49 protein-coding genes (2 of these 49 only partly in view) are annotated in these 57,671 nt (G+C 67.7%); 23 read left to right on the plus strand and 26 right to left on the minus strand.

Going from position 1 to position 57,671, the window contains the following annotated elements; genetic code table 11:
* The 3 genes from fusA to rpsL form a co-directional block, all read right to left on the minus strand.
* On the minus strand, positions 1-1,397 hold the 5' portion of the coding sequence (gene fusA / locus SPHPHY_RS0112710; protein WP_022687069.1) for an elongation factor G. 679 nt of this gene lie to the left of the window's left edge; the window shows 1,397 of its 2,076 coding nt (coding positions 1-1,397); the start codon lies at positions 1,395-1,397; the stop codon falls past the left edge of the window.
* A gap of 107 nt (positions 1,398-1,504) precedes the next feature.
* Positions 1,505-1,975: a 30S ribosomal protein S7 gene (gene rpsG / locus SPHPHY_RS0112715; RefSeq protein ID WP_022687070.1), complete on the minus strand. Its 471-nt coding sequence runs from the start codon at positions 1,973-1,975 to the stop codon at positions 1,505-1,507.
* 63 nt (positions 1,976-2,038) lie between these two features.
* Positions 2,039-2,410, minus strand: a complete 372-nt coding sequence (gene rpsL / locus SPHPHY_RS0112720) for a 30S ribosomal protein S12 (RefSeq protein WP_022687071.1) — start codon at positions 2,408-2,410, stop codon at positions 2,039-2,041.
* 233 nt (positions 2,411-2,643) lie between these two features.
* Between rpsL and SPHPHY_RS20120 the strand changes: the two genes are divergently transcribed.
* Positions 2,644-3,348, plus strand: coding sequence for a hypothetical protein (locus SPHPHY_RS20120; RefSeq protein ID WP_022687072.1), 705 nt, complete (start codon positions 2,644-2,646; stop codon positions 3,346-3,348).
* Here SPHPHY_RS20120 and SPHPHY_RS0112730 read toward each other — a convergent pair.
* The 3 genes from SPHPHY_RS0112730 to SPHPHY_RS0112740 form a co-directional block, all read right to left on the minus strand.
* Positions 3,309-3,653 carry a DUF3140 domain-containing protein gene (locus SPHPHY_RS0112730; RefSeq protein WP_022687073.1) on the minus strand — a complete coding sequence of 115 codons (345 nt, stop codon included), beginning with the start codon at positions 3,651-3,653 and terminating at the stop codon, positions 3,309-3,311. The genes SPHPHY_RS20120 and SPHPHY_RS0112730 overlap by 40 nt on opposite strands.
* A gap of 43 nt (positions 3,654-3,696) precedes the next feature.
* Positions 3,697-4,974: a metal-dependent hydrolase family protein gene (locus SPHPHY_RS0112735; protein WP_028056876.1), complete on the minus strand. Its 1,278-nt coding sequence runs from the start codon at positions 4,972-4,974 to the stop codon at positions 3,697-3,699.
* 72 nt (positions 4,975-5,046) lie between these two features.
* Positions 5,047-5,934 carry a LysR family transcriptional regulator gene (locus tag SPHPHY_RS0112740; RefSeq protein ID WP_022687075.1) on the minus strand — a complete coding sequence of 296 codons (888 nt, stop codon included), beginning with the start codon at positions 5,932-5,934 and terminating at the stop codon, positions 5,047-5,049.
* A gap of 100 nt (positions 5,935-6,034) precedes the next feature.
* On the opposite strand from SPHPHY_RS0112740, the gene SPHPHY_RS0112745 reads away from it, so the two are divergent.
* Together SPHPHY_RS0112745 and wrbA are read left to right on the plus strand one after the other, a co-directional pair.
* A complete protein-coding gene (locus SPHPHY_RS0112745; protein ID WP_022687076.1) occupies positions 6,035-6,790 on the plus strand; it encodes a pirin family protein in 756 nt (251 codons plus the stop codon).
* A 20-nt stretch (positions 6,791-6,810) separates the two neighbouring features.
* Entirely contained in the window at positions 6,811-7,428 is a 618-nt protein-coding gene (gene wrbA, locus SPHPHY_RS0112750) for an NAD(P)H:quinone oxidoreductase (protein ID WP_022687077.1), read from the plus strand.
* Positions 7,429-7,688: 260 nt separating this feature from the next.
* Here the strand turns inward: wrbA and SPHPHY_RS0112755 are convergent, their stop codons facing one another.
* On the minus strand, positions 7,689-8,468 hold the full coding sequence (locus SPHPHY_RS0112755; protein WP_022687078.1) for a M15 family metallopeptidase: 780 nt from the start codon (positions 8,466-8,468) through the stop codon (positions 7,689-7,691).
* Between the two features lie 45 nt (positions 8,469-8,513).
* On the opposite strand from SPHPHY_RS0112755, the gene SPHPHY_RS0112760 reads away from it, so the two are divergent.
* Entirely contained in the window at positions 8,514-9,167 is a 654-nt protein-coding gene (locus SPHPHY_RS0112760) for an RluA family pseudouridine synthase (RefSeq protein ID WP_022687079.1), read from the plus strand.
* Between the two features lie 20 nt (positions 9,168-9,187).
* Here SPHPHY_RS0112760 and arfB read toward each other — a convergent pair whose 3' ends face one another.
* Positions 9,188-9,610, minus strand: coding sequence for an alternative ribosome rescue aminoacyl-tRNA hydrolase ArfB (arfB, locus tag SPHPHY_RS0112765; RefSeq protein ID WP_028056879.1), 423 nt, complete (start codon positions 9,608-9,610; stop codon positions 9,188-9,190).
* Positions 9,611-9,686: 76 nt separating this feature from the next.
* Positions 9,687-10,934 carry a DUF1996 domain-containing protein gene (locus SPHPHY_RS20125; protein ID WP_196802166.1) on the minus strand — a complete coding sequence of 416 codons (1,248 nt, stop codon included), beginning with the start codon at positions 10,932-10,934 and terminating at the stop codon, positions 9,687-9,689.
* 283 nt (positions 10,935-11,217) lie between these two features.
* Here SPHPHY_RS20125 and SPHPHY_RS0112775 point away from each other — a divergent pair, with 283 nt between their 5' ends.
* A complete protein-coding gene (locus SPHPHY_RS0112775; protein ID WP_022687082.1) occupies positions 11,218-11,706 on the plus strand; it encodes a GAF domain-containing protein in 489 nt (162 codons plus the stop codon).
* A gap of 144 nt (positions 11,707-11,850) precedes the next feature.
* Here the strand turns inward: SPHPHY_RS0112775 and SPHPHY_RS0112780 are convergent, their stop codons facing one another.
* Positions 11,851-13,146, minus strand: coding sequence for a M20/M25/M40 family metallo-hydrolase (locus SPHPHY_RS0112780; protein ID WP_022687083.1), 1,296 nt, complete (start codon positions 13,144-13,146; stop codon positions 11,851-11,853).
* Between the two features lie 45 nt (positions 13,147-13,191).
* Positions 13,192-13,644, minus strand: coding sequence for a universal stress protein (locus SPHPHY_RS0112785; RefSeq protein ID WP_022687084.1), 453 nt, complete (start codon positions 13,642-13,644; stop codon positions 13,192-13,194).
* Positions 13,645-13,801: 157 nt separating this feature from the next.
* On the opposite strand from SPHPHY_RS0112785, the gene SPHPHY_RS0112790 reads away from it, so the two are divergent.
* The 4 genes from SPHPHY_RS0112790 to lpdA all read left to right on the plus strand — a co-directional run bounded on the left by SPHPHY_RS0112790 (position 13,802) and on the right by lpdA (position 17,206).
* Entirely contained in the window at positions 13,802-15,124 is a 1,323-nt protein-coding gene (locus SPHPHY_RS0112790) for a pyruvate dehydrogenase complex dihydrolipoamide acetyltransferase (RefSeq protein ID WP_022687085.1), read from the plus strand.
* A gap of 4 nt (positions 15,125-15,128) precedes the next feature.
* Positions 15,129-15,341, plus strand: coding sequence for a hypothetical protein (locus SPHPHY_RS20130; RefSeq protein WP_022687086.1), 213 nt, complete (start codon positions 15,129-15,131; stop codon positions 15,339-15,341).
* Entirely contained in the window at positions 15,338-15,739 is a 402-nt protein-coding gene (locus tag SPHPHY_RS0112800) for an acyl-CoA thioesterase (protein WP_022687087.1), read from the plus strand. The genes SPHPHY_RS20130 and SPHPHY_RS0112800 overlap by 4 nt, the downstream gene beginning before the upstream one ends.
* A gap of 72 nt (positions 15,740-15,811) precedes the next feature.
* On the plus strand, positions 15,812-17,206 hold the full coding sequence (gene lpdA / locus SPHPHY_RS0112805; protein ID WP_022687088.1) for a dihydrolipoyl dehydrogenase: 1,395 nt from the start codon (positions 15,812-15,814) through the stop codon (positions 17,204-17,206).
* Positions 17,207-17,222: 16 nt separating this feature from the next.
* On the opposite strand, the gene SPHPHY_RS21435 is transcribed toward lpdA, so the two are convergent.
* Positions 17,223-17,980, minus strand: a protein-coding gene (locus SPHPHY_RS21435; protein ID WP_156024961.1) for an IS5 family transposase whose coding sequence is annotated in 2 segments (ribosomal slippage) — positions 17,223-17,647 and positions 17,647-17,980 — 759 coding nt in all. Because the reading frame shifts where the segments join, the coding sequence is not laid out codon by codon here.
* Between the two features lie 358 nt (positions 17,981-18,338).
* Here SPHPHY_RS21435 and SPHPHY_RS0112820 point away from each other — a divergent pair.
* The 3 genes from SPHPHY_RS0112820 to SPHPHY_RS0112830 all read left to right on the plus strand — a co-directional run bounded on the left by SPHPHY_RS0112820 (position 18,339) and on the right by SPHPHY_RS0112830 (position 21,251).
* Positions 18,339-19,457 carry an AI-2E family transporter gene (locus SPHPHY_RS0112820; protein WP_022687089.1) on the plus strand — a complete coding sequence of 373 codons (1,119 nt, stop codon included), beginning with the start codon at positions 18,339-18,341 and terminating at the stop codon, positions 19,455-19,457.
* Positions 19,458-19,556: 99 nt separating this feature from the next.
* On the plus strand, positions 19,557-20,252 hold the full coding sequence (ctrA, locus tag SPHPHY_RS0112825) for a response regulator transcription factor CtrA (protein WP_022687090.1): 696 nt from the start codon (positions 19,557-19,559) through the stop codon (positions 20,250-20,252).
* Positions 20,253-20,399: 147 nt separating this feature from the next.
* Positions 20,400-21,251: a hypothetical protein gene (locus tag SPHPHY_RS0112830; protein ID WP_022687091.1), complete on the plus strand. Its 852-nt coding sequence runs from the start codon at positions 20,400-20,402 to the stop codon at positions 21,249-21,251.
* Positions 21,252-21,275: 24 nt separating this feature from the next.
* Here the strand turns inward: SPHPHY_RS0112830 and SPHPHY_RS0112835 are convergent, their stop codons facing one another.
* Entirely contained in the window at positions 21,276-22,034 is a 759-nt protein-coding gene (locus SPHPHY_RS0112835) for a competence/damage-inducible protein A (protein WP_022687092.1), read from the minus strand.
* 49 nt (positions 22,035-22,083) lie between these two features.
* Here SPHPHY_RS0112835 and map point away from each other — a divergent pair, with 49 nt between their 5' ends.
* Positions 22,084-22,908, plus strand: a complete 825-nt coding sequence (map, locus tag SPHPHY_RS0112840; RefSeq protein WP_022687093.1) for a type I methionyl aminopeptidase — start codon at positions 22,084-22,086, stop codon at positions 22,906-22,908.
* Positions 22,909-23,460: 552 nt separating this feature from the next.
* On the opposite strand, the gene SPHPHY_RS20135 is transcribed toward map, so the two are convergent.
* Positions 23,461-24,585: a CAP domain-containing protein gene (locus SPHPHY_RS20135; RefSeq protein WP_156025096.1), complete on the minus strand. Its 1,125-nt coding sequence runs from the start codon at positions 24,583-24,585 to the stop codon at positions 23,461-23,463.
* Positions 24,586-24,785: 200 nt separating this feature from the next.
* Between SPHPHY_RS20135 and SPHPHY_RS0112855 the strand changes: the two genes are divergently transcribed.
* The 3 genes from SPHPHY_RS0112855 to SPHPHY_RS22305 all read left to right on the plus strand — a co-directional run bounded on the left by SPHPHY_RS0112855 (position 24,786) and on the right by SPHPHY_RS22305 (position 27,769).
* The gene (locus tag SPHPHY_RS0112855) at positions 24,786-25,124 is read left to right on the plus strand and encodes a P-II family nitrogen regulator (RefSeq protein WP_028056880.1); all 339 of its coding nucleotides are present in this window, start codon (positions 24,786-24,788) and stop codon (positions 25,122-25,124) included.
* Between the two features lie 104 nt (positions 25,125-25,228).
* A complete protein-coding gene (gene glnA / locus SPHPHY_RS0112860) occupies positions 25,229-26,641 on the plus strand; it encodes a type I glutamate--ammonia ligase (protein WP_028056881.1) in 1,413 nt (470 codons plus the stop codon).
* Between the two features lie 534 nt (positions 26,642-27,175).
* Positions 27,176-27,769 (plus strand): alpha/beta hydrolase, encoded by a 594-nt coding sequence (locus tag SPHPHY_RS22305; RefSeq protein WP_022687098.1) that lies wholly within the window; start codon positions 27,176-27,178, stop codon positions 27,767-27,769.
* Between the two features lie 622 nt (positions 27,770-28,391).
* Here the strand turns inward: SPHPHY_RS22305 and SPHPHY_RS0112875 are convergent.
* The 5 genes from SPHPHY_RS0112875 to SPHPHY_RS0112895 all read right to left on the minus strand — a co-directional run bounded on the left by SPHPHY_RS0112875 (position 28,392) and on the right by SPHPHY_RS0112895 (position 34,329).
* A complete protein-coding gene (locus SPHPHY_RS0112875) occupies positions 28,392-29,402 on the minus strand; it encodes a sugar kinase (protein WP_022687100.1) in 1,011 nt (336 codons plus the stop codon).
* Positions 29,402-30,775: a mannitol dehydrogenase family protein gene (locus tag SPHPHY_RS20145; RefSeq protein WP_022687101.1), complete on the minus strand. Its 1,374-nt coding sequence runs from the start codon at positions 30,773-30,775 to the stop codon at positions 29,402-29,404. Before SPHPHY_RS20145 ends, SPHPHY_RS0112875 begins: the two co-directional genes overlap by 1 nt.
* A complete protein-coding gene (gene uxaC / locus SPHPHY_RS0112885) occupies positions 30,772-32,184 on the minus strand; it encodes a glucuronate isomerase (protein WP_028056882.1) in 1,413 nt (470 codons plus the stop codon). The genes SPHPHY_RS20145 and uxaC overlap by 4 nt, the downstream gene beginning before the upstream one ends.
* Positions 32,185-32,186: 2 nt before the next feature.
* On the minus strand, positions 32,187-33,365 hold the full coding sequence (uxuA, locus tag SPHPHY_RS0112890) for a mannonate dehydratase (RefSeq protein WP_022687103.1): 1,179 nt from the start codon (positions 33,363-33,365) through the stop codon (positions 32,187-32,189).
* A 67-nt stretch (positions 33,366-33,432) separates the two neighbouring features.
* Entirely contained in the window at positions 33,433-34,329 is an 897-nt protein-coding gene (locus SPHPHY_RS0112895; RefSeq protein WP_022687104.1) for an aldo/keto reductase, read from the minus strand.
* A 71-nt stretch (positions 34,330-34,400) separates the two neighbouring features.
* Here SPHPHY_RS0112895 and SPHPHY_RS0112905 point away from each other — a divergent pair, with 71 nt between their 5' ends.
* From SPHPHY_RS0112905 to SPHPHY_RS0112925, 5 genes are all read left to right on the plus strand, one after another.
* Complete coding sequence (locus SPHPHY_RS0112905) at positions 34,401-35,753, plus strand: FAD/NAD(P)-binding protein (protein ID WP_022687105.1); 1,353 nt, start codon at positions 34,401-34,403, stop codon at positions 35,751-35,753.
* A gap of 101 nt (positions 35,754-35,854) precedes the next feature.
* Complete coding sequence (locus SPHPHY_RS0112910; protein ID WP_022687106.1) at positions 35,855-36,976, plus strand: glycoside hydrolase family 43 protein; 1,122 nt, start codon at positions 35,855-35,857, stop codon at positions 36,974-36,976.
* 235 nt (positions 36,977-37,211) lie between these two features.
* The gene (gene xylB, locus SPHPHY_RS0112915) at positions 37,212-38,651 is read left to right on the plus strand and encodes a xylulokinase (protein WP_022687107.1); all 1,440 of its coding nucleotides are present in this window, start codon (positions 37,212-37,214) and stop codon (positions 38,649-38,651) included.
* A 12-nt stretch (positions 38,652-38,663) separates the two neighbouring features.
* Positions 38,664-39,974 carry a xylose isomerase gene (xylA, locus tag SPHPHY_RS0112920; protein WP_022687108.1) on the plus strand — a complete coding sequence of 437 codons (1,311 nt, stop codon included), beginning with the start codon at positions 38,664-38,666 and terminating at the stop codon, positions 39,972-39,974.
* Positions 39,975-40,137: 163 nt separating this feature from the next.
* A complete protein-coding gene (locus SPHPHY_RS0112925) occupies positions 40,138-41,718 on the plus strand; it encodes an aldehyde dehydrogenase (NADP(+)) (protein WP_022687109.1) in 1,581 nt (526 codons plus the stop codon).
* A 429-nt stretch (positions 41,719-42,147) separates the two neighbouring features.
* Here SPHPHY_RS0112925 and SPHPHY_RS0112930 read toward each other — a convergent pair whose 3' ends face one another.
* The 7 genes from SPHPHY_RS0112930 to SPHPHY_RS0112960 form a co-directional block, all read right to left on the minus strand.
* Positions 42,148-43,935: an IlvD/Edd family dehydratase gene (locus SPHPHY_RS0112930; protein ID WP_022687110.1), complete on the minus strand. Its 1,788-nt coding sequence runs from the start codon at positions 43,933-43,935 to the stop codon at positions 42,148-42,150.
* Between the two features lie 45 nt (positions 43,936-43,980).
* Positions 43,981-45,204, minus strand: a complete 1,224-nt coding sequence (locus SPHPHY_RS0112935) for an SGNH/GDSL hydrolase family protein (RefSeq protein ID WP_022687111.1) — start codon at positions 45,202-45,204, stop codon at positions 43,981-43,983.
* 91 nt (positions 45,205-45,295) lie between these two features.
* Complete coding sequence (locus tag SPHPHY_RS0112940; protein ID WP_022687112.1) at positions 45,296-48,328, minus strand: TonB-dependent receptor; 3,033 nt, start codon at positions 48,326-48,328, stop codon at positions 45,296-45,298.
* Positions 48,329-48,434: 106 nt separating this feature from the next.
* On the minus strand, positions 48,435-50,102 hold the full coding sequence (locus SPHPHY_RS0112945; protein WP_022687113.1) for a DUF5597 domain-containing protein: 1,668 nt from the start codon (positions 50,100-50,102) through the stop codon (positions 48,435-48,437).
* Positions 50,099-51,421, minus strand: coding sequence for an MFS transporter (locus SPHPHY_RS0112950; protein ID WP_022687114.1), 1,323 nt, complete (start codon positions 51,419-51,421; stop codon positions 50,099-50,101). The genes SPHPHY_RS0112945 and SPHPHY_RS0112950 overlap by 4 nt, the downstream gene beginning before the upstream one ends.
* A gap of 181 nt (positions 51,422-51,602) precedes the next feature.
* On the minus strand, positions 51,603-52,814 hold the full coding sequence (manD, locus tag SPHPHY_RS0112955; protein WP_022687115.1) for a D-mannonate dehydratase ManD: 1,212 nt from the start codon (positions 52,812-52,814) through the stop codon (positions 51,603-51,605).
* Between the two features lie 8 nt (positions 52,815-52,822).
* Positions 52,823-55,210: a glycoside hydrolase family 3 N-terminal domain-containing protein gene (locus SPHPHY_RS0112960; RefSeq protein WP_022687116.1), complete on the minus strand. Its 2,388-nt coding sequence runs from the start codon at positions 55,208-55,210 to the stop codon at positions 52,823-52,825.
* A gap of 126 nt (positions 55,211-55,336) precedes the next feature.
* Between SPHPHY_RS0112960 and SPHPHY_RS0112965 the strand changes: the two genes are divergently transcribed.
* Together SPHPHY_RS0112965 and SPHPHY_RS0112970 are read left to right on the plus strand one after the other, a co-directional pair.
* The gene (locus tag SPHPHY_RS0112965; RefSeq protein ID WP_028056885.1) at positions 55,337-57,412 is read left to right on the plus strand and encodes an alpha-glucuronidase family glycosyl hydrolase; all 2,076 of its coding nucleotides are present in this window, start codon (positions 55,337-55,339) and stop codon (positions 57,410-57,412) included.
* An 82-nt stretch (positions 57,413-57,494) separates the two neighbouring features.
* Positions 57,495-57,671 carry the beginning of a glutathione S-transferase family protein gene (locus tag SPHPHY_RS0112970; RefSeq protein WP_022687118.1) on the plus strand. It continues 495 nt past the right edge of the window, so only the first 177 of its 672 coding nucleotides appear in the window; the start codon lies at positions 57,495-57,497; the stop codon falls past the right edge of the window.

Here is a 57,671-nt window from a genome sequence, read left to right on the forward strand (position 1 = left end):
TTCATTCGATCGACCATGATCTCGAGGTGAAGCTCGCCCATCCCCTTCAGGATGGTCTGGCCGCTCTCGTGGTCGGTCGACACGCGGAACGACGGATCCTCGCGCGCAAGACGATTGAGCGCGACGCCCATCTTCTCCTGGTCGGCCTTGGTCTTGGGCTCCACGGACACTTCGATGACGGGGTCCGGGAACTCCATCCGCTCGAGGATGATCGGGTTGTTCTGCGCACACAGCGTATCGCCGGTGGTGGTGTCCTTCAGACCCGCCAGCGCCACGATGTCACCCGCGTACGCGACCTGGATGTCCTCACGATCGTTCGCGTGCATCAACAGCATGCGGCCGACCTTTTCCTTCTTGTCCTTCACCGAATTCAGGACCGAGGAGGCAGTTTCGAGCTTGCCCGAGTAGATGCGCGCGAAGGTCAGCGTGCCGACGAACGGATCGTTCATGATCTTGAACGCCAGCGCCGAGAACGGTGCCTCGTCGCTCGCCGCACGAACGTCTTCGGTCTCGCCATCCAGCTTCACGCCGTTGATCGCGGGAACGTCGAGCGGCGACGGCAGATAGTCGATCACCGCGTCGAGCAGCGGCTGGACACCCTTGTTCTTGAACGCGGAGCCACACAGCACCGGCACGAAGGTCGACGCCAGCGTGCCCTTGCGGATCAGGCGCTTCAGCGTGGCGACGTCGGGCTCATTGCCCTCCAGATACGCCTCCATGACCTCGTCGTCCTGCTCGACGGCGAGTTCGATCAACTCGGCCCGCGCCGTCGCGGCAGCATCGACCAGTTCGGCCGGGATGTCCTGATACTCGAACTTCGCGCCCAGCGACTCCTCGAGCCAGATGATCGCGCGGTTCTCGACGAGGTCGACCAGGCCCTTGAACCCGCCCTCGATGCCGATCGGCAGGTACAGCACGGCCGTCCGCGCACCCAGACGATCCTTGATCATCTCCACGCAGCGCTCGAAATTGGCGCCGGTGCGGTCGAGCTTGTTGACGAAGCACATGCGCGGCACGCGGTACTTGTCGGCCTGACGCCAAACGGTCTCGGACTGCGGCTCGACGCCGGCGACGCCGTCGAAACAGGTGATCGCACCGTCAAGCACGCGCAGCGAGCGCTCGACTTCGATCGTGAAGTCGACGTGCCCGGGGGTGTCGATGATATTGATGCGGTGATCGTTCCAGAAGCAGGTCGTCGCGGCCGACGTGATCGTGATGCCGCGCTCCTGCTCCTGCTCCATCCAGTCCATCGTCGCGGTGCCTTCGTGCACTTCGCCGATCTTGTAGGACTTGCCGGTGTAATAGAGGATGCGCTCGGTCGTCGTCGTCTTGCCGGCGTCGATGTGCGCCATGATGCCGATGTTGCGATATTTCTCGAGCGGATGGCTGCGGGCCATGATGAGGCTTCCTTAGCGATGTGGGGAGCACAGCATGTCGCCGGCTCCCCACGATATAGGTCAGATCTGAGACGCTTCCAAGACAGGCAGCGTCCGCACCGCCGGTGTTACCAGCGATAGTGCGAGAAGGCGCGGTTCGCTTCCGCCATGCGGTGCGTGTCCTCGCGCTTCTTAACCGCGTTGCCGCGGTTGTTCGACGCATCGAGCAGCTCGCCCGACAGCCGCGCCGACATCGTGTTCTCGCTGCGGCCGCGCGCCGCGGTGATCAGCCAGCGGATCGCCAGCGCCTGCGCGCGCTCCGGACGCACCTCGACCGGCACCTGGTAGGTCGCACCGCCGACGCGGCGCGAACGGACCTCGATACCCGGCTTGATGTTGTTCAGCGCATCATGGAACACGCCGATCGGCTCGCGCTTCGCGCGGGTCTCGACGGTTTCCATCGCCGAATAGACGATGCCTTCCGCGACCGACTTCTTGCCATCCAGCATGACCGAATTCATGAACTTGGACAGAACCTCATCCCCGTACACGGGATCAGGCAGGATTTCCCGCTTTTCGGGGCGACGACGACGAGCCATCTCAGATTTCCTTGAATGATCTTCAGCGAACCCGGAACCCGTCCGGCGCTTACTCTGGCTGGATTACTTGGGACGCTTCGCGCCGTACTTCGAACGGCTCTGCTTGCGGTCCTTCACGCCCTGCGTGTCGAGCACGCCGCGCAGCACGTGGTAGCGCACGCCCGGAAGATCGCGCACACGACCACCGCGGATCAGCACCACGGAGTGCTCCTGCAGGTTGTGGCCCTCGCCCGGGATATAGCTGATGACTTCGCGGCTGTTAGTCAGGCGAACCTTGGCCACCTTGCGCAACGCCGAGTTCGGCTTCTTCGGGGTCGTGGTGTAGACACGGGTGCAAACGCCGCGCTTTTGCGGGTTCTGCTCCATCGCAGGGACCTTGCTCTTGGCCTTCTGCGGATCGCGGCCCTTGCGGACCAGCTGGTTGATTGTCGGCATTGAAGCCTTCACCTTTCGTATAGGTTACTTTGCTGGAGCCCTGAAACACAGACTTGGAATACGAAAAGGACCGCGGGGCCGCACGAAGGCGACCACCGGATGGTCCAGCTGCATCCAGCAATGTTCAAACTGCCCGGTGGAGTCGCCTCCATCCGGCCCGGCGCGCTATACGCGGGCCTGTCGCATCGGTCAATCGCCACCATAAGCAGCGTCGCTGCTTGCCGGGGCTTGCCATGACGGCGGTTGGTGTGGCGCTGTCGCTCAAACTGCAAGCGATCTTCATCGCGCCGCTGGTGCTGGCAATGCTGCTGGCCGGCCGCGCACGGTGGTGGACGCTGGCGCTTCCGCCGGCGGTATACACCGCCGCGATGCTGCCGGCGTGGATCGCCGGGCGTCCCGCGCGGGAACTGGCGCTGCTGTACGTCGCGCAGGGGCAGCACTTCCACGACCTCGCGCGATCGGTTCCGAATATCTGGCAGATCCTGCGGGCGCTGGTGACGATCCCGTACCATGTCGGCATCGTGGTGGGACTGGTCGCCGCCGCGACGGTGACGGTGGCTCTTGCATGGCGCGCGCGGCGTCATCTCGACGGTCCGGCCGACGTGCTGCTGACGGCGCTCGCCGGCGCGATGCTGATCCCCTACGTCCTGCCCAAGATGCACAACCGCTACTTCTTCATGGCCGACGTGCTTGCGTTCGCTTACGCCTTTGTCCGCCCCGCCCCTCGCACGTTGCGGATCATGGGGCTGGCGCAGATCGGGTCGTTGCTGGCCTATGCCACCTTCCTCCTGCACCTGACCGGCGGCGCGTTCGTCGGCGCGTTCTTCGTGAGCGGTGCGCTGGTGCTGGTGCTGCGCAAGGTGCGCGAGCGGATGCCGCGCATCGCGCCCACGCGCGCTCACTTGAGCGGGTCGTGCCCCCAGTTCATCAGCGAGTAGCGCCAGTCGGAATGCTCCTTGTCGCTCGCCGGTCCGCCCTGCGCCAGGTGGCGGTGAACGTAGCCGACCACCTTCTTCATGTGCGCGTAATCGTCGTCGGTCAGATCGGCCTTCTTGGTGCGCTTGATCTCGACGATGCGCCGGCCTGAGCGGTGGCCGACGCTCTCGCCCGCGCCGTCGCCATCGGCGCCCTTCCACCCGACGCGCTTGCTGTCGTCGCTCTCGAGGAACGCCTCCAGCGCGGCGGGCGCCATGTTCACTGCCTCGGCGAAATCCTTCGCGATCCGGTCGTGGTCGTCGGCCATGTGCATCTCCTTGCCGACGACAAAGCGCCACGGCCGCAGTGGTTCAATCCACCTTGACCCCGCCCTTCACCACCGCGACCGGATGCTCCAGCACGGTCACGTCGCGCAGCGGGTCGCCCGCCACCGCCACCATATCGCCATAGTGCCCGGGCGCGATCGCTCCGACGTCGCTCTCGCGCCCCAATGCCTGCGCTGCGCTGGTGGTGGCGGCGCGGATCGCTTGCAGCGGGGTCATGCCCCATTCGACCATCTTGGCGAATTGCTTGCCGTTGTCGCCGTGCGGGTAGACGCCGGCGTCGGTCCCGAACGTCATCGGCACGCCCATCCGGAAGGCGCGCTGGAAGGTCTGGCGCTGCTTCAGCCCGATCGCCTTTTCCTTGTCGAGGCTCTCCTGCTCGGTGCCGTTCTTCGTGCCCGTCGCCAGGATATAATCGTCGTTGTAGATGTCCATGTCGAACCACGTCCTGTGCTCGATCGCCAGCTTCATCGCCTCGTCGGACGCGAGACTGACGTGCTCGATCGTGTCGATCCCGGCGCGGATCGCGGCCTTGATCCCCTCGTCGCCATGTGCGTGCGCGGCGACCTTCAGGTGGAGCATGTGCGCCTCGTCGGCGATGGCGCGCATCTCCTCCTCGCTCAATTGCTGCCCGCCGACCGAATCACCCAGCGAGAACACGCCGCCGGTCGCGCAGATCTTGATGACCTGCGCGCCATATTTGTGCAGCCAGCGCACCTTGGCGCGCGCCTCGCCGGGCGAATTGACGACCGATGGCAGCTGCTTGTCCCACGACGGCGGAAGCGCATTGTCGTCGCAATGCCCGCCGGTGGCGCCGATCGCATAGCCCGCCGCCACGATCCGCGGCCCGATCACCCAGCCACCGTCGATCGCTTCGCGCAGCCCGATGTCCTGGAAGTCCGCCGACCCGACATTGCGCACCGTGGTGAAGCCGGCGCGGAGCGTCTTGGCGGCGTTTGCCACCGAGACCGCACCCCAGAAGCTGTCGGTGTACTTCAGCGTCTGGTACCCGCCGATCTCGGCCAGCGAGGTCAGGTGAACGTGCATGTCGATCAACCCGGGCAGCAAGGTGACGTCGCCGAGGTCGACCCGCGTCGCCCCCGCCGGCGCCGCGCCCGCCGCCTTCCCGCGCGAGCCGACCGAAACGATCCGCCCGTCGGTGACGACGATTACCGGATCGGCCACCATCGTGCCGGTCGCCACGTCCAGCATCCGCGCCGCGGTCACCACGCTGGTATCCGCCGCCGCCGGCGCGGCCAGCGCCATCGCGGCCACGGCCGCGGCGCCGTGCCATCCCCTGAACATCGTCATCTGCGTTTCCCCTTTTCCGGCAACATCATGCCGCGCACAGGGGCGAAAGCAAGCGCGCTCGACGGATCAGTCGCGCAACCGCGCGCTCAGGAATGCGATCAACGCCTCGACGCGTGCCGGGCGCAGCGAACTCGGCGGAGTCAGCAGGTGCAGCCCGATCGGCGCGGGCGCCCAATCGTGCAGGATCTCCACGACCTGCCCCGCTGCCAGCGCATCGCCGACGATGAACCCCGGCAGCCGCGCGATCCCCAGTCCGGCGATCAGCGCCGGAACCAGCGCCTCGCCGCTGTTCGCGCCCAGCGGCCCCGCCGCCCGCACCGAAACCTCGGCCCCACCCGGCCCACGGAAGCGCCACGGTCCGGTGATGTTCGTATAGCCGAGCAGCCGGTGCTCGCCGAGTTGCGCGGCATGCGTCGGTGTGCCGTGCGCCGCTAGATACGACGGTGCCGCGACCAGATGCGCCGCGATCGAGCACAGCCGCCGCGCGCGCAGCGAACTGTCGGGCAGGTCGGCGATGCGCAGCGCGACGTCGAACCCCTCCGCGACGATATCGACCCGCGCGTCGGACAGGTGCAGCTCGATTTCGATCTGCGGGTGCTCGGCCAGGAATTCGGCGATCAGTGGCGCGACGTTCTTGATCCCGAAGCTCATCGGCACCGCCATCCGCACCCGCCCGCTCGGGGCGCTTGCCCCGACGCGCGCCGCTTCTTCGGCGGCCTGCGCCTCGGCGACGATCCGCGCGGCATGCTCCGCAAGCGGTCCGCCCGCTTCGGTCAGCGCCAGCCGTCGCGACGTGCGATGGAACAGCGACACCCCAAGATGCGCTTCCAGCCGCGACACCGCCTTGGATACGGTCGCCTTGCTCAATCCGATCGCGTCGGCCGCGCCGCTGAACGAGCGGTGTTCGGCCACTGCGGCGAAGATCGCCCAGGCCTCTAGATCGGGGAGCCTCATGGCACGTCACCTATCGCGCGAAACGATCCGTTTCAATCGTTTCTGTTTTGGTGAGCGCTCATCGTCCCTAGCTTGGTGACAACGAAAACGGAGGTTCATCATGACCGACACCGCAACCCTGCCCCGCCCCACCGACGCCGCGACCGGCATCGAGCGCCGCCCGTTCGACTCGCTCGGGCACGCCAACCACGGCTGGCTCGATGCCCGCCACCATTTCTCCTTCGCCAGCTATCACGATGCGGCGCGGACGAGCTGGGGCGCGATCCGCGTGTGGAACGACGACACGATCGGCCCGAACAGCGGCTTCCCCCCGCATCCGCACCGCGACATGGAGATCGTCACCTATGTGCGTAAGGGCGCGATCACGCATCAGGACTCGATGGGCAACACCGGCCGGACCGAAGCCGGCGACGTACAGGTGATGAGCGCCGGTTCGGGTGTCCGCCACGCCGAATACAATCTCGAGTCCGAGCCGACCACGCTGTTCCAGATCTGGATCGAGCCGACACGCACCGGCGGCGCGCCGAGCTGGGGTGCGAAGCCCTTCCCGAAGAGCGATCGCACCGGACGCTTCGTGACGCTGGCGAGCGGCTTCGACGCGGACGTGACCGGTCCGGCCGCCGCGCTGCCGATCCGGGCGGAGGCGCGCGTACTGGCCGCCACGTTGGCGGCGGGCGAGACGCTGACCCACACCGTCGACGCCGGTCGCCACGCGTATCTCGTACCCGCCACCGGCGTGATCGAGATCGACGGCCAGCGTTTCGAAGCACGCGACGGCGCCGCCATTTCCGGGGGGCGCACCGTCACCATCACCGCGATCGATGAGGCCGAGCTGGTCCTTGTCGACGCCAACTGATCCTGAAAGGAGCCACGACCATGACCCCCGAAACCCCGACGAAGGTTCTCGTTCTCTACTACTCGTCGTACGGCCATATCGAGCAGATGGCCGATGCCGTCGCCGAGGGCGCGCGCAGCGGCGGCGCGGAGGTCGACATCCGCCGCGTCGCGGAGACCGCACCGGCCGAGATCGTGAAGGCCGCGCACTTCAAGACCGACACGGCGCATCCCGAGATCGAGGGGCCGGACGCGCTGGCCGATTATGACGCGATCATCGTCGGCGCGCCGACCCGCTACGGCCGCATGCCCAGTCAGATGGCTGCGTTCTGGGACACGACCGGCGGGCTGTGGATGAAGGGCGCGCTGGTCGGCAAGGTCGGCGGCGCGTTCACCTCCACCGCCAGCCAGCACGGCGGGCAGGAGACGACGCTGTTCTCGATCATCACCAACCTGCTTCACCACGGAATGACGATCGTCGGTCTCGATTATGGGTTTGCCGGATTGCAGGGCGTCGACACCGTGCAGGGCGGCACGCCGTACGGCGCCAGCACGATCGCTGACGGCGACGGCAGCCGCCAGCCGACGCAGGTCGAGCTCGACGGTGCACGCTACCAGGGCAAGCGTATCGCCGAGACCGCGGCCAAGCTGAAGAGCTGATCGCGATCGCCACCCCGGTTCGCGCCGGGGTGGCGCCCTCTTGTTGCATACATGCCAAAGCGCTGAGTCCGTGCCTCGCTGCGCACGCCAGACCCGGTCGGGGCCAGATGTCTGCCGTGCTGCGCGAATCGCCACCTTCGCCTAGCCTGCTGCCGATGTTCCGCCTCGCTCTTCGGACCTGAAAAGCGAGACAACCCGCGGCATCCGGGCGACGATCAGATTGCCGGCCCGTCCCGCGGGGTATTTTCGGCGCTACGAGCCTACCGCCGTTTGGCGCGTGCCGCCCTGCACTTGCCCTTGCGGCATTCCGGCGCGGCGATCGCTCCCATATACACGGGCGGCGGCATCACTCCCGCCACTCGCACCGGGTCGCGTGCCACGGCCGGGTTCGCTGGAAACCGTGTCCGCGCGCGGGTGAACATTGCCCGTGCGCGTGCCGCACCCGGCGTCGCCGCGCTCGCTCCCACCCAGCGCCAGTGCCAGGGCTCCCATTTCACCCGCTGCGTATTTCCCGCCGGGAACGACATCTCGAATCCGTAGCGCGCCGCGTTTTTCACCAGCCAGCGGAATGCCGGGGTCCCCGCAACGCACGCCTCCGCATCCGGACAGTCGTTGCGCCGCGGGCGAAACGCGAAGTCGAGTGCAAAGCCGCTCGCATGCTCGCTATGCCCGGGTGGTGCGACCGAAAGCGCGCGCGACGCAGCATCGGTTTGGCGCTCGCGGCAGAACACGGCTTCCTGATACGCGATCGATCGGTGGCACGACAGCGCCAGGATCTGCCCGCCCGCCGCCGGATCGCGCGCCGCCGCGTCGATCAGCCGCTGGAGATCGGGGATCACCTCGCGGCGCATGACGCAACCGTTCACCGCCAGTCCGGCCGGCACCGGCACCAGCGCGTCGGGGGCGGCGTCGCCGTACGGCAGGTGGCCGAGCACGCGCCCGTCGGCGGCGATCGCCGCGCGACCCCCGTCGCACAATTGGGCATGGGCGGGCGCGGCGAGCAACGCGGCCAGCGCGGCAAGGATCGGAAAAGGACGCACCGCGCCCTCTGGCCATGGCACGCGGCAACTGGCAAGAGCGCCGCCATGTTGGGTGAGCACGTTCTTTTCCTCGATGGCGAGGCTTTGGTGATCGACAAGCCGGCCGGGCTGCCGGTCGATCCGCCGCGCGCCGGCGGGATCAGTCTCGAAAATCACATGTCCTCGCTCACGTTCGGGTTCCGGCGCTGGCCGGTCGCCGTCCATCGGCTCGACCGTGACACCAGCGGTTGCCTGCTGCTTTCGCGAAACCCGAAGGCGCATGCACGATTCCAGCAGGCGTTCGAGCGCGGCGAGGTCGCCAAGCGCTACGTCGCGATCCTCGACAGCGTACCGGCGGAGGAAAGCGGTGCCGTCGACTTGCCGCTCGCCAAGATTTCCAGCGCCGAGCGCGGCTGGCGGATGACCGGCGACCCGCGCGGCAAGGCGGCGCGCACCACGTGGCGCGTGCTCGCCGAACACGACGGTCGCGCGCTGGTCGAATTCCGCCCCGAAACCGGGCGCACGCACCAGATCCGCGTCCATGCGCTCGAGGGTGTCGGCGCGCCGGTCACCGGCGATCCCGTCTATGGTACGGCGCATCCCGGCGGGATGATGCTCCACGCGATCGCGCTGTCGATGGCGCGTGACGGCAAGCCCGACATCATCGCGGATGCGCCCTGGCCGGAACGATTCGTCGCGCTGGGGTTCGAACCCGCCTGACGAGCCCGGCGGACGCACGTTCAATCGTGCGCAGGCTTGCGCCGACCCGATTTCACCGCCGACCGGCCTTTCTTGGCATCCACCCGCCTCGTCTGTGAGGCGCGGGTCGGCTTGGTGGGACGGCGCTTCGCCTGCACGATCGTGGCGTCGCGGACCAGCGCCAGCAATCGCTCCCGCACGTTGGCGCGGTTCATGTGCTGCGACCGCGATCCTTCCGCGCGCAGCGTCAGCACCCCCTCACGCGTCATCCGCGTGCCCGCCAGTTCGATCAGCCGCAGCTTCACGCGTTCGGGCAGGTCCGACCGCGCCACGTCGAAACGCAGCATCACCGCCGAATCGGTGGTGTTGACGTGCTGTCCGCCCGCCCCGCCGGCGCGGGTGAAGCTTTCCTCGATCAGGTCGGTGTCGATGCTGATCGTGCGGGTGACGGGAAGCCGGGCCATGAAGCGTCCATAAACGCGAAGGCCCGGCCACACCATCGGTGCAGCCGGGCCGGATCGCCGCGCGATGGCGCCGCGCCTAGGCGGCCGGGATGTCGACCAGTCGCGGTGTCGCGTTCCACGAGAAGTCGGGACGCCCCTTCATCTGCAGGCCGTTGCCCAGGTCGCCGCCGTTGCAGGTCAGCAGCTTGTTGATGCAATTCTCCATCCACATCTGCATCACGCCATCGTCCCACGCACCCAGCCAGTCGCCGTGCAGGGTCGAGCCGGGGCGCATCACCGGCATGCCGGGCATCGCGTCCGAAGCAAGCGACCAGGTCGAGGTTCCCGGTGCCCATTCGCCCGACGTGTCGAGATTCTTGTCGACCTCGTACCAGGCGCCCAGCGTGAAGGCGGGGATCATGTACGGATGCGAGCTCGGGCAATGATAGCGCCCGATCGACCCGTAGCCGCCGTACGAGACATGCTTGCGGTGATCGGTGCTGTTCAGGTTCCGTCCGTCCCAGCAATCCGGCCCGTTGATGACGGCGCCCAGGCGATTGCCGACCGGGCAGCCCTTCGCCGCGGTGACGATATCGGGGAAATGGCCCGAGACTCCGGTCGGTCCGTTGCAGTCGAAGTAGAAGTGCGCGGATTCACCGGTCGCCATGTTGTAGCCGAAGACGTAGCGCATTCCGCGCGGCAACGCGACGCAGGCCTTGGCTATGATCTGGCAATTCGGGTCGCTGGCCGGAAGTCGCTTGTAGTAGATCGAGACGTAGTCGGGGCGCACCACCTTGCCCTTGCCGTCCAGCATTGCCGGGATCCAATAGGCGGAACGGTTCAGCATGTTGTTGCAGGTGCTGTCACCTTTGACGCGCAGGCTGCCGTAGGTCGAGAAAGCGTTGGCGGTGGTGTTGCCGAAGAACTGGTGGAGGTGCGACTTGCCCGGCTGCCCCGGGAAAACGATGGGATCGTCACGCAGCACGTGGCCCGGCTGGCAGATGAAGCGGAACGCGCCGACCACGTCCGGACGGCCGCTCGGTGCCGCCTCGCCGCTGCCCCATGACGGGATCAGCAGGGATTTGACGTCGAAGTTGGAAACGAAGCCGGCGAGCTGCCCCTGCCCGATAGCGAGGCCCTTCGTCACCGCGCCCGGAACCGGATCGGTGCCCAGGGTAACGGCGTTTCCGGCGAGATTGGTAACGCCACTCACGGTCGGCTTGGCCGGGGCGGTGAGGACGGTCACGCCCTTCGTCAGCGTGGTAACGACATTGGTGGCGGTGGTCGCAGCGTAAGCGGTGGAGGCGGCCAGGATCATGGCGCCCGAAATTACGAGTTTCTTCATCATCGTCCCTGGCGTTGTTGGCGTTCTGCAACGGAGACCGTCTTCGAACGCTGGTATCGACCTGCACGGCCAACGCCGCGCTGTAGAGACATGATTAGAGATGAAACCCTAACATAATCTAACACTTCTGCTTTATTTTTGTTAAGACTATGAATACTTCGGACGGGGCTTCGAGGATGCGGGTTACTTCCTGTTTACTACATTTACCAGTCTCCTAATCTCAACTCATCGTGTGAGGCGCCCCATCTGGCGCAGCAGGGCCCCGGCGCCTATGTGAGGCGGCATGTACGACTTCCAGATCGAAGCTGAATCAAAGCCGGCGCTATATCGCGAGTTGCTGGGGGCGCTGGACGCGCTGACCGCGGGCGAGGCGGATGGTATCGCGAACATGGCGAATGCGGCGGCGCTGATCGCGCAGTATCTGCCCGACCTGAACTGGTCCGGCTTCTACCGGCTGGTCGACGGAGAGCTAGTGCTCGGACCGTTCCAGGGCAAGGCGGCATGTATCCGCATTCCGCTCGGCAAGGGCGTCTGCGGCACGGCGGCGGCGGAGCGGCGCACACAGCTGGTCGCGGACGTCCACGCCTTCCCGGGCCATATCGCCTGCGATGCGGCGAGCCGCTCCGAACTGGTGGTGCCGATCGTCCGCGATGCGGCCTTGCTGGGCGTCCTCGACCTCGACAGCCCGTCACCGTCCCGCTTCGACGAAGACGACGCGCGCGGTTGCGAAGCGCTTATGGAATTACTCGCCCGGCGCCTCCAGGATGTCTGACCATCGCGGCACAAGTGAAGTCGGACAGATTTCGGCGACTTCTTCATCGACAGCGCCGAAAATCTCCCACGCGCAAAGTCCCGCGATGAACAAACGAGGCAGGCTCGGGCGGAAGACCGAAACGTCGCCTGCAACGACGAACACCTATTTCTTTTCGCGCCCCGCGAACGTTACCAGGCTCTCCGCCCCGTCTGCACCGACCGACGCCACGCCGAAGAAATGGTCGTCCACCGGCACGCCCGCCACGTCGAGGCTCGCGCCGGTGGCGTCACGCGATTGCTGCCACTCCGCCGCATCGGCACGTCGCCAATAGACCTTGTAGCGTGCCGCACCGGCCACCGGCGCCCACGTCACCTTCGTATCGTAGGACAACGCGCCGGAGATCGCCGCCATCGCCGGTGCGGCCGGCGCCGCCGCCAGCCGTGCGATCGTCGCGACGTTGATCGCGGTCACCTTGGCCAGATACGGGAAGTCCATTCCCTCGATCGTGTCGGCGTAGACGCGACCGTTTTCGGTGCGCACGTCCTGATGCTGCCGATCCCAATTCTCGGCCGCCACCGAAAAGCGCACCGCCGGATAGCCCTGCTTCAGGAACGGCTCGTGATCCCCGCCGCGCCCGAAGCGGTCCGGTCGCCGGTCGACGAACACGCCGAACCCGCCCGGCAACGTCTGAGCGATCCCGTCGATCGTCTTGGCGAGGGCGCGACTCGGCCCATCGTCCTCGCCGCCGACGCCGCGCCGCTCGATCGCATCGGCCAGCGATTCGCTGCTGCGAATCCCTTCGGAGAAGACGCGCACATAGCCGTCGATCGTCACGCCGCCCTGCCCCACGGTGTTCCCGACGATGTCGTTGTTCAGCATCGCATCGACCTGCCAGCCACGCGCCCTGGCGGTTTCGGCCAGCAACGTCGCGCCCCACAGCCCCTGCTCCTCGCCGGAAAAGGCGACATAGACGATGTTCGCGGCGAATTTCTCCGGCGACAGGATGCGGGCCGCTTCCAGCACCAGCGCAACGCCGCTCGCGTCATCGTTGGCGCCCGGCGCATCGCTGCTCGCGTTCATCACGTCGGTGACGCGGCTGTCGATATGCGCGCCGACGATCACGTAGCGATTCGGGTCGCTGCCCTTCTGCACGCCCAGCACATCCTCGATCACCACCCCGGCGGGCGCGCGCGGCCCGACGAAGCGCCGCGACAGGCGCTCGGTCGCGATGCACCCGCCACAACGTTTCGACAGCGCTGCGAACTCGCCGGCCACCCAGGTGCGCGCGGCACCGATCCCGCGCTTCGGATCGGTCGCCGACGACAGCGAGTGCCGCGTCCCGAACGACACCAGTTTCTCGACCGTCGCTCGCTGCCGCGCCGGCGATGGCGCCTCGCGCGCGGCAACAGGGGTGGCAAGGATCAGCGGGGCGGCGGCGAGCAGCAGGCGATGGTTCATGGCGCCACCTTGGCCACCATTGCCCGCCCGCTCAAGCGTTTGCGTTCAGCTCAGCCTGTCGATCGCCTCGGCCGACAATCCGCCCGGCACGATCATCAGCGGCACCGGCAGCATGCCGACGTCTTCCGCGAAATGACTGACCAGCGCGCCCGGCGCGCCGTCGGCGGCGGCGCCCAGCACCAGCGCGGCGATCTGCGGATTTTCCGCGATCATCGCGCGGATCACCTTCGGCCCGTCGCCGCTACGCACCGTGATCGAGGGACGCACGCCCGATTCCTCCAGCAACGTACCCGCCGCGCGCGCCACCAGCCCTTCGGCATGGCGTTGCTGCTCGTCCTCGATCGTCGCCTGCACGCCGCCGAACGGGATGAACTCCTGCGGCGGCAGCAGTGCGAGGATCTCCACCCCGCCGCCGGTCTTCACCGCGCGCCGCGCCGCGAAGCGCAATGCGATCAGCGCCTCGGGCGTGTCGTCGATCACCGTCAGATAGATGCGCATGGTGCCCCCGTTTGCCCGCAGGTGTACGGTCACGGGACGCGGCGACGCAAGCACCGCGCACGTTAACAAGCATGTCGCGTGCCGGTCGCGGGCTTGACCGTACGTCGCGCGTCCGCAAGAGACGGGTGCCTGTCCCACGAGCCTCTCGAGGATCACGATGCCGATCGAAATCAAGATGCCTGCCCTTTCGCCGACGATGGAGGAGGGCACGCTCGCCAAATGGCTCGTGAAGGAAGGCGATAGCGTCAAGTCCGGCGACATCATGGCCGAGATCGAGACCGACAAGGCGACGATGGAGTTCGAGGCCGTCGACGAGGGCGTCATCTCCAGGATCATGGTCGCCGAGGGATCGGATGGCGTGAAGGTCGGCACGGTCATCGCGCTGCTCCAGGGCGAGGACGAGGAAGCCGGCGAAAGCACGCCTGCCCCGTCTGCCAAAGAAAGCGAGCCGAAGCCCTCGCCCGTCGATCCCAACAAGACCGGCACCGAGGCGAAGCCCGCCAGGGAAGACGTCCGCGATCACGGCAAGCCCGCCGATCCGAAGCCGGCCCCCGCGCGCCAGGACGGCGACCGCGTGAAGGCGAGCCCGCTCGCCCGCCGCCTCGCCGCCGACAAGGGCGTCGACCTGTCCGGCATCAAGGGCAGCGGCCCGAACGGCCGCATCGTCAAGGCCGACGTCGACGGCGCGCAGCCCGGCAAGGCCGCCGCCCCGGCCGCCGCCGGCACCCCCGCCCCGGCCGCAACTGCGACCGCCGCCCCGGCGCCGACCCCGCCGCAGGTGCCTGATATCCCGCACGAGCTGACCAAGCTCACCAACATGCGCAAGACGATCGCGCGCCGCCTGACCGAATCGAAGCAGCAGGTCCCGCACATCTACCTCACGGTCGACGTGCAGCTCGACAAGCTGCTGAAGTTGCGCGGTGACCTCAACGCCGGGCTCGAATCGCGCGGCGTGAAGCTGTCGGTCAACGATCTGCTCATCAAGGCGCTGGCCGTCGCGTTGACGCAGGTTCCCAAGTGCAACGTGATGTTCACGCCGGATCAGCTCGTCAGCTTCGGCCGCGCCGACATCTCGGTCGCGGTGTCGACGCCCGACGGGCTCATCACCCCGGTCATCACCGAGGCGGATACCGCATCGCTGTCGAGCATCTCGACGCGTATGAAGGATCTCGCCGCGCGCGCCCGCGACAAGAAGTTGAAGCCCGAGGAGTTCACCGGCGGCACCGCGTCGATCAGCAACATGGGCATGTTCGGGATCAAGCAGTTCGAGGCGGTCATCAACCCGCCGCAGGGCATGATCCTGGCGGTCGGTGCCGGCGAGAAGCGTCCGTGGGTGCTGGGCGACGGCACGCTGGGCGTCGCATCGGTGATGTCGGCGACCGGCAGCTTCGATCACCGCGCGATCGACGGCGCGGATGGCGCGCAGCTGATGAAGGCGTTCCGCGAGCTGGTCGAGAACCCGCTGGCGATGCTCGCCTGACCCGATGGCGCAGATGGAGCTTGCCAGCGACAAGCGCGAGATCGCGTGGAGCGCGCTGGCGCTCGGCGTGACCGCGCTGGTCTTCGAGGGCGCGGCGTGGAGCTATCCGCAAGGCGCCGACACGATCTGGCTGGTCGGCGCCGCGACATTGGTCGCGGTCGGCCTGCTTGGCGCGCGCGACGTCTGGCGCGTCCGTCACGAATCGACGGCGGCATGACGGCGGCCGCTTCCCTCGGCACGCCTCCCGACCGCGCGCCGACGATCCGCGTCACTGCGATGCCCGCCGACGCCAATGCGTATGGCGACATCTTCGGTGGCTGGCTGATGAGCCTGATGGACTCGGCCGCCGGCCTCACCGCCGCGCGGCGCTCGCGCGGGCGGGCGGTGACGATCGCGATGGACGGCATGCAATTCCATGCGCCCGTCCACGTCGGCGACGAAGTGTCGGTCTATGCACAGATCGAAAAGATCGGCCGCACCTCGATCGCGATCCAGGTCGAAAGCTGGGCGCGCGATCGCCACGGCGAGGAATCGCGCAAGGTGACCGAAGCACGCTTCATCTTCGTCGCGATCGACGAGGATCGCCGGCCGCGCGAAGTGCCGCCGGTGGCATGACGATTTTTCCGGGCGCGCGTGGGTCACGCCGCCCCTTGATGACAACAAGGGCTGCGGCCCGGGAGTGGTTACATGGCTGACACCTACGACCTCATCGTCCTCGGCTCCGGCCCCGGCGGCTACGTGTCCGCGATCCGCGCCGCGCAGCTCGGGCTGAAGGTCGCGATCGTCGAGCGCGAGCGACTGGGCGGCATCTGCCTCAACTGGGGCTGCATCCCCACGAAGGCGCTGCTGCGCACATCCGAAATCTACCACTACATGACGCATGCCGCGGATTACGGGCTGAAGGCCGACAACATCGGCTTCGACCTCGCCAAGGTCGTCGAGCGAAGCCGCAAGGTCTCCGGCCAGCTCAACGCCGGCGTCAAGGGCCTGATGAAGAAGAACAAGATCACTGTGGTCGAGGGCTTCGGCACGTTGGCCGGCAAGGGCAAGCTCAGCGTCAAGCAAGCCAATGGCACGGTCGATCTCGAGGCGAGGCACATCATGGTCGCCACCGGCGCACGCGCGCGCGACCTGCCGTTCGCCAAGGCGGACGGCAAGCGGATCTGGACCTATCGCCACGCGATGGTGCCGGAGGTGATGCCGACGAAGCTGCTGGTGATCGGATCGGGCGCGATCGGCGTGGAGTTCGCCAGCTTCTACAACGATATGGGCGCGGACGTGACGATCGTCGAGATGCTGCCGCGCATCCTGCCGGTCGAGGACGAGGAAGTCAGCGCCTTCATGGAGAAGCGCCTGACCAAGGACGGGATCAGGATCGTCACCGGTGCGGGCGTCGAGAAGATCGACAACGGCGCGGACGGCGTCAAGGCGACGATCAAGGGGAAGGACGGCAAGTCCACCACCGAGGATTACAGCCACGTCATCGTCGCGATCGGCATCGTGCCGAACACCGAGGAGATCGGGCTGGAGAAGCTGGGCGTCACCACCGAGCGCGGCCACATCAAGGTCGACGGCTTCGGACGCACGAACGTCGAGGGCATCTACGCGATCGGCGACGTCACCGGCGCACCGTGGCTGGCGCATAAGGCGAGCCACGAAGGCGTCGTCTGCGTGGAGAAGCTGGCCGGCGGCGATCCGCATCCGTTCGAGACATGGAACATCCCCGGCTGCACCTACAGCCGCCCGCAAGTGGCGAGCGTCGGACTGACCGAGGCGAAGGCGAAGGAAGCGGGCCGCGATGTGAAGGTCGGCAAATTCCCCTTCATCGGCAACGGCAAGGCGATCGCGCTCGGCGAGGCGGACGGCTTCATCAAGACGGTGTTCGACGCCAAGACCGGCGAATTGCTGGGCGCACACATGGTCGGCGCGGAAGTGACCGAACTGATCCAGGGCTATGTCGTCGCGCGCCAGCTCGAGACGACCGAGCACGAATTGATGGAAACGGTGTTCGCGCACCCGACGCTCAGCGAGATGATGCACGAGAGCGTGCTCGGCGCCTACAACCGCGCGCTCCACTTCTAGGGTCAGGACTCATTGGTCATAGCCAGAAGATGACTGTGGCCGCGAGGGCGACGGCGGAGAGGAAGACCGTTGGGCATCGGTCGTAGCGTGTGGCGACGCGGCGCCAATCTTTCAGGCGGCCGAACATGATCTCGATGCGGCTGCGGCGCCGGTAGCGCCGCTTGTCGTACCTGACCGGCTCGTTGCGCGATCTACGGCCCGGGATGCAGGGCTGGATGCCCTTGGCTTCCAGGGCGTCCCTGAACCAATCCGCATCATAACCGCGATCACCAAGCAGCCATTGCGCCTTTGGCAGATCGTCGAGCAGAGCTGCCGCGCCGGTGTAGTCGCTGACCTGCCCGGCGGTCATGAAGAAGCTCAAGGGCCGCCCATCCGCATCGCTGACGGCATGCAACTTGGTGTTCATACCGCCTTTCGTGCGGCCGATCAGGCGGCCGAGATCCCCTTTTTAACCCGCAGGCTCGATGCCGTGCGGTGTGCCTTCAGGTAAGTCGCGTCGATCATGACTGTTTTCGGCACGGCCTCCGCTGACGCCAGACCCTCCATCATGCGCAGGAAAACGCCCCGTTCACCCCAGCGCTTCCACCGGTTGTACAGCGTCTTGTGCGGACCATACGCGCTCGGTGCATCACACCAGCGCAGTCCGTTGCGATTGACGAAGACGATGCCACTCAGCACCCGTCGGTCATCGACCCGCGGCTTGCCATGGCTCTTGGGGAAGTACGGCTGCAGGCGCGCCATCTGCTCATCCGTCAACCAGTACAGGTCGCTCATCCACGCTCTCCTCACGGGGCCTGAATCAGATCGCGGCGCTCACATCAATGGGTCCTGACCGTAGGATGCGATGACCTGAAGCTCCGTCACTGCAAGCGCAGCCAAGCTGCGCTCGCAGTGACGACTGCTCTGGGTCACGCCGCCGAACCGCGCCGACACCCTTCGCATAACGCGTTGACGACGCTGCCGTCATGCCGCGCGGGTCGCGCTGCGAAAATCACCAGAAAACCGCGACGCATCGCTCGACTGGGGCACGCGCGTGGCGTTGCTGCCACGGTGAGCGGGATTTGCATGGCCCCACGCGCCCTTTTCCGCCTCGGCGCGTTGTTGGGGTCGTGAAACGATCCGGCACCCCCGCATGAACCGACTGGCGCCGGACGAGCAGGACGCGCGCTTCCTCCGCCGCGTGCTGTGGGTGTTCGTCATCACCGCGCTGATCACGGCATTGTATCTCGCGCGGCACCTGCTGATCCTCGCGTTCGGATCGGTGCTGATCGCGATCGTGATCCACGCCATCGCAGAGCTTTACGCGACACGGCTCCGTTTCGGAGGCAAGCGCGCGATCACCGCCGCGATCCTGACTCTGCTCGCTTTTCTCGGGTTGCTCGGCTGGCTGTTCGGCGTCGAATTCCGTTCGCAGGTCAACACGCTGGTCGTGGCGCTCCCCGGGCTGCTCGACCAGTTCCAGGCCTATATGTCGCAGAGTCCGGTCGGCGCGAAGGTCGTCGATGCGGTTCGCGCCGCCTTCGCCGGCAGCCGCGTCGCGCAGGATATCGGCGAGGTCGTGCGCGGCGCCGGGCAGTTGCTGCTCAACACCGTCATCGTGCTGTTCGGCGCGATCTTCTTCGCCGTCGACCCGAAGATCTACGAGCGCGGGGTGCTGCTGCTGGTTCCGCCGTCGCGCCGCGCCGCGCTGGAAGACGCGCTCGGCGACATCGGCTCGACGCTGCTGCTGTGGCTGCGCGCGCAGCTGATCCAGATGACCGTCATGGGGACGATGGTCGGCATCGGGCTGTGGCTGGCCGGCGTCCCCTCGCCCGCGATGCTCGGGCTGCTGACCGGGCTCAGCGAGTTCATCCCCTATGTCGGCCCGGTGGCGGCGATGCTGCCCGCGCTCGGCCTCGCCGCCACCGCCGGCACCGACCAGCTGCTGTGGGCGCTCGCCGTTTTCGCGATCGTGCGGGTCGTGCAGACCAATTTCGTCACGCCCTTCGTTACCAGTCGTGTCGTCGCGATCCCCCCGGCGCTCAGCCTGTTCGCGATCATCGGCACCGGCGCGGTCTTCGGACTGTTCGGCCTGTTCTTCTCCGGCGGTATCCTGGTCGTTACCTTCACGCTGATCCGCAGCCTCTACCTGCGCGAGATGCTGGGCGAGGACATCCCGCGCTCGCGCGAGCGCACGCTGTTCACCGCGATGGGCACCCCCCGTGAGGGGAACGTTGAGAAGAAAGGTGAAAAAAGTGAAGACGTGATTTAAGCACGAGTTAACCTTTATGCTTCAGATGCAGTTTGGTAAACGAACGTAACGGGCGTGGCCGGGCATGGTCTAACGCCTTGGACAACCGGGGAATTGCCGATGCGCGTGCTGCTGATCGAGGACGAGCCGACCACCGCCAAGGCCATCGAGTTGATGCTGTCGACCGAAGGGTTCAACGTCTACAACACCGACCTGGGCGAGGAAGGCCTCGATCTCGGCAAGTTGTATGATTACGACATCATCCTGCTCGACCTTAACCTGCCCGACATGCACGGCTACGACGTGCTCAAGAAACTCCGCGTCGCGCGCGTGCAGACGCCCGTGCTGATCCTCAGCGGCGTGAACGAGATGGACTCGAAGGTGCGCAGCTTCGGTTTCGGTGCCGACGATTACGTGACCAAGCCATTCCACCGCGAGGAGCTGGTCGCGCGCATTCACGCCGTCGTCCGTCGTTCCAAGGGCCATTCGCAGTCGGTCATCAAGACCGGCAAGCTGTCGGTGAACCTCGATGCCAAGACCGTCGAGGTCGACGGTGCCCGCGTCCACCTGACCGGCAAGGAATATGCGATGCTCGAGCTGCTGTCGCTTCGCAAGGGCACGACGCTGACCAAGGAAATGTTCCTGAACCACCTGTACGGTGGCATGGACGAGCCCGAGTTGAAGATCATCGACGTCTTCATCTGCAAGCTGCGCAAGAAGCTGAGCCTGGCCTGCGACGGCGAGAATTACATCGAGACCGTCTGGGGCCGCGGCTACGTGCTGCGCGAACCCGAAGAGATCGTCCAGGTCGCCTGAGCGATCCGGCCGATCGCTACGGGCCGTGACACCGCCGGTGTCGCGGCCCGTCTTCGTATGCACGCCTTAGCTCCGAACCGGACCCAGTTCTCCGCGACGCAAGCGTCCGTGCTGCGATGATCCCCCGACCAACAGGGGGAACATTCAATGCGAGCACTAATCGCCGGCGCGGCAATTGCGCTGCTCTTCGATGTTACGGTTGCTGCGGCGCAGGGCCGCCACACGCGCGCAGCGCAGGCGGACCTGGATCGGATCGACAAGGAACAGCGCATTGCCCGCGCGCGGCTACGCGCGGCGCGCGCGCTGGACCGGGTGGTAGAGGCCGGGGGCACGGTCGTCGATCCCGATACCGCCGACCCCAGGTTGCCGGCCCTTGCACCCGCACCCGTTCAACCCGCTGGTTCGCCGCTCGTCACCCCAGCCGACATTCCGGCAGGATCGCTGACGCCGGTGCAGACCGCACGTGCCATCGAACAGGTGCAGCACATCGCTGACCTCCAGCGAACGCTCGCCGTGGACAAGGCGGCGCAGGAATTCGGCGGTGTCGAACTGGGTGCCGGCTTCTCGCTGACGTTCGATGTCGGCCGGAACAAGCGCATCGGCACGGCACAAATCGTCGACGGCATCGTGCGCGTCACCGACCAGAACAACACGCCGGCCCGGTTGCTGCTCGAAAGCCACTATTTCTTCAAGCCGCGGTTCACCGGGCCGTTCGGCCTGCCCGAGAACATGTGGGGGATCGGCCCCTTCGTGGCGCTGCAACCCGGCGACGAGCGGATCATCGAGGCGATCGGACTTGGCATGATGATAGGGTTCCGGCGCGAGGAAACCAGGAGCAACAGCTTCAACATCGGCGTCGGCGTGATGATCGACCCCGACACCCGCATCCTCGGAGATGGCTTCGTGGCGAACGCCCCGCCCCCGGGCGGCGAGGAGGAGATTCGCTACCGCGAAACCTCGCAAGTCGGGGTCATGGTGCTCACCTCGTTCAGCTTCTGAGACGCGCCTCGGCGGGCGCCGGCGTCAGATCCCGCCCGCCGTCACCGCGCGCCCCGCCGCCTCCAGCGCCGCGGTCAGGTCCGCCACGCATGCGTCCACCAGCGCCTGGTCGGGCGAACGCACCACGAAATTCGCGCCCGTCCGTCCTTCGCGGAAGAACGGATAGCTTCCGATCGCCACGCCCTCATGCGCCTTCTCGGTTGCGCGCAGCAGGTCGGCGACCTCGCTTTCCGCCACCCAGCAGCCGATCGTCGCGCTCACCACCGGGCGACCACCTTCCAGCGTGCCGGTCAGCGCATCGAGCATCCCGGCGGTGATGTGCGGCACCCCGGCCATGATGAAGATGTTGCCGATGCGGATGCCCGGTGCGCCCGATACGCGGTTTTCGATCAGCGACGCGCCGTCCGGTACGCGTGTCATCCGCCGGCGTGCAGCGGTCAGCCCGCCGCGGGTTTCGTAATGCCGCTCCAGCACCGCCACCGCATCCGGATGCTCGACGACGGGCACGTCCAGTGCGGCGGCGATCGCGTCGACGGTGATGTCGTCGTGCGTCGGCCCGATCCCCCCGGTCGTGAACAGATAGTCGTTGCGTACGCGCAAGCCGTTCACCGCCTCGACGATCGCATCCTCGCGGTCCGGCACCACGCGCACCTCGACCAGCCGAATGCCCTGCACGTTCAGCCACGCGGCGAGCTGCGCGATGTTCCGGTCCTGCGTGCGGCCGGACAGGATCTCGTCGCCGATCACCACGAGCGCGGCGGTCCAGATGCGTTCAGCGTTCATGCCCCTCGCATAGCTCGCATTCGCCCGCCTGCCACGCTATATCGCGTCCATGACCGATTATGTGACCGTCACCAGCGATGCGCCGCTCGCGCGCACCGGCGCGATCAAGCTGCATGGACCGGAGGCGTTCGCCGGCATGCACAAGGCCGGGCGGCTCGCCGCCGAAACGCTCGACATGCTCACGCCGCACATGGTGCCCGGCGTGACGACCGCCGAGATCGACCGGCTGATCTACGGGTTTGTTAAGGCCGGTGGCGGCGTGCCCGCGACGCTGGGCTACCGCGGTTACACGCACTCCAGCTGCATCTCGATCAACCATGTCGTCTGCCATGGCATCCCATCGGACAAGGCGCTGAAATCGGGCGATATCGTCAATGTCGACGTGACGCCGATCGTCGACGGCTGGCATGGCGACACCAGCCGCATGTACCTGATCGGCGACGTGCCGCTGAAGGCGAAGCGGCTGGTAGAGGTGACCTACGAATGCCTGATGCTCGGCATCGAGCAGGCGCGCCCCGGCAACCACATGGGCGATGTCGCGCACGCGATCCAGCGCCATGCCGAGGGGCACCGGTTCGGCGTGGTCCGTGATTTCTGCGGCCACGGCGTCGGCCGGCTCTTCCATGATGCGCCGGAGGTGGTCCACGTCGGCCGTCCCGGCACCGGTCCGGAGTTGCGCCCGGGAATGATCTTCACGATCGAGCCGATGATCAACATCGGCCGCCCCGACGTGAAGCTGCTCGACGACGGGTGGACCGCGGTGACCCGCGACCGCTCGCTCTCCGCGCAGTTCGAACATTCGATCGGCATCACGGAGGACGGTTGCGAGATCTTCACCGGTTCTCCCGCCGGGCTCGACAAGCCGCCGTATTGAGGGGCGCTTCGCACGTCACCGCGTGATGAACGCCGTCCTGCAGCGGGCGTCGCTTGCCGGGAAGCTTGTTTCGGCCGGTCCGTCTTCGCAATCCAAGCTGCGACCGCCCAAGCCACCGGACGTGCGATTAACCCGAGATCCACGTGACCTCGCCGTTGCGCCTATTTGGCGAAACCGGTCATCCCGTCGTCCCGGTCGCGATCCGGACCTTCGTGCTTCCGCCGACGCGCAACGATCGCTTGGCTCGGAGCAGGCACGCGGCCACCGGACGGCGGGTGATCCGCACCGGCGCATCGACAACCTCCGCCGCCATCGGTGCAGCAGGGAAGCCGTAAAATTCTCCAAGGCGGGACCGACATGCAGCGCCTCGCGGGTGCCGGCTGCCCGGAATGTAGCTGATCCATCTGCTCGGACGACACGCGCTTGCATGATCCCGCAGAGTTGCCCTCTCCCCCCGCCATTGCGAGCGTAGCGAAGCGATCCAGCGCGTCGTGCGCCGGGCTGGATCGCTTCGCTACGCTCGCAGGAACACCGCCTGAATGTCGGTCGGTCCTACGACACGATCCGGAACGTATATCGGTAATCCGTCGCCACGCCGCGCACACCGACGCCGGTGATCTTCACCGAATAGGTGATCCCGGCCTTCAACCCCGCGACCGCGAACTGCAGGTTGTTCGGCACCGCATAGCCAAGATTGTCGTAACTCACGTTCGACACCGCCAGCTCGCTCGCTTCATCGCTGACCGAGATCGCCGCCTTCGAGAAATCGACCGACGCATTCGCCCCCCCGCGCTGCGTCGGGTCCACGATCGCGGTGAACGACAGCAGGGACGAGGTGTCGAAATAGCGCGCGGGATAGTCGCCATAGGGATAGGCCACGAACGGCGGCAGGTTCGCCGGCACCGTCACCCCGCCGGTGAACGACACCACCTTCATCGCCGCCGCGTCGGTGCGTGATCCATCGGCCAGCACCTGCGCCACGCGCCCGTAGGCGATCTTGCCCAGGAACGGATCGAGCATCCAGCGGCGGTGCCCGACGTTGTTGGCGACCAGGTTCGACGTCTCCGTCAACCATCCGCCCAGGTACATGTCCTCGGTATAATAAGCGAGGAACGGCGAGATCAGCCCGCCATACAGATTGCTGGTCCCCGCCCCCGTCGCGCCCAGCGCGGTATAGCATTTCCACGTCGCCGCCGGCGTGTGGCTCAGCTGCCCGTTCGCCGCCATCATCAACGCGGCCTGCGTCGCCGCCTCGTCGTCGGCGCTGGAATAGGTCACCGCCGGCAAGCGGTGCAGCGCACGTATCGCGTTCATCCGCGCCAGCACATCGTCGCGGACGCTCTGCGCCAGCGTGCCCGGCCGGCAGTTCGGCACATCGGGCGCGGTCGTGAACAGCGCCGCAGCGTTGCTCGCCCAGCTTCCGCTCGGCGTGACCGGCGTAGGGATCGGCACGGGGGTGACGAGCGGGCTCGGGGCCGGACTTGGAGCCGGGCTGGGCGTCGGGCTAGGAACTGGCGATGGCGCGGGGCTGGGCGTGGGCGCCGGCACGACCTGCACGGTTCCGCTCGTCGGCGCGGCGCTGTTGCTGCCTCCACCGTCGCCGCCGCCACCGCAGCCGCCCAGCAACAGCGTTCCGGCCGAGACCGCGCTTATCCAATGCCCGCGTGAGATTCGCATGGCCGATCGATACCGGTCCGGTCTTAACAAATGCCCCTGCCTGACAAAGCGGCAGCAATTCGACCCGTGCCCGATTCTCAGGCAGCAGATTCCACGGATTCGCGCGAGTCGTTGCCTTGCTCTTGGGCGTGGTGGCTGGCACGATCGATGCAACGATGCCGATCGGGGCATCATGGCTACCTGGGGTGGGCGTCCGTCGCGTGAAGAAGATCGAAGCGATCATCAAGCCGTTCAAGCTGGACGAGGTAAAGGAGGCGCTGCACGAGATCGGCGTGTCTGGCATCACCGTGACCGAGGCGAAGGGCTTCGGGCGCCAGAAGGGCCATACCGAGCTGTACCGCGGCGCCGAGTACGTCGTCGACTTCCTGCCCAAGGTGAAGCTGGAAGTGGTCGTCGAGGACGGGCTTACCGAGCGCGTGGTGGAGGCGATCGCCGCGGCTGCGCAAACCGGCCGCATCGGCGACGGCAAGATCTTCGTGATCCCGGTCGAGACCGCGTTGCGTATTCGCACCGGCGAACGCGACAACGAGGCGATCTGAGGGTCATCTCCTCCCCCTGAATTCCGTCGCCCCGGTTTGCGCCGGGGTCTCCCGATTACAGAAAGACCCCGGCGTCCGCCGGGGTGGCGACGAAGGAAAGCATCATGGCGAACACGGCCGCAGACGTTCTGAAGAAGATCAAGGATGAAGAGATCGAATGGATCGATCTGCGCTTCACCGATCCCAAGGGCAAGTGGCAGCACCTGACGATGGTCGCCTCGCTGATGGGCGAGGATGAGTTCACCGACGGCCTGATGTTCGACGGCAGCTCGATCGAGGGCTGGAAGGCGATCAACGAGTCCGACATGATCCTGATGCCGGATCTGGACGCGGTCTATACCGATCCGTTCTCGGCCACCCCGATGTTGATCGTGTTCTGCGACATCGTCGAGCCGTCGACCGGCGAAGGCTATAGCCGCGACCCGCGTACCACCGCGAAGCGCGCCGAAGCCTATGTCGCCACCACCGGGATCGGCGACACCGTCTACGTCGGGCCGGAAGCCGAGTTCTTCATGTTCGACGACGTCCGCTTCGAGACGTCGTACAACCAGTCGTATTTCAAGCTCGACGATATCGAGCTGCCGACCAACACCGGTCGCGAATACGAGGGCGGCAACCTCGCCCACCGTCCGCGCGCCAAGGGCGGTTACTTCCCGGTCGCGCCGGTCGACTCGGCTGTCGACATCCGCGGCGAGATGGTCTCGACGATGATCGAGATGGGCCTGCCGTGCGACAAGCACCACCACGAGGTCGCCGCCGCGCAGCACGAGCTGGGCCTCACCTTCGGCACGCTGACCACCACCGCCGACCGGATGCAGATCTACAAGTACGTCGTGCACCAGGTCGCGCATGCCTATGGCAAGTCGGCGACGTTCATGCCGAAGCCGATCAAGGAGGACAACGGCTCGGGAATGCACACGCACTTCTCGATCTGGAACGGCAAGGAGCCACTGTTCGCGGGCAATGGCTACGCCGGCCTGTCGGACACCTGCCTCTATTTTATCGGCGGCATCATCAAGCATGCCAAGGCGATCAACGCCTTCACCAACCCGACCACCAACAGCTACAAGCGGCTGGTGCCGGGTTACGAGGCACCGGTGCTGCTCGCCTATTCGGCGCGCAACCGTTCGGCGTCGTGCCGCATCCCGTACGGCACCGGCCCGAAGAGCAAGCGCGTCGAGGTCCGCTTCCCCGATGCGATGGCCAATCCGTACCTCGCCTATGCCGCGCTGCTGATGGCGGGTCTGGACGGCATCCAGAACAAGATCCATCCCGGCGAGGCGATGGACAAGAACCTGTACGATCTGCCGCCGGCCGAGCTGGCGGAAGTGCCGACCGTCTGCGCATCGCTGCGTGAGGCGCTCGACTCGCTGCTGGCCGACCACGACTTCCTGCTGAAGGGCGACGTGTTCACCAAGGACCAGATCGAGGCGTACGTCGAACTGAAGTGGGACGAGGTCGCGCGCTGGGAAATGACCCCGAGCCCGGTCGAGTTCGACATGTACTATAGCGCGTAAGGCGCGGCGGCGTCGGTGCGCATAGCGCAAATGCGCTATCGGCCGGCGCCGCGCCGCCACGACCGACGATCAAAAGGGCGTTTCCCATGGAGGCGCCCTTTTCGATTCGTCCCGTCATGCCGAGCGCAGCAAAGCAATCCAGCACCGGACGAGGACATCCTGTCGCTTCGCTACGCGCACAACGACGAACATCCGGATGGTCCTGACGTCATCCGACTCCAGCGAAGGTCATCGCCACCGATCGTCGCCCCGGACGCTTCGGCTTCGCTCGGGGACAGCCCTGATCCGGCGCCCTGCTTCTTGCTGATGGCGTCAAGAAGCGCGACCCCGACGCCAATTCACGTGACCGGACCGGAATCGCCCGACCCTGCCTCGGATCGGCACCGGATCGTCTCGCCTCACGCCCGCCACCGCCCACCCCGACAAACCCAAACCTCGCCGCAGCAAAGCCCAACTAGACTCCCCATCGCGCCGCGTTCGCGTACCATCGCACTTACGACCCTTGACGATCCGCGCCATCCGGGAGCCCTGCCCATGTTCGCCATCGCCGCCAACGACCGCTTCGCGCCGTTCACGATCGTCGCGATCTCCGATTCGTTGCGCCCGGAGCCGACCTGGCGGACGATGTTCGGCTGGCCCGCCGACGATCCGCGCACGATCCCGGTCGCCGCACGCTCACGGGCCGAACGCAAGATCTTCGCGGCACGCGTCGACCAGGCGGTGTGCAGCGCCGAGCGCCCGGTGCTGTTGGTCGCGGACGGGCTCGGCTGCGCAGCCAGCGCGTGGTGGGGGCGGCTGTCGCCCAGCGACTATGTCGCGCGGATCGCCGGCGCGCTGCTCTTCGCGCCGCGCGGCGCGGAAGTGACGCGCGACGGCGATGCCGACCTGTTCGCCTCGCCCGCTGCCCCGCTACCCTTCCCTTCGGTGGTCATCCGCCCGCAAGGCGACGCCGCCGACGTCGGCGCAGCGGTCGAGAGCTGGGGCAGCAGCCTCGTGGCCGGCCATCGCGACCGTCACGTCGCACGCGACGTCGGCGCATGGCGCCAGGCGCAACGGCTGTTCCTGCGCGTGACGCACCAGCTCGCCGCCTACGAAGTCGACCGCGGCCGGGCGCTCATCGGGCGCTAGCGCGCTTTCCGATCAGGTTGGATCATCGGCACGGCGACGATTTCGGGCCGGGGGAAGGCGCGAGGAGGGCGCGATGCCGCGGCATCGTGACCGACGAGCAACGCTGCCCGGATCGAAAACGCCCCGCCGCGCATGCGCTCCCCCGCAGCGCGATGACAATGGTTCAACCTGATCGGAAAACGCTTCAGGACAGGCTGACGCAACGCTCGCCATTACGAGCGTAGCGAAGCGATCCGGCGTTTCGCACGACACTCTGGCTTGGTTCGCCATGCTCGCGATGATCCGTAGCGGGAGCAAGTCTGCCCGATCGTGGGAGCGCGCTTCCTCGAACAGACCGATCATCTTCATTGGCGATCCTCCGGCATCCGTGAGTCGCCGAATGTCGATCCTGGAACAGGCTGAACCAAGCTCGTCGCTGCGAGCGTAGCGACGACGAACAACCGCGCATCATCCCGCGTCGACGCCCACGGCAACGAAGATGATGGTGAGCGCAGGACGGCAGCCAGGCCCCGTTCGTCGCTACAGCACAGGGTAGCACGCTCAACGCATCATGCCGGACGCTCCGGTCTTCGGCAGGTCACCAGCCAGGGCGCCGCGATCGAGCGATCCCCGCCGCAGACCGTTAGCGCCGCACGTCCAGCCCGCCCGCCAGGAACGCTGCCACGTCCGCCGCGCGAAACAGCCCGGCGTCACCCGGCAGCGAGTGCTTCAGCGCCGCCAGCGCCAGCCCCGTCTCCGCCGCCGCCGCGATCCCCTGCCCACGTAGCAGCGCATCCAGAACCCCCGCCGCGAAGGCATCGCCGCCACCGATCCGGTCGACGATCCCGGCCAACACCGTTTCCGGCGTCTGCGCATGGTCGTCGCGCGTATCGATCCGCGCCGACAACCGGTTGAGGTCGACGTGCTCGACATGCCGCGCCGTGGAAGCGATCGTGGTCAATCGCGGAAAGCGCGCGAACGCCGCCTCCGCTGCCGAACGCCGCCGGTCCTCGCCCGCTCCGCCGAAATCGTCGCGGCCCAGCAGCAGCGCGATGTCGCGGTGGTTGCCGAACATCACATCGGCATGTTCGACGATCCGCGTCAGGATCGCGCGCGGATCGCCGTCCCAGCGCGCCCACAATTTTCCGCGCCAGTTGCCGTCGAACGACACCGCGACACCCCGCGCCGCCGCCGCCTCGGCTGCGCGACATGCGCTCTCCGCGGGCACCGGCCCCAGCGCCGGGGTAATCCCCGACAGGTGCAACCGGTCGACGCCGTCCAGGATCGCATCCCAGTCCCACGCCGCGGCTGGCGCCTCCGCGAACGACGACCACGCGCGGTCGTAGATCACCTCGGTCGCCCGCATCCCGGCACCGGACGTGACGAAATACAGCCCCATCCGCTCGCCGCCGGTCTGGATGTGGCGCACGTCGACGCCGTGGCCGCGCAGCGTCGTGATCGCGCTTTGCCCCAGATCGTTGTCGGGCACGCGGCTCGCCATCGCGACGTCGTGCCCCAGCCGCGCCAGCTGCGTGACGACGTTCGCCTCCGCCCCCGCCACCCACACGTCGAAGCGCGGCGATTGCATCAGCAATTCGCGGCCGGGCGGCGATAGCCGCAGCATGATCTCGCCGAACGCCAGCAACCTGCCCATCACCGCTGCTCCACCAATTGCGTCAGCGCGGCGCGCTCGCCGTCATCCGCCTGCCAGCGTGCCGCGAAGCGCCCGCCCTCACCGAACAGTGCCGCCACCATCCCGGCCGCGTCATGCCCGCGCCACAGCGCCGCCAGTTCGTCGCCCATCGGGTCGTTGACCGGTCCCGCCTGCCCGCGCAGGTGGCGCAGCCATCCCGCCAGCGCGGTCAGCGTCGCGGTTCGGTCCACCCCGCGTGCACGATTGATCGTCAGCGCCTCCAGCCAGCGCGGTCCGACCTTCTGCGACCCGTCACTCGCGATCTGCGCCAGCCGGTGTGCCAGCGACGGATTGGCGAACCGCGCCAGCAACGCATCGCCATACGCGCGCAGGTCCTGCCCCGGCGCCGCGTCGAGGCTCGCCGCCGCCTCGTCGCGCATCAATCGCTCCACCACCATGCGCACCGCCGGGTCGGCGACAGCCTGGTGCACGTAATCGTGTCCGGCGCCCAGCCCCAGATACGCCAGCGCCGAATGCGCGCCGTTCAGCATCCGCAGCTTGGCGGTTTCATATGGGCGCACGTCCGCGACGAACTGCGCGCCGCCCACGTCCCAGCGCGGCCGCGCGTCGGCGAAGCGATCCTCGATCACCCACTGCCGGAACGGTTCGGTGACGACCGCACCTTCGTCGCGCACCCCGATCCGCGCCTCCAGCCGGTCGAGATCGTCCGGCGCCGTCGCCGGCACGATCCGGTCGACCATCGTCGAAGGACACGCCCAGTCGCGCTGGAACCAGCCCAGTGCCGCGCCGTCCAGCAACGACGCTACGCCGTCGTGCAGGACATGGCCGTTGTCGGTCATGTTGTCGCAGCTGACCAATGTCATCGGCCCCGCGCCGGCCGACATCCGGTCGCGCACCGCCTGCGCCAGATAATGGTAGATCGTGCCCCCGGCCGTCGCGATCGCCGCCCCGTCGATCCCGCCGCCGGGCAGGCGGTGATAGCCCTTTTCGGTCACGGTCAGCGTGACGATGCGTGTTGCCGACGCCGCCAGCGCCGCCGCCACCGCGCCCGGATCGCGTGGCGCAACCAGCACGTCGCGCACCGCCTCGATCAGCCGTAGCTGCTCGCCCGCCGCATCGCGCGTCGCGACCGTGTAGAGCCCGTCCTGCGGCGCCAGTTGCTCGTGCACCTGCGCCGATCGCAGCGACACGCCGGTGATCGCCCAGTCGCGATCCCCCGCGGCCATCGCATCGTCGGTATAGACCGCCTGATGCGCGCGGTGAAAGGCGCCGATCCCGAGATGGACGATCCCGCGCGCCTGCTCCGCGCGTGCATAGGCCGCCTGCGTCACGTCCGCGGGCAGGCCCCCGCGCGTCGCTTCCGACAGCCTCACAGCTTGTACGCCCGCCGCACGAGGCCGTCGGTCAGCTCATGCGCCAGTTCGACCGCCTCCCAATCCTCGATGCGATGCTCCGCGACCAGCCGTGCAAGGAACGCGCAATCGACGCGCCGCGCGACATCGTGCCGCGCCGGGATCGACAGGAAGGCGCGCGTGTCGTCGTTGAACCCGACGGTGTTGTAGAAGCCGGCCGTCTCGGTGGTCAGCTCGCGATAGCGCCGCATCCCTTCCGGGCTGTCGTGGAACCACCATGCCGGTCCCAGCTTCAGGCACGGGTAGTGGCCGGCCATCGGCGCCAGTTCGCGCGCATAGACGCTCTCGTCCAGCGTGAAGAGGATGATCGTCAGGTCGCGCTCGGTGCCGACCACGTCCAGCATCGGCTTCAGCGCGCTCGTATATTCGGTGCGTACCGGAATGTCGGCGCCTTTGTCGCGTCCATGGCTCGCGAACAGCCCGGCGTTGTGGTTGCGGAAGGAGCCCGGATGGATCTGCATCACCATTCCATCATCGACGCTCATCTTCGCCATCTCGGTCAGCATCTGCGCGCGGAACAGCTCGGCGTCGGCGGCGTCCCACGTGCCGCCCACGATCCGCGCGAACAGCGTCTCGCATTCGACGGTCGACAGGTTCGCGGTCTGCGCCGTGGCATGGCCGTGATCGGTCGCGGTCGCGCCCGCCGCACGGAAGTCGGCGCGGCGCTTGCGATGCGCGGCGAGGTACCCGGACCAGCCGTGCACGTCCTCGCCGGTCAGCTCCGCGAATTTCGCGAGCGCACCCGCGAACTGCTCATGCTCGACGTCGATCACGCCGTCGGGGCGATAGGTGGTGACGACGCGCCCGCCCCAGCCAGACGCGCGGATCGCGTGATGCGCGTCGAGGCTGTCGTGCGCGCCCTCCGTCGTCGCGAGGAAGTCGATCCGAAAGCGATCGAACAGCGCGCGCGGCCGGAAATCCTCGCCCGCCAACCGCTCGTTGATCGTGTCGAAATACACATCGGCGGTCGCTGCCTCCAGGCGCACGTCGAACCCGAACACCTCGGCGAACACATGGTCCAGCCACAGTCGCGACGGCGTGCCGCGGAACAGTTCGTAATGCGTCGCGAACAGCCGCCATGCCGCACGCGGGTCGGTCGCCGGCACGCCGCCGCGATGCGGGATGGCCAGATCGTCGAGCGCAATGCCCTGCGAATAGAGCATCCGGAACACGTAATGGTCCGGCGCCAGCAACAAGGTGGTGGCATTGTCCCACTTGGCGTTGGTCGCGAACCACGTCGGGTCGGTGTGGCCGTGCGGGCTGACGATCGGCAACGTGCCGATCTCCGCATATAATGCGCGCGCGATCCCGCGCGTCGTCGGATCGGCGGGGAACAGCCGATCGGGGTGCAGCTCCAGCGGTCGCGTCATCGTCACTTGGCCCCTTCGAATGCCAGCCCGCGCTCCAGCCCGCGCAGTTCGGCGAGCCCGCGCATCCGCCCCAGCAGCGAATAGCCCGGATTGGTCACCTTGGTCAGGTCGTCGATCATCTGGTGGCCGTGGTCGGGGCGCATCACGATCGACCGCGCCTCGCGCCGTTGCAGCGCCACCACCTCCGCGACGACCGCGGCCATGTCCGCGCTGCCCTCCAGATGCGCCGCCTCGTGGAATGCGCCATCGGGCTCGCGCTGCACGCTACGCAGGTGCAGGAAGCCGATCCGCGTTCCCAGTCGCCGCACCATGCCGGGCAGGTCGTTGTCGGCGCGCACCCCGAACGATCCGGTGCAGAAACACAGGCCGTTCGCGACGCTCGGCACCGCCTCGAACAGCGCCGCGACGTCCGCCTCGGTGCTAACGGTACGCGGCAGGCCGAAGATCGCGAACGGCGGGTCGTCGGGGTGGACGACCAGCCGGATGCCGAGCGCCTCCGCGACCGGGCACATCGCGTCGAGGAAGGCGATATGGTTGGCGCGCAGCTGCGCGGGGCCGGTGCCGGCATAGCCGTTGATCGCCTCCAGGAACTGCGCGGAGGTGAAGCTCTCCTCGCTGCCCGGCAGCCCGGCGATGATGGTCCGCTCCAGCCGCACCCGCGCCGCGTCGTCCATCGCCGCAAAGCGCCGCGCGGCGCGCTCGATCAACGCCGGCGCATAATCCGCCTCTGCCCCCGGCCGTCGCAGGATGTGCACGTCGTAGGTCGCGACCGCCTCGAGTTCGAAGCGCAGCGCGCGCGCGCCATCGGGCAGCTCCCACGCCAGATCGGTGCGCGTCCAGTCGAGCAGCGGCATGAAATTGTAGGTGACGGTGGTGATGCCCTCCGCCGCCAGATTGCGCAGCGTTTCGGCGTAATGATCGAGCAGCCGGTCGCGCTCCGGCCCGGCGGTCTTGATCGCCTCGTGCACCGGCACGCTCTCGACCGTCGTCCAGCCGAGCCCCGCCGCCTCGATCAGCGCGCGGTGCGCGGCGATCTCGTCGCGCGGCCACACCACGCCGTTGGGCAGATGGTGGAGCGCGGTGACCACCTCGGTCGCGCCCGCCTGCCGGATATGCGCCAGCGGCACCGGATCACGCGGCCCGAACCAGCGCATCGCCTGCGTCATCAACACGTCCGACATCCTCCCGCTCCCGGCCTTTCGGCCCGTGTTAGCGATACCAAACCATAATTCAAGTTACCCGGACCGGTCAGGGAAGCGTCGCTCCCATCCCCGCCTGCAGCACCGCATACCATTGCTCGCGGGTCCATTCGACCCGGTACGCGCCCGCCGCCGCCGCGATCCGGACGGCGTTCTGCGAACCGACGATCGGGATCACCCGCGCCGGATGCGCCATCACCCACGCCAGTGCCGCGGTGCCGGCATCGACGCCGAACGCCGCGCCATGCTTCGCCAGCAACGCTGCTGCCGGATGATCGCCGCGCGCCAGCCGCCCGCCACCCAGCGGCGACCATGCCAGCACCGCCACGTCGCGCGCCATCGCCTGGTCCAGCGTCCCGTCGAACAGCGGCACGGTGTGCAATGCCGAGAATTCCGGCTGCGTCGCGACGATCGGCTGCCCCAGGAACGCCTGCAACGCGTCGAACTCCGCCGGCGAATGGTTCGACACGCCGACGCTGCGCACCTTCCCGCTCGCCACCATCGCGTCCAGCGCCCCCGCCACCTCGTGCGGATGCGTCAGCAGGTCGCGGCGATGGACCTGATAGAGGTCGACCGTCTCCACCTGCATCCGCCGCAGCGAATCGTCGAGCGCCGCCGTCAGATAGGCGCGGCTTGAATCGTATGGCATCGGCGGAAGGATCCCGCCCTTCGTCGCGATCACCATCCGGTCGCGCAGCGTACCGTCCTCGGCCAGCGCGCGCCCGAACAGCGCCTCCGCCGATCCGAACCCGGCGGCGGTGTCGAACCCGTAGATGTCGGCGGTATCGAACAGCGTGATCCCGGCCTCCAGCGCCGCGTCGATCAGCGCGCGCACCGCCGCCACATCGTCGCCCGCGAGCCGCCACATGCCCCAGGCGAGCGGCGAAACCATGATCCCGCTCTTGCCCAGGGCACGCGGTTGGTTCGATAGGCGAAGCGTCGTCATTCCGGGCGGCATGGCACAGGGTCGGTCACGATGAAAGCCGCGAACCACCGCGCGATGTCGGCGAAGCGCGCATGATCCGTCATGTCGTGATCGTCGGCGGAGGCTTCTCGGGCACGCTGCTGGCGATCAACCTGCTCCGCCACGACGGACCGCACGCCACGCTGGTCGAACGACGTCCCGCACAGCTGGCGCGCGGCGTCGCCTACAGCGCCGCGCACGAGGATCATCTGCTCAACGTCCGTGCCGCCAACATGAGCGCGCTGCCCGACGACCCCGACCATTTCGTGCGCTGGCTCACCCGCAACACGCTCGGCGACCGCACCACCTTCGTGCCCCGGCGCCTCTACGGCCGCTACCTGCGGGAGATGCTGGCCGAGGCCGCCGCGGCGCACCCGCATCGCCTGACGCTGGTCGAGGACGAGGTGTGCGCCATCGCACCGCACGCCGACGGCTACGCCGCCACGCTCGCCACCGGCGGCGCGCTCCACGCCGATGCCGTCGTGCTCGCGCTCGGCAACCTGCCCCCGCACACGCCCCCCGGGCTCGATCCCGCCGCGCTTCCCCCCGGCTGCTATCGCGGCGACCCGTGGGCGGGCGACATCGCGGCGGACCTCACCGACGCGGACGAGGTCGTGCTGGTCGGCAGCGGACTGACCGCGGTCGACGCCGCCCTGCTTCTCGACGCCAGCGGCTTTCGCGGCCGCATCCTCGCGATCTCGCGCCGCGGCCTCGCCCCGCGCAGACACGCCGATGCGCCGCCGCGTCCCGGGCTGTCCGAACGCCCCGCCGCGACGCTGTCGCACTTGCTCGCCCATGTCCGCGCCCGCAGTGCCGAGCTCGGCTGGCGCGCCGCCGTCGACGAGCTTCGTCCGGTGACGCAGATGATGTGGGGCGCCGCCGATGCCGCGACCCGCGCGCGTTTCCTGCGCCACCTGCGCCCGTGGTGGGACGTCCACCGCCACCGCCTCGCCCCCGCCGTCGCCGACCGGATCGACTCGCTCACCACTGCCGGCCGGCTGGAGGTCGCCGCCGGCAAGCTCGTCGCCGCCCGCGCCGACGGCACCCGGGCCGTGCTCGACTGGCGTCCGCGCGGCGCCACCGGGCTGCGCCACACCCGCGCGGCGCGCATCGTCAATTGCACCGGTCCGCAGGGCGACCTGCTCCGTTCCGCCGAACCGTTGCTGCGCGGCCTGCTTGCCGATGGCACGATTCGCCCGGACGGATTGCGTATCGGGCTGGAGGTCGACGCCCAGTCGCGCGTCGTTGCTGCCGACGGTCGCGCCGCCGAACAGCTTTATGCGATCGGCCCGATGACCCGCGGCGGCTTATGGGAGGTTGTCGCGGTCCCCGATATCCGGCAACAGAACTGGACGCTGGCACGCCGGCTCGCCAACGCACAATGGGTCGGTGGTGAGGGACTGTAGCGGAACGGAGATGAAAGCGGTTGCGCCGTCCGAATGGTAGCGCTACCTCCAACACCATAAGGCGGGCACGAACCCGTCGACGATCGAGAGGAACCCGAACGATGCGCCGCTCCACGCTTGCTTTGTTGCCGCTGCTCGCCGCCCTGCCGCTCGGCGCGTGCGGCAAATCCGCGACCACCGCGGACAATGCCGCGACCGCCAATACCGCCGCCGCAGCCGACGAGCCGCGCGCCAAGGATGGGCGCCGCTATCTCTCGCAGCCGCTGGTCCGCGATTTCTACACCGCCGATCCGTCCGCGCACGTCTTCGACGGCAAGCTCTACGTCTATCCCAGCCACGACATCGACGGTTCGGCGAAGGAAGACGATCTCGGCGGCCACTTCGAGATGCGCGACTATCGCGTGCTCAGCATGGACGAACCCGGCGGGAAGGTCACCGCGCACCCGGTCGCGCTCGACGTCAGCCAGGTCCCGTGGGCCGAAAAGCAGATGTGGGCACCGGACGCCGCCTACAAGAACGGCACTTATTATCTGTACTTCCCCGCGAAGGACAAACAGGGCGCCTTCCGCATGGGCGTTGCCACGTCGAAATCGCCGGTCGGCCCGTTCAAGGCCGAACCGAAGCCGATCGCGGGCAGCTTCTCGATCGACCCCGCCGTCTTCACCGACGACGACGGCAAGAGCTATATGTATTTCGGCGGCATCTGGGGCGGGCAGCTTCAGCGTAACACCACCGGCACGTACGATCCGAACGGCTCGAAGACCGATCTGCAGGCCGACGACAAGCCCGCGCTGACCCCGAAGGTGGCGCCGATGGCGGCCGGCATGACCGAGTTCGCCGCCAGGCCGCGCGACGTCGTGATCATCGACGAGAAGGGCAAGCCGTTGCTCGGTGGCGACCACGATCGCCGCTTCTTCGAGGCGTCGTGGATGCACAAGTACAAGGGCAAGTACTATTTCAGCTACTCGACCGGCGACACGCACTACCTGGCCTATGCGGTCGGCACCTCGCCTTATGGTCCCTTCACCTACAAGGGCCGCATCCTCCAGCCGGTCGAGGGCTGGACGACGCACCATTCGATCGTCGAGTGGAAGGGCAAGTGGTGGCTGTTCTACGCCGACACGCAACTGTCCGGCCAGACGCGCCTGCGCAACGTCAAGATGACCGAGCTGCACTACAATCCCGACGGCACGATCCAGACCATCGATCCGTTCGTGAAGTGATGATGCGCTCGCGTCCCCCCTCCCCGAGCCGCCAGCCCGGCCGACGTCGGGGCACGGTCGGGGGACGCGTCCGCATTCCACGCCCCGCCCGCGACCGGATGCCGGCACAAGCCGGGGTCGCGCCGGCAGCGGCGGCACGAACACCCCGCCCCGCTTCCCCGCCTCGCAATCCCCCCGCCGCCCGCCAGTGGACCCCGCCCGTCGCGGCGGTCCCGGCAGAGATGAAAGACTGACCATGTTCCTCGGCATCGACATCGGGACCTCGGGGGTGAAGGCGGTGGTCATCGACCGCGACGGCAGCATCGCGGCACAGGGTACCGCCGCGCTCACCGTCCAGCGGCCGCACCCGCTCTGGTCCGAACAGGACCCGGACGCCTGGTGGCAGGCGACCGATGCCGCGGTGCGCGCGCTTCCCGCCGATGTCCGCCGCGCGGTCCGCGGCGTCGGCGTCGCCGGGCAGATGCACGGCGCGACGCTGCTCGGTGCCGACGATCGCCCGCTGCGTCCGGCAATCCTGTGGAACGACGGGCGTTCGTTCGCGGAGTGCGAGGAACTCGAACGCGCGGTCCCTGCCCTGCGCGACATCGCGGCCAACATCGCGATGCCGGGCTTCACCGCCCCCAAATTGCTGTGGGTGAAGCATCACGAGCCGGAGACGTTCGCCGCGATCCGCACCGTGCTGCTCCCCAAGGATCACGTCCGGCTGCGCATGACCGGCGAGAAGGCGTCCGACGTCTCCGATGCCGCCGGCACGCTGTGGCTGGACGTGGCGAAGCGCGACTGGAGCGACGAGCTGCTCGCCGCCACCGGCCTGACGCGTGACCAGATGCCGCGCGCGGTCGAGGGCAGCGCCGTCACCGGCACGCTCCGCCGCGAGATCGCCGACAGCTGGGGCATGGACACCGTGCCGGTCGCGGGCGGCGGCGGCGACAATGCCGCGGGTGCCGCCGGGATCGGCGTCGTCCGCGATGGCGACGCGCTGCTCTCGCTCGGCACCTCGGGCGTCATCTTCGTCGCCACGGATACACTCCGCGCCAACCCCGCCGCCGCGGTTCACGCCTTCTGCCACTGCCTGCCCGGCATGTGGCACCAGATGGCGGTCCACCTCTCCGCCGCGGTCTGCATCGATTGGGTCGCGCGGCTGATCGGCGCCCCCGGCGCCGCCGATGTGTTCGCACGCGCTGAGCTGGCCGGCCCGGCGAGCGGCCCCGAACTCTTCCTGCCCTATCTCTCCGGCGAGCGCACCCCGCACAACGACGCGCAGGTCCGCGGTGGCTTCCTCCACCTCGATCACGATACCACGCCCGAACGGCTCGCGCAGGCGGTGCTGGAAGGCGTCGCGTTCGCGCTTGCCGATGGCGTCCGCGTGCTCCGCGAGTCCGGCACCGCCGTCGAGCGGCTGTCGGTGATCGGCGGCGGCGCGCGCTCGCGCTATTGGGGCGAGACGCTCGCCGCCGCGCTGGAGGTCGAACTGGCCTATCTCAAGGGCGGCGAAGTCGGCCCGGCGATGGGCGCCGCGCGGCTCGCGCAGCTCGCCGTCGACGGCGGCACCCCGGCCGAGGTCTGCGTCGCACCGCCGATCAGCCACGTCATCACCCCCGACCCGGCGCTGGTCGACCGGCTCGCTCCCAAGCGCGCCGCCTTCCGCGCCGCCTACCCCCGCATCAAGCCGTAAAGGAACGCATGCATGGCCAATGACTTCTTCGCCGACATTCCCCAGATCAAATATGAGGGGCCGGAATCCACCAACGAACTCGCCTATCGTTTCTACGACAAGGACCGGGTCGTGCTCGGCAAGCGCATGGAGGACCACCTCCGCTTCGCCGCATGCTTCTGGCACACCTTCTGCTGGCCGGGCTCCGACGTGTTCGGCGGCGGCACCTTCGACCGCCCGTGGCATGCCGGCGCGAACGACAGCGCAGCGTCCGCGCAGAAGCGTGAGGTCGCGTTCGACTTCTTCACGAAGCTCGACGTGCCCTATTACTGCTTCCACGACGTCGACGTGATGGCCGACGCGCACAACGTCGCCGAGCATCGTCGTTATTTCGCGGAAGCCGTGGATCATCTGGAGAAGCTCCAGGCCTCGTCGGGCCGCAAGTTGCTGTGGGGCACCGCCAACCTCTTCGGCCACCCGCGCTTCGCCGCCGGCGGCGCGACCAACCCCGATCCGGAAGTCTATGCGTTCGGCGCGATGCAGGTCCGCGATGCGCTGGAGGCGACGCACCGTCTCGGCGGCAGCAACTACGTGCTGTGGGGCGGTCGCGAGGGTTACGAGACGCTCGCCAACACCGATCTGAAGCGCGAGCTCGACAATCTCGGCCGTTTCCTCAGCCTGGTGGTGGAGCACAAGCACAAGATCGGTTTCGACGGCACGATCCTGATCGAGCCGAAGCCGCACGAGCCGACCAAGCACCAGTACGACTTCGACACCGCCACCGTGTACGGCTTCCTCAAGAAGTACGGGCTGGAGAACGAGGTGAAGGTCAACATCGAGGCCAACCACGCCACGCTCGCCGGCCACACCTTCGAACATGAGATCGCGATGGCCAGCGCGCTCGGCATCTTCGGCTCGATCGACGCCAACCGCGGCGATCACCAGAACGGGTGGGACACCGATCAATTCCCGAACTCGGTCGAGGAGCTGACGCTGGCGATGCTGGAGATCATCCGCGCGGGTGGCTTCACCACCGGCGGCTTCAACTTCGACGCCAAGGTCCGCCGCCAGTCGATGGACGCGGTCGACCTGTTCTACGGTCATGTCGGCGGCATCGACGTCGTCGCCAAGGGGCTGCTCAACGCCGCCGCGCTGATCGAGGACGGTCGCCTCGACGCGATCAAGAGCGAGCGCTACGCGGGCTGGACCGGCGACTTCGGGCAGCAGGTGTCCGGCCTCGACCTCGCCGGCATCGCCGACCTGGCCGAAACCAGCGACGTGAACCCGCGCCCGCGCTCGGGCCGTCAGGAGCGGATCGAGAACATCGTCAACCGCTTCATCTGATAACCGTCACCACCCCCCGGAAACGGGCGCATCATGCGCTACGAACGGGGGGTGTTCGTGCTTTTACGCGTCACCGGGCGGCACCCGGGCGCCACCGCGGGTTGCGAAACGACCGCTCGTGGCCTATTTAATGTCCGACTAATTCCCATCACGAAGGACGATCATGATCGACGGAGCGATGCTCATCGGCGCCGAGGCGCGTCAGGCTGACAAGCGGTTCACTTCTGTCGATCCGTCGACCGGGGAGACGCTGACCCCGGACTTCTCCTCCGCCGGCCCCGACGCGGTCGACGCCGCCTGCGCGCTGGCAGCCGAGGCGTTTGCCGCCTATTCGGCGACCAGCCCGGAGGCGCGCGGCGCGTTCCTCGATGGAATCGCGGAGGAAATCCTCGCGATCGGTGACGACCTGATCGTCCGCGCGACGCAGGAAAGCGGCCTGCCGCGCGCCCGGATCGAGGGTGAGCGCGGCCGTACCCTCGGGCAGTTGAAGCTGTTCGCGCAGGTCGTTCGTCAGGGCGACTGGCTCGACGCGACGATCGATCCGGCGATGCCCGATCGCCAGCCGCTCCCGCGCCCCGATCTGCGCCGCATGAACGTGGCGCTCGGTCCCGTTGCGGTGTTCGGCGCCTCGAACTTCCCGCTCGCCTTCTCGGTCGCCGGCGGTGACACCGCCTCGGCGCTCGCGGCGGGTTGCCCGGTGGTCGTGAAGGGTCATCCCGCGCACCCCGGCACCGGCGAGCTGGTGGCGCGTGCGATCGCCCGTGCCGTCGAAAAGGCCGGGCTCCCCAAGGGCGTGTTCTCCTATCTGCCCGGCGAAACCAACGAGCTGGGCGGCGCGCTGGTCCGCGATCCGCGCGTCAAGGCGGTCGGTTTCACCGGCTCGCGCGGCGGCGGCATGGCGCTCATGAAGATCGCCGCCGAGCGTGACGAGCCGATCCCGGTCTATGCCGAGATGTCGGCGATCAACCCGGTGGTCATCATGCCGCACGCGCTCGAAGCGCGCGGCGCGGCGCTGGCGCCGGCCTATGTCCAGTCGCTCACGATGGGCGCCGGACAATTCTGCACCAACCCCGGCCTCGTCCTCGCGCTCGCCGGTCCGGCGCTCGACGCGTTCGTCGCGGCGGCAGGCACCGCGCTCACCGAGAGCGCGCCGAGCACGATGCTCACGCCCGGCATCCACGCCAGCTTCGAAAAGGGCGTCGAGGCGCTCGCCAGCCACGCCGCGGTCACCACCGTCGCGCGCGGCAAGGTCGGTGAAGGTGTCAATCAGGCGGTCGGCGCACTGTTCCGCACCGACGCCGACGCCTTCCTCGCCGACCGTGCGCTCGGCCACGAGGTGTTCGGCTCGTCCTCGATCGTCGTGGCGTGCCGCGATCTGGAAGAGCTGAAGAAGGTCATCGCCAGCCTCGAAGGCCAGCTGACCGCGACGCTCCAGATCGATGCCGAGGACGAGGCCGAAGCCAAGCAACTGATTCCGGTGCTCGCCGACCGCGTCGGCCGCATCCTGGTCAACGGCTGGCCGACCGGCGTCGAAGTGGCGCCGGCGATGGTTCACGGCGGCCCCTTCCCGGCCACCAGCGACGGCCGCACCACGTCGGTGGGCACGTCGGCGATCTATCGCTTCCTGCGTCCGGTCAGCCTCCAGAACCTGCCTGCCGCACTGCTGCCCGATGCGTTGTCGGACAGGAATCCGTGGGGCATCGCCCGCCGCATCGACGGCAAGCGCGAAGCTTCACCGCGGTAATCAAGCACTTGATGTAAAACGGAAAGGGCGGTCCTGTGGGGCCGCCCTTTTTCGTTGGCGGTCGCAATGTCGAAGTCGGTTCGCGACCCACAGGTGCGATGTCAGCCGTCGGAGAGGGGCCGCGCTCTCGCGTCGTCAGCGAATGCCGACGCCTCAACGTTCCACCGATGATCGCGCTCGATCGCGGCACGATGCTGGACGCGTCGGCGCCGGAGCGAAAGCCACCGGTTCGCGCATCGCTCTTCGTCATTGCGGGCGTAGCGAAGCAATCCAGTGCCGGACCGCGACGCCTGGATTACTTCACCACGCTCGCAATGACGGTGGCGTATCAGATCTCGGGCGGGTCACACCCGCAACACCCACCGCCGTCATCGGCGGGCAACAGGCCGGCCGCGGCGAACACCCGCGACCGCCCGCGGCGAACAACCATCAATGGTTGTCGCGCGGCAGCCCCATCGTCTGGGCGATCCGCTGGTACTTCTCGGCACCCTCCAGGATCGCGCCGGTGTTCATCTGGCCGACCACCGCGCGCTGGATCTCCTGCCACGGCGTCTGCGAAGCCGGATAGGCAAAGCCGCCCGCCGCCTCCAGCGCCTGCCGCCGCCCGGCCAGTTCCTCGTCCGCGATCAGCACGTTGGCCGTGCCCTTGCCAAGGTCCACGCGCACCCGGTCGCCGGTGCGCAAGAGGGCCAGCCCGCCCATCGCCGCCGCCTCGGGCGAGGCGTTCAGGATCGACGGCGACCCGCTCGTCCCCGATTGCCGCCCGTCGCCGATGCACGGCAGCGCGTGGACGCCCTCGGTGATCAGGTACGCCGGCGGGCGCATGTTGACGACCTCGGCCGCGCCGGGATAGCCGATCGGCCCGGCGCCGCGCATGAACAGCAGCGTCTCGGGCGTGATCCCCGTCGCCGGATCGTCGATCCGCGCGTGGTAATCCTCCGGCCCGTCGAACACCACCGCCGGGCCCTCGAACGCCTCGGGATCGTTCGGGTTCGACAGGTAACGGTTGCGGAACTCCGGCGAGATCACGCTGGTCTTCATGATCGCGGCGTCGAACAGATTGCCCGACAGCACGATGAACCCGGCCTCCTCGACCAGCGGCTGGTCGTACGGGCGGATCACCTTCTCGTCCTCGATCGCCACGCCGCGGCAGTTCTCGCCCATCGTGCGGCCGTTGACGGTGGGGGCGTCCTCCGCGATCAATCCCTGCTCGATCAACTGGTTGACCACCGCCGGCACACCACCGGCCCGGTAGTAATCCTCGCCCAGATACTCGCCGGCCGGCTGCAGATTGACCAGCAACGGCACCTTGTGCCCTTCGGTCTCCCAATCCTTCAACGGCAGCTCGACCCCGACGTGGCGCGCCAGCGCGGCCAGGTGGATCGGCGCATTGGTCGATCCGCCGATCGCCGAATTGACCTTGATCGCATTGTGGAACGCGTCCCTGGTCAGGATGTCGGAGGGCTTCAGATCCTCCGCCACCATCTCGACGATCCGCTTGCCCGTCAGGTACGCCACCTCCTGCCGGTCACGGTAAGGTGCCGGAATCGCCGCCGAACCCGGCAGCGACATGCCCAGCGCCTCGGCCAGCGAGTTCATCGTCGTCGCGGTGCCCATCGTGTTGCAATAGCCCGTCGACGGCGCCGAGGACGCCACCAGCCGGATGAACTCGGCATCGTCGATCTCGCCGGCCGCCAGCAGCTGCCGCGCCTTCCACACAATCGTGCCCGAGCCGGTCCGCTCGCCCTTGTGCCAGCCGTTCAGCATCGGCCCCACCGACAGCGCGATCGCGGGAATGTTCACGGTCGCGGCCGCCATCAGGCACGCCGGCGTCGTCTTGTCGCACCCGATCGTCAGCACCACCCCGTCCAGCGGATAGCCGTACAGCACCTCGACCAGCCCCAGATACGCCAGGTTGCGGTCCAGCCCGGCGGTCGGGCGCTTGCCGGTCTCCTGGATCGGATGCACCGGAAATTCCAGCACGATCCCGCCCATCTCGCGCACGCCCTCGCGCACCCGCTCCGCCAGCACCAGATGGTGGCGGTTGCACGGGCTCAGGTCGCTGCCCGTCTGCGCGATCCCGATGATCGGCTTGCCCGAACGAAGCTCGTCCAGCGAAAGACCGAAGTTCAGGTAGCGCTCCAGATACAGCGCCGTCATGTCGATGTTCGCCGGATTGTCGAACCACGCACGGCTGCGCAGGGGAAGATCGGTCATGCAGAAGCTCCAGGCAAGAGCGTTGATATAGTCGGACAAATCATTTCAGCGCAAGCTATCCAGCCCCACCACTCCGGCCATCGCGCGATATCCCGCGACGCTCGGATGCAGCCCGTCGCCGCTGTCGTAGGCGGGCAGCAGCCGGTCGGGACGCGCCGGGTCGCGCATCGCGCGGTCGAAGTCGATGACGCGGTCGACATGGCCGGGTGTGCGGACCCAGGCATTGATCGCCTGCCGATCGGCCTCGCTTGCCGGACCGGGATGATAATAAGCATTGCTCGCGAACGGCATGATCGTCGCCACATGCACCGTCAGCCCGTGCGCCCGCGCGCGGGCGACCATCTGTGCATAGGCGCCTGTCACCCCCGCCACCAGCGCGCGATGCGCCTCCGGGCTCGCCGGCTGCTCGCGGGTCAGCACGCCGATGTCGTTGACCCCCTCCAGCACGATCAGGTGCCGGGCTCCGGCCTGCGCGAGCACGTCGCGATCGAAGCGTGCCATCGCGTTCGGTCCGAGCCCATCTAGCAGCAGGCGATTGCCGCCGATCCCCAGATTGAGCACCGCGGCGCGTCCGCCGAGACGCCGCGCCAGCCCATCGGTCCAGCGCGCATTGGTGTTGGGCTTCACGCCATACCCATCGGTGATCGAGTCGCCGAAGGCGACGATGCCGTTCGGTGCCGCGCATCGCTCGACTTCCATGCCCGACAATTGGAACCAATGATCGGTGCCGGTCGCCCCCGGCAGATCCGTCGCCGCGGTCGCATCGCCCTTCGCGATCCACGACGTCGCGCGCGAGCCGGGATGCGCGGTCGCGCCGTCCGGGTCGGCGGGAAGGTGGACCGACACCGCCACATCGTCGAATGCCGCGACCGGCAGCGCGACCGGATCGCTCAGCCACTCGCCGCCCGCCGGGATCACCACGTCGCGTGCCCCCCCGAACGCCAGCGCGCGCACGCTGCCGGGCACCAGCCGTGCGCTGGCATTGTCGGCGGACCGTGCGATGGCGGCACCCGCGATCCGCAGCGGCGCATGCCCGAACACGTTCGAGAATCGCACCCGCACGCGGGCCCCGCCGATCGACGGCCGGACGATCTGGCGCAGCGTCGCATCGGCCAGCGCCCCGGAGGGAAGGACGTTGTTGCCCTCCGGCGTCATCTGCGCAGAGGCCCATGCCGCCTGCCACGAACACGGGCGCGCGGCGGCTGGCGCGGCGGTCGAGAGCAACGGCACGGAGAGCAGGGCGGCAGCAAGCACGAACGACGATCGCATAAGGGCTCCCGAACAAAGAAGGGCCGGCCCCGTGAAGAGACCGGCCCAGAGGCGGCGCGCCCGATATGGGGAGAGGGACGCGCCGTATCGCCTAGAAGCTGGCGCGCAGGCCGACCAGGACCTGACGCCCCGGATAGTAAACGCTGTACGCGGCATTGTCGTAGCCGATGGTCGTGCGCAGCGGCTTGTTGGTGATGTTCAGCACGTCGAGGGTCAGGCGCATCGCCTTGTCCAGGAACGGCAGCTGATACCCCGCCGACAGATCCAGCTGCCCGCGCGCATCGGCGCGAAGCGGCACGTTCAGGTTGTTCTGCGGTGCGTTGGCGGCGATCACATCGCCCTGCCACACGTAGTTCAGGCTGAGCGACAGGCCATAATTCTCGTAATAGCCCTGAACGTTATAGCCCCAGCGCGGCACGCCCGGCGCGAACAAGGTCTGCTGCGTCCCGCCGATCAGCACCGGATCGGAATCCTGCGTGATATGCGTGCCGTTCGCCTGGAAGCCGAGCCCCTTGACGACGAAGTCGAGCGGCTGGTTCCACGTCCCCTCGATCCCCTTGATCACCAGCGTCTGCAAATTGACCGGGCGGTTGACGCTGACCGGCGTGGCATCGACGGCCAGGCCCGCGGCGCGTGCACGATCGGTCAGCGCGTTCTGCTGCGTCTGGATCAGCGAGCTGAACGGGATGTTGAGGCTGCCGAACGTCGCCTGCTCCTGGATCGTGGCGGTGAAGCCGTTGATGCTCTTGCGGAACAGCGAAACGCCGACGTAGCCCGCGCCACCTGTGTAAAACTCGCCACCCAGATCGATGTTGTCCGAGGTATAGGGCTGGAGCGTCGGGTTGCCCGCGCTGGCGATCTGGGCCGACGGATCGGAGAAGGTGACGCCCGGCAGGATCGAGCCGGCGTCCGGCCGCGTCAGCGTCTTCGACACCGCGAACCGCAGCTTCAGATTGGGGAACAGATCGTAGCTGATGTTCGCCGACGGGAGCACTTCCTCGTAATTCGAGTCCGCGGTGATATCGATGATCGAGTTGCCGATCTGGCTCGGCCCGACGACGCGCTGGTCGGTCCACACATAGCGGAAGCCGGCGTTCGCGCGCAGTTCGCGCCCGAACAGCGCGGACACGCCGTTGACCTCGAAATAGCCGCCGTAGACCTTCTCGAAGACGTCGCCGGTCGCGCCGCCGGTCACCGAGCCGCGCACTTCCGGCGCATTGTCGCGGAACTGCGCATAGTTGGTCGCCTGCGCCAGCCGGTTCAGGTCGGGGATGATGAAGCTGGTGACGCCGAACTGGCCGCTGGAAAGCTTGCCGAAGTTGCTGACGCCGCGGTTGAGATATTGCGCGATCTGGCCGGTCGGCACCGATCCGCTGTTGCCGTCGCACGTCGCGCCGCACACCGACGCCTGGAATGCGGGCGTGTTGTCGAACGCGCGCACGCTGCGCGCCGCCTCGTCATAGGCTGCGCCGAACTTCACGTTGAGCGTATCGTTGCCGTACATCAGGTCGAGGTGCGCGCCCTTGGTCTCGGTCTCGCGGCGCACGTTGCTGACGTTGACGCGGTACCATTGCCAGCCGAGGTTCGGATCGCCGAGGTCGCGGTTGGCCGAAATGATCGGCTGCGGGCTGTTCGTGGTGTTGTCGTAGGTGACCTCCACGCCGGAATTCGGCGCGGTCTGGAATGCGAAGGTCGGCTGTTCGCGGAAGAAGTTGCTCTTGCCCCAGTTCGCCGACAGGTCGATCTTCAGCATGTCGCTGGGACGCCATGACGCGCTGGGCGTCACGTTCCAGAACTCGGTGTCCTGGTTGAAGAAGCTGTTTTCCGAGAAGAACGACGAATTGGCGAAGATGCCGGAGGTCACGACGTTGTTCTGGTCGACCTCGACATCGAACGGCACCATGCCACCGGTCGATTGCGGCGACGTACCCGGACCGGAATTGCGCACCTGCCAGTTCATGTTCGAGCGCAGGTAATTGCGCTTCGACTTGGCGTAGATGCCGTCGAGCGCAAAGTGGAGCGCGTCGGAGGGACGCCACTCCATCGCGCCGATCGCCGAGATGCGCTCACGCGTGCCTTCGGTCAGCACCGGGCGGCCGAGCCGCGGCAGGATCGCGGTGGCGAGCTGCGACAGCGGCAGGCCCGAGGTGGCGGCCAGATCGACGGGCGCCCCCGTCACCAGCCCGCGCCCGACATTGGCCGGAACGGAGGTGGCGAAGCTGAAGCCGTTGCCGCCGGGATTGCAGGCGCCGGTCGCCGGCTGGCACAACGCCAGATTGGCGTCGGTGAAGCCGACCGTGTCGTAGCCGTCGATGCGCGTCTTCTGACGCACGCCCGCGACGCCGACCAGGATGCCGAACGTGTCGCCGAACGTGTGACTGGCGACGAGCGCGCCGCGTGGCCCGACCCTGTCATTGGTATCGGTGTACGCGCCCTGCGCCACGACCGTGACGTGGGTGCCCGGCTTGTCGAACGGGCGGGCGTTGCGCAGGTTGACGGTGCCGGCGATGCCGCCCTCCAGCGTGGAGGCGGTGGCCGACTTGGCGACGTCCAGCCGCGTGAACAGTTCGGACGGGAAGAAGTCGAGATCGACCTCACGATTGCCGCCGCCGGTGCCGTTGGTGCCCCCGTCCGAGGCGACCGCGAACTGCGTGCCGTTCAGCAGCACCTTCGAGAAGCTGGGGCCAAGACCGCGGATCGACACCTGCGTGCCCTCGCCGCTGATGTCGCGGTTCAGGCGCACGCCGGGGATGCGGTTCAGCGTTTCGGCGAGATTGGTTGCCGGCAGCTTGCCGATATCCTCGGCGAAGATCGAATCGCCGAAGCCGACCGAGTTGCGCTTGGCATTGGTCGCGCTCTGCAACGAGGCGCGGATGCCGGTGACGACGATGTCGTTGGTGGGCTGCGACGAGTCGGTCGCATCCTCGATCCCCTGCACGGCACCCTGCGGCACCTGCGCATTCGGATCGGCGGCGGTGTCGACCTGCGTGGCGGGCGACGGGACCTGGCCACCCGGGCCGGTCGGCTGCGTCTGCGCGCGGGAGGTGGCGGCGGTCAACGCGGTGGCGGCGGCAGCGCCGAGCAACACGGCGCGCAGCGCCGGACGACGAACGATCAAACTCATCTCACTCTCCATAGACGATCCCCCGCTTCTCGGCCGGCGGGTTTGTAGATGCGCTGTTAGCGCTATCACTTATGAATATGCCCGATAAACGCGGTCGTCAACCCGCCTACTTGTAGCGGTACAGCCGCACCTTCTGGATCTGCCACGCACCGGGCGCGAGGCGGATGTGGCGGCCCTGGTGCGTCTGGTCGCCGTTCAGCACCCGCCCGGCCACCCAGCGCCCGGCGCCATCGAACACGCCCTCCTCGGCGCGGTCGATGCCGGCCAGCGCCGGCCCGCCACCCACTCCTGCGCCCGCTCCCGCGTCGCGCGCTGCGAAGGTGACGGTGATGCCTTGCCCGGCAATCAGATATTCCTCGGCGCCGGTCTGGATGATGATCCCGCCATACCCGGCGGTCTCCGCCGTCATCGTCGGGCGCTGGATATCGGCATAGGCGATCGTGAAGCGATAATCGCCGATGTCGCGGGTCTGGGGCGCATAGTCGAGCGATTCGTCATAGGCCTGCCGCGGCTTGAACCCCGCCATTCGCCCGCTGCCCTGCGCGGCGAGGATGTGCGGCGAGAGTTGCTCAAGCACCGCATATGCCTCGCCCAGCTTGCCCGGCGCCTCGTCCACCGAGTCGATCGAGAACGGACCGAAGCCGATCGCGTCATGTTCCCCGATCGCGTAGAAGGCGTTGGCGGGAACGATCGGATTGTCGGCGTTGTGCGCCTCGGGGATGAACAGCGGATTGTCCGGGCGCTTGTAGGTGTCGACGATCCGGGTGAAGTCCGGAAAGTAGATGTCGGGTGCCAGGAAATCGAGCGCGGGCGCCCCCGCTTTCCACACGTCGATCAGGTGCGGCAACGGGCCACCGCTGGGGTATTCGCCCGGCGCGCGGCCCGGCCGGTTCAGCGCCACGTTGACGTACATCGGCAACGGATAGGCCGCCTTGCCGGCGCGGGTCAGCGCGTCCGCGAAGCGCGCGTAGTGCCACGCCGCGAACACCTCCGCCGCCGCATCGCCGTCACCGAACAGCTCGGTCCACGTTCCTTCCGTCTTCGCGCCGCGCGCCACCCACATCGCCTTCATCGCCGGCACCAGCGTGTCGCGATGCTGCGTCAGATATGCGGTCAGCTCCGCCGGCACCGGCTGCGCGAAGGCGGCGTTGGCGGCGGCGCCATAATCGCGCACGACCGGCAGCATCCCGATCTCGTTTTCCACCTGCATCATCACCACGGTGTTCTGCGTGCCGTCGACCGCCTTCAGATGCGCCATCAGCGCCGCATAGGCGCGCTGGTCCGCGGCCAGCGTCTGTTCGCCGAACGTCGAGAGGATCTCGACCGACTGCCCGTTGGGCAGCGCCGCGCGCGGGAACCGCGCCTGATCGCGCTTCACCCAGCCGGGCACGTAGGTCGACATCGAATTCTTCCACGCGCCGAACCACAGGATCACCAGCTTCAGGTCGTTCGCGCGCGCGTCCTTCAACATCGCGTCGACGCTCGACCAGTCGAAACGCCCCTCCTGCGGCTCGATCAGTTCCCACGATACCGGCGCGAGCACGGTGTTGAGATGCATCGCCTTCAGGCGTGCCCAGTGCGGGGCCATATACGCCGCACTCGACGCCGCCGAATTGCTCAATTCGCCCGCGATCAGCAGCCGCGGTTTGCCGCCGACGATCAACTGTGTCGCATCGCCCTGTTTGGCGAGCCGCGGCACTTCGGCAAAGGCAGGGGCGGCAAAGGCGGAAACGGAGGTAGCGAGCAGGGTGGCGATCAGGGCGGCGCGAATCATGAGCGGCTCTCCAGGATGACGTTGCGATACCGCGGGTTGAGCAGGTGGAAGACGAGCAGCGCGACCAGATAGGCGACACCGCACGCGACGAAGAATGGCCCGTAGCTGCCGACCGTGTCGAGCAGCAGCCCGAGCGACTTGGAGGCGATGAACCCGCCCACCGCGCCCGCGAAGCCGCCGAGCCCGATCAGCGTCCCTTGCGCGAAACGTGGGAACTGGTCACCGGGCAGCGCGAACAGGTTGGTCGAAAAGCCCTGGTGCGCCGCGCACGCCAGTCCGATCAGCGCGACCGCGATCCAGATGCTGCTCGCCTGTCCCGCGAACATTACCGGCAACGCGAACAGCGCGCACGCGAACATCGCCCGCTTGCGCGCCCGCCCCGCCGCCACGCCGCGCTTCAGCAGGTGCGACGAATACCAGCCGCCCGCGATCGCCCCGAGATCGGCCAGCACGTAGATGGCGACCAACGGCGGGCCGAAGCTCTTCAGATCGTAGCCATATTGCTTGTTGAAGAAATCCGGCAGCCAGAACAGGAACGTCCACCACACCGGATCGATCAGGAACCGCCCCGCCATATAGGCCCATGCCTCGCGGTGGCGCAGCACCCGGAAGAAACCGGCGCGCCCGACATCCTGCTGCGGCTCGGCCTCGATCCAGTCGCGCTCGCCCGCCGACAGCCGCGGGTGCTCGGCAGGCTTGTGGTACAGCCGCCACCACGCGACCAGCCACACCAGGTTGAGCAACCCGGTGATGATGAACGCCCACCGCCAGTCGAGCAGCAATCCCGCAACGATGAACCCGACCAGCAACGGCGTCACGACCGCGCCGACATTGGCCCCGGCATTGAAGATGCCGATCGCCAGCGCGCGTTCCTTCTTGGGAAACCATTGCGACGCCGCGGCCAGCGCCGAGGGATAGGTTCCCGCCTCGCCGAAGGCGAGCGGAATGCGTGCGATCACGAAGCCGGTGGTAGAGGTGACCAGCGTCTGCGCGAAATGGCCGAGCGTCCAGCTCCCCATCGCCAGCAGATAGCCGTACTTCGGCCCGATCCGGTCGATCAGCCACCCGAACAGCAGGAAGCCGATCCCGTAGAAGACCTGGAAATACCCGGTGACGTCGCCGTAGCCGGTGTTCGTCCAATGGTAGAGTTCGGTCAGCTGCGGCTTGAGCACGCCCAGCACCAGCCGGTCGATGTACGACAGCACCACCGCGGCGAACAGCAGGCCGCAGATCACCCAGCGGATGCGCCCCGTCGGAGGTGGCACGGCACGGGCGGCGGTATCGGGCGCGTGCTGCGCCGCTTCGATGAAGTCGCTCATGCCGGTGACCCTTCACATACCAGCCACCCCGGCGAACGCCGGGCCGCGGTCGGGGAACGTTCCCGTATCGTGCGCGCGGCCGACATCCGGCCTGCGGCGCTCGCCGCACGGCGGAAGGTCGCCATGCGCGCCTGCCATGCCGGCCGTCGCACGGCCGCGACCCGACGCCCCCGCATCATCCTCACCAGCTCCACAGCGTGCCGTCCTCCAACCGGTTCACCGGCAGATATGCACGCTTGTACTCGTATCCCGCAGCCAGTTCCTCGTCGATGTCTACGCCCAGCCCCGGCGCATCGCCCGGATGCATCATGCCCTGCTCGAACCGATAGGCGTGCGGGAAGACCGCGTCGGTTTCGGAGGTGTGCGGCATATGCTCCTGCACGCCGAAGTTCGGCACCGACAACCCGAAATGCAGGGCCGCCGCCATCGTCACCGGCGACAGGTCGGTCGCGCCGTGGCAGCCGGTGCGGACCTGATGAAGATCGGCGAGCGCGGCGATCCGGCGCAGGTGCGTGATCCCGCCGGCGTGGACGATCGTCGCGCGGATATAGTCGATCGCCTGGCTTTCGATCAGCGACTTGCAGTCCCAGATCGAGTTGAACACTTCACCCACTGCGATCGGCGTGGTGGTGTGCTGGCGGATAAGGCGGAACCCCTCCTGGTTCTCCGCGGGTGTCGGGTCCTCGATCCAGAACGGGCGATACGGCTCCAGATCGCGCCCCAGCCGCCCGGCCTCGATCGGCGTCAACCGGTGATGCACGTCATGGAGCAGGTGGATGTCCGGCCCCAGCGCCTCGCGCGCCGCCGCGAACAATTCGGGCACGATGCGCAGGTATTTCTCCGTCGACCACACGCTTTCGGTCGGCAGGTCGGCATCGGCGGGCTCGTAGCGCTGCCCCGGCTTGGCGACGCCGTAGGTGGACGCCAGCCCCGGAACCCCGCATTGCAGCCGGATCGCCTTGTAGCCTTCGTCGCGGTGGCGGATCGCGGTGGCGATCGTGTCGTCGATCGTCGTGCCGTTGGCGTGGCAATAGACCATGCACGCCTCGCGCGACGCGCCGCCCAGCAATTGGTAGACCGGCAGCCCGGCCAGCTTGCCCTTGATGTCCCAAAGCGCCACGTCGACCGCCGCGATCGCGGTCATCGTCACCGGGCCGCGCCGCCAATATGCGCCCTTGTACAGATACTGCCAGATGTCCTCGATCCGGTGCGCGTCGCGCCCGATCAGGCACGGCACGACATGCTCGGACAGATACGCCGCGACCGCCAGTTCGCGCCCGTTCAGCGTCGCGTCGCCGACGCCGCTCGTCCCGTCGTCGCAGGTGATCTTCAGCGTGACGAAGTTACGCCCCGGCGATGTGATGATGACGCGGGCATCGGTGATCTTGGGCATGGTCTCTCTCAGGCGATGTCGAGGGTGACGGTCTGCACGTCGCGGCTGTTCGCGCCGGTCATGATATCGAAGCGGCCCGGCTCTACCACCTCGCGCATGTCGGCGTCCCACATCCGGAACGCCTCCGGCCCCAGCGTGAAGCGCACCGTCTTCCGCTCGCCCGGCGCCAGCGTGACGCGCGCGAACTCCTTCAATTCCTTGACCGGCCGCGCCACCGACGACACCTGATCGCGGACGTACACCTGCACCACCTCGTCCCCGGCGCGCTGCCCGCTGTTGGTCACGTCTACCTCGACCACCACCTGCCCGGCCGGCGCGATCCGCGTGGCCGACAGGCGCGGCGCGGACAGCGTGAAGCTGGTGTAGCTCAGGCCGAACCCGAACGGGAACAGCGGCGCGTCGTCGTCGAACAGATAGCCGCGCCGTGCCGACGGTTTGTGATTGTAGTAGAACGGCACCTGCCCGACATCGCGCACCACCGTCACCGGCAGTTTCGCGCCCGGATTGACGTCGCCGAACAGCACGTCGGCGATCGCATGGCCGCCCTGCTGCCCGGCGTACCAGCATTCGAGCAACGCATTGGCCTGTCCGGCGACGCTCGGCCACGACGGCGGGCGGCCGTTGATCGCCACCACCACCACCGGCTTGCCGGTCGCCTTCAGCGCGGCGAACAAGGCGTTCTGCTCGCCGAGCAGGTCCAGGTCGGTGCGATCGCCCAGATGACTCTTCGCATAGCCCTCGCGGCTGGTCTGCTCGGTATCGCCGATCGCCAGCAGCACGACGTCCGCGCCCTTGGCCGCATCGACGGCCTCGGCGATCAATTGCCGGTTGCGCGCGGGGTCGGCGAGCAGCACTTCGTTGGCGGAGCGGTCCTCGCTCTGCGTGATGAACACGCCCTGCGCATGGACCACCTCGGCGCGGCCCTTCAGCTTCGCGCGTATGCCCTCGAGCAGCGATACCGGACGGTCCGGAAGCGACGAATACCCGCCCAGTCGCGCCACCGCCGCGTTCGGTCCGATCACGGCGACGCGTTTTTGCGCGCCCGGCGTGAGCGGCAGCGTGCCGTCGTTGACCAGCAGCGCGATCGACCTGCCCGCCGCCTCGCGCGCCAGCGCCAGCGCCTCCGCATTGGCGGTCAACTTCGCCGCCGCTCTGGCGTCGACTTGCGCCTCCTCGAACAGCCCGGCGCGGAACTTCATCGTCAACATCCGCGCACAGGCGACATCCACCGCCGCGACAGGCACTTGCCCGGCTCGAACCTGCTCGGCGAGCGTGCGATAGGCCGCCCCGTCGGGCAGATCGGAATCGACACCCGCTTCCAGCGCCAACTTCGCGGACTTTTCCTTCGAATCGGCGATATGGTGGAAGTATTCCAGTTCGGGGATCGCGGCATAATCGCTGACCACCGCCCCGTCGAAGCCCCATTCGCCGCGCAGGATCTTGCCTAGCAGCCAATGGTTTGCGTGGCTGGGAACGCCGTCGATCTCGTTATACGACGGCATTACCGCCGCGATCCCGGTCTGCTCCACTACCTTGCGGAACGGCGGAAAATAGCTCTCGCGCAACTCGCGCTCGCCAAGCTGGGCCGGGGCGACGTTGTTGCCGGCCTGCGGCTGACCGTGCCCGGTCATGTGCTTCAGCGTGGCGTGGACCTTGCCGGGTGCAAGCTCTTTCCCGTCTCCTTGCAAGCCTTTGACCGCGGCGACGCCCATCTCGCCACACAGATACGGGTCCTCGCCGAACGTCTCCTCGATCCGTCCCCAGCGCGGGTCGCGGGCAATATCCACGACCGGCGACAGCGCCAGCGTCGTGCCGTGCGCGCGCACCTCGCGCCCGACCACCGCCTGCACGCGCCGCATCAGCTCGCGATCGAAACTACCGGCCAGTGCAATGGCTTGCGGAAAACTCGTCGCGCCCGGCGCCATGTAGCCGTGCAGCGCTTCCTCATGGAAAAGGATCGGAATGCCCAGCCGCGTACGCTTCGCCCAGCCCTGCGCGGCGTTGACGAACGCGATCGTGTCGGCGGGCGCGCGCCAGCGTCCGGTCACATCGGTGCCGGTGTTGGTAGCAGTCGCCGCGCCGCCCCGATCGGACGGCCGCGCGATCTGCCCGATTCCATGGGGATATGCGGCGTCCGCCTTGCCCGGAGCGAACGCCCGCGCATCGTCCATCACGTCCCGCTTGGTGGTCGACAAGGTGATGAGTTGCGCGACTTTCTCGTCCAGCGTCATCCGCCCCAGCAGGTCGCGCACGCGCAGGTCGATCGGCGCGCGTGGATCGCGATACACGGGTGTCGCGGCGGTGGCGGGCAGGAACGCGAGCGCAGAGACACCGGCCGTCCAGCGTAGTAGCTCACGACGAGCGACAACCGCGGTCGTTTTACGGGTGGCGGTCACGCGCGATCCTCATCTTGCAAGCGGCTGCCTCGATCGTTCGCCGAGGCTTGCCATTAGAACTGATAGCGTTACCATGGCCGTGCAGAAGCGGCGTTGTCAATGCCGCCATGGGTAGCAGGAGTGGCGATGAAAGCGTGTTCGATGTTCGTGGGTGCGCTCGCGCTGCTGCTGGCCGGCACCGCGCACGCCGACGACGGGTACCGCCTGTGGCTGCGTGCGCCCGCCGCGAGCGTCGCGTCATCCGTTGCAGTGCGCGGCGAGACGCCGACACTGCGCATCGCCGCCGACGAACTCACCCGCGCTCTCCCGGCCGGACTGAACGTCACCGTCGCCACGGCTGCCGATGCCGACGTCGCTGCGCTGCGGCTGCCGTTCGCGGCCCTGGGTGACGAAGGCTATCTGGTTCGCCGCGTGACACTGGGTGGCAAGCCGACGCTGCTGGTGGCCGGCAATAGCGACCGAGGTGCCCTTTACGGTGCGTTCGCACTGCTGCGCCACCTCGCCACCGGCGGCACCGTGGCGAACGCCGCACTGACCAGCACGCCGAAGGTGAAGCTTCGCGTCCTGAATCACTGGGACAATCTCGATGGAACGGTCGAGCGCGGCTACGCCGGCGACTCCCTGTGGGACTGGTGGACGCTGCCGGACCGGACCGATCCGCGCTACACCGACTATGCACGGGCCAATGCCTCGATCGGCATCAACGGCACCGTACTCAACAACGTCAATGCCAAGGTCGACAGCCTGACTCCGCGCTACATCGCCAAGGCGGCGGCGCTGGCCGACGTTTTCCGACCCTGGGGCATCAAGGTCTATCTGTCCGCGCGCTTCTCCGCCCCGATCGAGCTGGGCGGCCTCAAGACCGCCGACCCACGTGACCCCGCGGTGGCGGCGTGGTGGAAGGCGAAGGCCGACGAGATCTATCGCGCTATCCCGGACTTCGGCGGCTTCCTGGTCAAGGCGAACAGCGAGGGGCAGCCCGGCCCGCGCGATTACGGGGCCACGCACGCGGACGGCGCAAACATGCTGGCCGCGGTGGTCAAGCCGCACGGCGGAATCGTGATGTGGCGCGCGTTCGTCTATGCCGATACCGACCCCAGCGACCGCGCCAAACAGGCCTATACCGAGTTCAAACCGCTCGACGGCACGTTCGCCGACAATGTGCTGGTGCAGGTGAAGAACGGCGCGATCGATTTCCAGCCGCGCGAGCCCTTCCATCCGCTGTTCGGCGCGATGCCCAAGACGCCGCTGATGGTGGAATTCCAGATCACCAAGGAATATCTCGGCTTCGCGACCCACCTCGCCTACCTCGGCCCGCTGTTCGAGGAGACGCTGGCGTCGCGGACCGGGCGCGGGGCGGAGACCGTTGCGACGGTCGTCGACGGCAGCAGCGAAGGGCACCGCCTGACCGGGATCGCCGGGGTCGCCAATATCGGGCGCGACCGCGACTGGTCCGGCTCGACCTTCAATCAGGCCAATTGGTACGTGTTCGGCAGGATGGCTTGGGACCCGACCTTGACCGCAGCGCCGATCGCACGCGAATGGGCGCAGCAGACGTTCGGCACCGACCGCCAGGTCGTCGATACCGCCGTGAAGATGATGATGGGCTCACGCGAGGCGGTGGTCGATTACACCGGCGCGCTCGGGCTCGCGCACCTGATGGCAACCGGGCACCACTACGGGCCGGGGCCGTGGGTGGACGATCTCAAGCGTCCCGAATGGAACCCCGCCTATTATCACAAGGCCGACCGGGCCGGGATCGGCTTCGACCGGACCAGGACCGGCAGCGATGCGGTCGACCAATATGCGCCGCCGATCGCCAAGCAACTCGCCGATCCGAAGACCACACCGGAGCGCGAACTGCTGTGGTTCCACCATGTTGCGTGGGACCGGAAGATGCCGTCGGGCAAGACGCTCTGGGAAGATCTGGTCGCGCACTACGATCGCGGCGTCGGCTATGTGGCCGGTATGCGGCAGCAGTGGGACGGGGTGCGCACGCTGGTCGATGCCGAACGCTGGCAGAAGACCGCCGCGTATCTGGCGGTGCAGGAGCGCGAGGCGCGCTGGTGGCGTGACGCCAGCCTCTCGTACTGGATGTCGATCAACGGACGTGCACTCCCCCGCGGTGTTACCGCTCCCGCGCACGATCTGGCTTGGTACAAGGCGCAGCATTACGCATACGTCCCCGGTCATTACGACTGACCGCGGCGAGGGCGCGGTTTCTCGCCGCGCCCGTCGAAGCCGCTTCCCCCCGGCCCCCGATTGCGCCTAACAGCGCAAATATATGTGGCAGCTCTATCAGTTCCCGCTGTGTCCGTTCACGCGCAAGGTCCGCACGCTCCTCAACGAGAAGGACGTGGGCTATCAGCTCATGCGTGAGAACCCGTGGGAACGGCGCGATGCGTTCATCGACATGAATCCTGCCGGGCAGACCCCGGTGATGACCGACAACGATCGCGGC

Source organism: Sphingomonas phyllosphaerae 5.2, from assembly GCF_000419605.1.
In the GTDB taxonomy this organism is placed as follows: Bacteria; Pseudomonadota; Alphaproteobacteria; order Sphingomonadales; family Sphingomonadaceae; genus Sphingomonas; species Sphingomonas phyllosphaerae_B.

Coding starts and splice junctions, on each gene's coding strand:
- rpsG (WP_022687070.1), bottom strand. CDS start 1,975: ATGGCTCGTCGTCGTCGCCCCGAAAAGCGGGAAATCCTGCCTGATCCC.
- rpsL (WP_022687071.1), bottom strand. CDS start 2,410: ATGCCGACAATCAACCAGCTGGTCCGCAAGGGCCGCGATCCGCAGAAG.
- SPHPHY_RS20120 (WP_022687072.1), top strand. CDS start 2,644: ATGACGGCGGTTGGTGTGGCGCTGTCGCTCAAACTGCAAGCGATCTTC.
- SPHPHY_RS0112730 (WP_022687073.1), bottom strand. CDS start 3,653: ATGGCCGACGACCACGACCGGATCGCGAAGGATTTCGCCGAGGCAGTG.
- SPHPHY_RS0112735 (WP_028056876.1), bottom strand. CDS start 4,974: ATGTTCAGGGGATGGCACGGCGCCGCGGCCGTGGCCGCGATGGCGCTG.
- SPHPHY_RS0112740 (WP_022687075.1), bottom strand. CDS start 5,934: ATGAGGCTCCCCGATCTAGAGGCCTGGGCGATCTTCGCCGCAGTGGCC.
- SPHPHY_RS0112745 (WP_022687076.1), top strand. CDS start 6,035: ATGACCGACACCGCAACCCTGCCCCGCCCCACCGACGCCGCGACCGGC.
- wrbA (WP_022687077.1), top strand. CDS start 6,811: ATGACCCCCGAAACCCCGACGAAGGTTCTCGTTCTCTACTACTCGTCG.
- SPHPHY_RS0112760 (WP_022687079.1), top strand. CDS start 8,514: ATGTTGGGTGAGCACGTTCTTTTCCTCGATGGCGAGGCTTTGGTGATC.
- arfB (WP_028056879.1), bottom strand. CDS start 9,610: ATGGCCCGGCTTCCCGTCACCCGCACGATCAGCATCGACACCGACCTG.
- SPHPHY_RS20125 (WP_196802166.1), bottom strand. CDS start 10,934: ATGAAGAAACTCGTAATTTCGGGCGCCATGATCCTGGCCGCCTCCACC.
- SPHPHY_RS0112775 (WP_022687082.1), top strand. CDS start 11,218: ATGTACGACTTCCAGATCGAAGCTGAATCAAAGCCGGCGCTATATCGC.
- SPHPHY_RS0112780 (WP_022687083.1), bottom strand. CDS start 13,146: ATGAACCATCGCCTGCTGCTCGCCGCCGCCCCGCTGATCCTTGCCACC.
- SPHPHY_RS0112785 (WP_022687084.1), bottom strand. CDS start 13,644: ATGCGCATCTATCTGACGGTGATCGACGACACGCCCGAGGCGCTGATC.
- SPHPHY_RS0112790 (WP_022687085.1), top strand. CDS start 13,802: ATGCCGATCGAAATCAAGATGCCTGCCCTTTCGCCGACGATGGAGGAG.
- SPHPHY_RS20130 (WP_022687086.1), top strand. CDS start 15,129: ATGGCGCAGATGGAGCTTGCCAGCGACAAGCGCGAGATCGCGTGGAGC.
- SPHPHY_RS0112800 (WP_022687087.1), top strand. CDS start 15,338: ATGACGGCGGCCGCTTCCCTCGGCACGCCTCCCGACCGCGCGCCGACG.
- lpdA (WP_022687088.1), top strand. CDS start 15,812: ATGGCTGACACCTACGACCTCATCGTCCTCGGCTCCGGCCCCGGCGGC.
- SPHPHY_RS0112820 (WP_022687089.1), top strand. CDS start 18,339: ATGAACCGACTGGCGCCGGACGAGCAGGACGCGCGCTTCCTCCGCCGC.
- ctrA (WP_022687090.1), top strand. CDS start 19,557: ATGCGCGTGCTGCTGATCGAGGACGAGCCGACCACCGCCAAGGCCATC.
- SPHPHY_RS0112830 (WP_022687091.1), top strand. CDS start 20,400: ATGCGAGCACTAATCGCCGGCGCGGCAATTGCGCTGCTCTTCGATGTT.
- SPHPHY_RS0112835 (WP_022687092.1), bottom strand. CDS start 22,034: ATGAACGCTGAACGCATCTGGACCGCCGCGCTCGTGGTGATCGGCGAC.
- map (WP_022687093.1), top strand. CDS start 22,084: ATGACCGATTATGTGACCGTCACCAGCGATGCGCCGCTCGCGCGCACC.
- SPHPHY_RS20135 (WP_156025096.1), bottom strand. CDS start 24,585: ATGCGAATCTCACGCGGGCATTGGATAAGCGCGGTCTCGGCCGGAACG.
- glnA (WP_028056881.1), top strand. CDS start 25,229: ATGGCGAACACGGCCGCAGACGTTCTGAAGAAGATCAAGGATGAAGAG.
- SPHPHY_RS22305 (WP_022687098.1), top strand. CDS start 27,176: ATGTTCGCCATCGCCGCCAACGACCGCTTCGCGCCGTTCACGATCGTC.
- SPHPHY_RS0112875 (WP_022687100.1), bottom strand. CDS start 29,402: ATGGGCAGGTTGCTGGCGTTCGGCGAGATCATGCTGCGGCTATCGCCG.
- uxaC (WP_028056882.1), bottom strand. CDS start 32,184: ATGACGCGACCGCTGGAGCTGCACCCCGATCGGCTGTTCCCCGCCGAT.
- uxuA (WP_022687103.1), bottom strand. CDS start 33,365: ATGTCGGACGTGTTGATGACGCAGGCGATGCGCTGGTTCGGGCCGCGT.
- SPHPHY_RS0112895 (WP_022687104.1), bottom strand. CDS start 34,329: ATGACGACGCTTCGCCTATCGAACCAACCGCGTGCCCTGGGCAAGAGC.
- SPHPHY_RS0112905 (WP_022687105.1), top strand. CDS start 34,401: ATGATCCGTCATGTCGTGATCGTCGGCGGAGGCTTCTCGGGCACGCTG.
- SPHPHY_RS0112910 (WP_022687106.1), top strand. CDS start 35,855: ATGCGCCGCTCCACGCTTGCTTTGTTGCCGCTGCTCGCCGCCCTGCCG.
- xylB (WP_022687107.1), top strand. CDS start 37,212: ATGTTCCTCGGCATCGACATCGGGACCTCGGGGGTGAAGGCGGTGGTC.
- xylA (WP_022687108.1), top strand. CDS start 38,664: ATGGCCAATGACTTCTTCGCCGACATTCCCCAGATCAAATATGAGGGG.
- SPHPHY_RS0112925 (WP_022687109.1), top strand. CDS start 40,138: ATGATCGACGGAGCGATGCTCATCGGCGCCGAGGCGCGTCAGGCTGAC.
- SPHPHY_RS0112930 (WP_022687110.1), bottom strand. CDS start 43,935: ATGACCGATCTTCCCCTGCGCAGCCGTGCGTGGTTCGACAATCCGGCG.
- SPHPHY_RS0112935 (WP_022687111.1), bottom strand. CDS start 45,204: ATGCGATCGTCGTTCGTGCTTGCTGCCGCCCTGCTCTCCGTGCCGTTG.
- SPHPHY_RS0112940 (WP_022687112.1), bottom strand. CDS start 48,328: ATGAGTTTGATCGTTCGTCGTCCGGCGCTGCGCGCCGTGTTGCTCGGC.
- SPHPHY_RS0112945 (WP_022687113.1), bottom strand. CDS start 50,102: ATGATTCGCGCCGCCCTGATCGCCACCCTGCTCGCTACCTCCGTTTCC.
- SPHPHY_RS0112950 (WP_022687114.1), bottom strand. CDS start 51,421: ATGAGCGACTTCATCGAAGCGGCGCAGCACGCGCCCGATACCGCCGCC.
- manD (WP_022687115.1), bottom strand. CDS start 52,814: ATGCCCAAGATCACCGATGCCCGCGTCATCATCACATCGCCGGGGCGT.
- SPHPHY_RS0112965 (WP_028056885.1), top strand. CDS start 55,337: ATGAAAGCGTGTTCGATGTTCGTGGGTGCGCTCGCGCTGCTGCTGGCC.